Below are 53,567 nucleotides of genomic sequence, written 5' to 3'. Positions count from 1 at the left end.
TACTGTCATTACAAAAAGGAAAAGCACTACTCACACTTTTCCATACTGCTGAGGTTCCTCCATTTTTTTTGGCGGTGAGCCCACCAATCAAAAAATTTCTTACCCCAATATTAGGTGCTGACACAGTAGAAGATAGTTGAGGTTTCATATTGTTTAGTATGCTGGCAGTAGCTCTATAAATTAAAGGGCCACGTTCTTTAGTATTTTTTAATATATATATGTACTTTTTTCTTCCCCAAAATGCTACAACATCACTTTGCAACTTTTTAGGAAGTACTCCCTCATTCAAAGTCTTTGTAGATGACAAGCTTTTAAATACATAATATTTAAAACCCTTAATTACATACACCACCTTGCCCATTTCTTCTGTACTTAAAGCAAAGTAATGATCACCATTTTTTGCCAAAGGTGATCCTATGTCTTTAACTTTACCCTTTGCATCGCCAAAGTTTTTGTGTGTTGAATAGGTATTCTCCCAGACTGCACAGCGTTTACTATCTTCGCCTTTTCTGTTTGTATATCCAACATAATGTTTGGCATTGCCCAAGGCTTCATTTAAAGGAAATATCTCGCTCTTAGTTGTGTTTGAACCACCCAGTTTTTTTGCCCTTAGAAAACACCCTAAATCGGTACGTACTATATAAACATATTTTCTGGTAGAAAAAATATCATAGCCTTTGTAGTGTGGTTTCAATTTACTTTGACCAAATGTGGCAAAAGAAATGAGTTGTATACAAGCAAAGAGGGTGAATAGATGTTTGTTCATTTTATCAAGCTATTTAAAGTAAAAAATAAGTTCGTATTGTAAAGTGGATAGTTTCAGGTCGATTAACCTGAATGCTTGTAGTCTAAATTTAGGTAATTTAGTTTTGTAAACCTAACTATGCTTGACCCATTCAAACTTACCAAAGAAGGTTTTGAAAGCTTCATTAATAATACAACCAGGAGTACAGTGTTTTATCAAAAGAGCCCATTATTTATTCAGTTTTTTTGGCAGTATAGACAACAGGTTAACTCTTTTGTAAAATTGGCTCCTTGCTGCTTAAAAACAGGCATATTTTAGGCAGGGGTTAAAGCTAAAAAAGCGACTTCCCCTGATTTGGGAAAATCGCTTTTGGCATTTATAATTTATTAGGCCTACCGCTTAACCGTCTGATTGATACTTACCAAAACTGTTAAAACAGATAGCATTTTTTCATGAAAAAACACAGAAACAAACCAGCATTGCTATGTTAAAGTTTTGGTGGTTTTCATTACCCGATGGCTCACACCATTGGCAATAAAAATAATGATAACACTCAGGCCAAATAGAGGAAAAAATATCCCTAAAAATATAATGAGGGCTACCATTCCTTTACCTACTTGCCAATTGGTAGGCGCTGCCGGAATGCTCCATTCTCCTTTGCGTTTTCTTTTGGCATAAGACAGCAAGGCCATCACGCTCAAAAACAACAAACCAATGGCTGTGAAAAAGACCAGCCACCAGTTCCAAAACCCAAACTCGCCTTGATGAAACGCCATTGCCCATAGCCTGGCTTTCATCATCACCCCAATGTCGTCCCAGGTAGCACGATGAAGTTGCTCACCTGAGTAACGATCGAAGTGGTATTTAGCCATTTTTGAAAGCTGATGGGTTTTATTAGATACACTGAACACCGATTTTTTGGAAGTTGGCAAGCTTAAGGTAACTTCTCCTGGTAACTTTAAAGCCTGGGCTTGAGCCATCATTGCATCCAGCGTGAGCGGTTTGCCTTGTGGGGTAGACTGAAATTGTCGGCTTTGCCATGCGGCTGGAAACCCGGTGTTGGTTTGATTATGCACCCATTTAAAACCACTGCCCCATACATCAGTCCAGGGTAGCCCGCCTGCCAGGATAAGTAATAGCAAAAGCGAAAACCAAAACCCAGATACTGCGTGCAAATCGCGAAACAAAATACGTCGAGAAGCCTTGAAGCGTACTGTAAATAAGCTTCTCCAACCCCGCTCCTGGGGCCAAAACAAATAGAGACCAGTGAGCAGCAATACTACCATCCAGCTGGCGACTAGCTCGACTACTTTGGTACCATACCCCCCCAGCAATAGCTCCCCGTGCAGCTTGCGTACTTTGTACATATCAGTCTGGTTTATCTGCCATTTGCCTTGAATGTTTCCATTGTAAGGATTTACAAAAAGGCTGGACTTACCCGAAAACCGTCCTGAAACAAATTCAGTAGCCTGGTTTTGATGGGTTGGTAAAACTACGCCACCAGGAACTCTTCTCCAGTTTTTTCTGGCAATTTCCCATTGTTTGTCAAAGCTTATTTTTTGGGTTTGTGGCTTTACCTGCTTCAAAGATTGTTGGTCTGTTCGCTCGTAAGACCCTTTAAATAAGTAAATCGCACCAGTAATGGAAAGTAATATTACAATAGGTAAGCTAATTATTCCGCCTATAAAATGCCACCTCCAAATCCAACGATGTAATTTATTTTTTTTCATATAGTTAAGAAAGTATTAGAAGCTGCTTTACCTACGCAAGCAGCTTCTGATCCTGTGGTCATTATTTTTGTTGGAATTTATAAGCAATGCCAATATTAATATTGCGAGGACGACCCAATGAATAAGATTGTCCCCAAGCGGTAGCCCGAGCCACCGTTGAGTACAATTCATTAGTGGTATTGAGCAGGTTAGCCCATATTTCAAACGACTTGCGGGTATAGCCCACTCTCACATTTAAGATGTCATGTCCGCGGTAGGTTTTGGTGTTGCGTTGGTCCATGAAGTATTCATCGATGTGTTGCCACTCAAGACTTACTCTAAACCCTTTGAAAAAACGAGGAGTATAGGTCACCTGAGCATTGGCGATCCACTCAGGTGCCTGGGGCATTTTGTTGCCAGAAAAGTCTTCCCCTGATTCGTTAAAGTCGATGAATTTGTGCAAAGCATTGGTGCCGCTTAGCCTGAACTTTAGATCAGGGTGAGGAAAGAAATTTAGCCCATACTCAACTCCTTGGTGGGTGGTTTCGCCGGCATTTTGACGAATGGTCGAGCCGTCGTCCTGTAATACCGAGATAATTTCATTGAATCCATCCATTTTATAAACGCTCACGTCAAGCTTGGCCTTCTCGTTGGCAAAAGTAACCCAGCCACCCAGCTCTAAATTATTGTAATAAACGGGCTTCAAGGTTGGCACCTCATTGCCTCTATACAATTCGGTCACTTGAGGAGGAACAAAACCTTGGCTGTAGTTAACATATATCCCACGGTTGTTTTTAAAGTCATAGGTTAAACCAATCTTGGGCGTAAATTGACTAAAAGTATTCTTGCCATCCAACACTGCCGTGAAAGCATTGGCTCCCAGATGATTGTCAAAACTATAGTTAAACTGGTCATATCGCAAAGCACCAATAATATTCAGCCCTTTGAGTGGGCTTAACTTAATTTGGGCATAAGCCGCCACGTTAGTAAGGTTGGCGCCATAATCGGCCAATAAGCTATCTGTTTTGGTAAACGAATCATAAACACCTTCATCGTTTTTGTTGACTTGGATGTAATGTGCCTGGTAAGTGTTAGGGCTGTAATCAAAGCTCCCCCCAACAATCAAACTACTATTAAGCCAGGAAAAATCTTGTTTGTGCTGCATGATCAAACCATAGCTGTTAAAGCTATTATCGTTGACTTCGCCATGAGCCAGGCGAGGGTTTCCAGAAGGAATCCAGGGTCTGAAATCGTCTCTTACCCGATATGAAGGGTTTTGTTTGACAGAGTTATTTCGGTAGTAGCCCGTAACAGTAGATTTAGCCTGGTCATTCCAGTAATGATTCAAAGCAAGTTTGGTACGAAAAGCATCTACCTGGCGATTGGTAAAAGTGTGGTTCGAGGTATAGGTTTTACTATAAAAATTGGTGCTGTCTAGTGAACCTGACATTTGCGCATAATAATCAATCAAAGTGTTGCTCCATACCAGTTCAGTATTTTTTGAAATAGAATAAGTAGCCGATAAACTCAAAGCCAATTTGTCAAAATCGGAATGACTGACCACTCCATCTCTCTGATCGGCATAATAGCCTGAAACCCGAACGCCCAGTTTTTTGCCAAAACTGTTAGAAGCATAAAAATCAGTTCTTTTGTAGCCAATATCATTGCCTTGCACACTTATTCCTGCGGTAAATAGAGCTGAAGATTTTCTGCTGATAAAATTAACCGCTCCCCCAATGGCCTCGCTCCCATACATGCTTGATGCAGGCCCCCGAATGATCTCAATTCGGCTGGTGTTGGCCATGTTGATCTCAAGCAAAGCATTGTGGTTAAATACGCCTGAAGTTCTGATCGGAACACCGTCTTCGAGGTACAGATAGGATGCTCCAAAATCGATAGGACGACGAATACTCATGGTATGTTGTTCACTTCCTAATGCTACCATGTTTACTCCAGGCACTTGATTCAAGACCTGGTCTATGGTAGTGGGTTTGTTTTCTTCAATGGTTTTGGACGAAATAGAACTAATAGCTACTGGCGCTTCTGTTCTTCTTTCGTGCTCCCGATTTACACTAACTACTACTTCATTGAGGGTCAGCGCATTAGGGGTAAGTTGAATATTTAATGGATTCCTGGCTAACACCGTAATCGCCTGATACCCTATGCATGAAATGGTGAGAGAATCTGCCTGTATATTCGCTATTATACTAAACTGTCCGAGGGTATTGGTGGTCACCCCTGTTTTTTGCTGCATGTTATAAATTGTGGCAAAAGGTATGACTTCACCAGATTCTTGATCAGAAATGGTTCCATGAATGGTTTGGGCAAAAGAATGGATGCTTGCCAAACATAAAGCTGCACAAAAAATTATATATTTCATTGCTTAAATTATTTCTGTTTAATATGATAAACATTAGACAATAAGAGGGTGTGTCCCCCGCTTGAAGGCAATGCCAATTGATTACCTACTGGAATAGTCTTAAGGGGAATTGTTAATCTGTTTGATAAAAATCGCTGGCGTAATAGCTCAGAGATTTTTCTATTGACAGGTGTCATTTTTTAAGCATGGCAAAGCCAGGCTAACCAATGAAACACTGTCAGAAAATATCAAATAGTTACCAGAAAAATTTAAGAAGTCTGAGGGGGGTGGAAGATTTTGTTGGGTAAGTCAAAAGAGCGGAAACCAGGGTAATAACCCACAAGTTGCCCGAGGTCGAGATAAGCGCAGTTCACCTTGGTCAACGCCTTGCTAAAAAACAAGATGTTATGGGTGTCTTTCTGAGATTGAGGAACTTGTTTTTTCTCTTGTTTCTTTTGTTCCTGCAATTTTTTAGAAAGATGGCAACTACCATGACAGGCAAGTTTGGGTTTCTCTTTGTTGATACAAAGCACCTTGGCGATAAAATCTTGATTGACCTTAAAATCAATTAGAATCCAAACCCGTTGAAGGTTTGGCAGCAGCAGCACAAAAATTAATGATATGGAAATTACCTTTTTCACAATAGCGGTAAAATTATTTCTTTTTAGATTACTGACCTAACATAAAATGAAAAAATACGCTCAGAAGAATACTCTTCTTCAATAAATTGTACCTTAAGGACTCATGATTGCCTGTTTTAGTCTACTCATTTTCAAGTTTTTACAAAAACCAAGTTACATTAGTAAATCAATCAAGCCTCACCCAACCAAGCAGATTTTTCACTGTGTTCAAAATGACAGGCTACAACTCACCGAAAAAAACAATCAGTTCAGCGATTTTTAGGTGAATGAGGCGCTATAGATCCTTATTTTGTGGCTCAAATCAATTACCAAACTGTATGAAAAGATCACCTTGGCTATTTGTATTAGTTATTAGCTGTGTTGCTTGCGCCAAGCCGTCTACCCACTCTAGAGCGGTCAAACCTATAGACGCTCCTGCGCCTACAATACTGTTTGTGGGCAACAGCCTGACTTATACCAACGATTTACCCAATATTTTGAAATATATCATGGGGAAGTTTGGCAAATCAGCAACAATGATTTCGCTTTGTAAGCCTAACTATGCCCTCGAAGATCACTGGAACGAAGGAAGAGTACAGGCATTGATCAAAAAAGGTAATATTCAATATGTCATTGTTCAACAAGGACCTTCGTCTCAAAGTGATGGCAAACAATCGCTGGTAACATATGGCAAGAAATATCAAACAATTTGTCGCAAGGTGGGCGCTGCACTGGGCTTTTATATGGTGTGGCCTGCCAAATGGTATTACCCTACTTTTGATGGGGTGATTGCCAACTATAGCCATGCTGCTCAGGTCAATCAGGCACTTTTGTTCCCGGTAGGGGTGGTTTGGAAAGCCTACCAGCAAGCATATAAAAAAGTAAAGTTATATGGAGCTGACAATTTTCACCCTTCAAGGGCGGGTAGTTTTTTGGCGGCGTTGACTATTTTTCATACACTATACCCAGGCGAAGGCTTTCAGCAAATGAATATCAAAGACTATTGGCAGTGGGTTGACAATCGGGCTTCGTTTAAGGCGATGATTAAGCTAGTACTTCGCCTAAAGTAAAGTATTAGATAAATTGTTTTTTTTTCACCCTTGAGTATAAAACTTAGCCCAATTTAGTTATGGGCTAAGTGTATGATCTGGCAAAAAAACAAGTAGTTTTTATGCACTCGATTCGTTGTCCTGAACTTTAAAAACAACGCTTTAAAGTACTAAAACAACTATTTTACATTAAAGAAAGCGGGCTCTTCTTCAGGAGGGCTTTTGGTATCTGTAAAATAAATCCCTGTTGTCATTACCAACTTATTATTGATGTGCATTTGACCTTGCCAATACCCAATACATTGCCCACCTTTTACCAGCTTGCCTTCATCAAGGTTAACAGTAGTGGTATTTTGGGTTGACCATTCTTTGGATTTTGTTTTTACTGAGGCACCACCATAGGTAGTTGACAATTCGGCATGGGCAGAGGCTACCAATGCTCCCAGCCCTCCTGTTTCCATACCTACAGTGGCAGTTACCGACCAGTTTTTTTCGATCGAGGAGGTAGACCCTTTTACAAACCCAACTGTAATGCTCTCCGACACTTTTGGAGCGGCAACTTCACTACTTTGGTTTGAACTTGTATTACAAAAAGGAAATGCCCCACTTATGCTTTTCCAAACTATAGAAGTTTTCCCCCCTTGTTTGGCAGTTAACCCACCAATCAGAAAATTTCTCACTCCATTATTAGGCGCAGACACAACAGTAGAGAAAGGTCTACGCAAATCTAAAGTTCGATAGATTAATGGACCAAACTCAGTATTTTTTAACACATAAATGTACTTACTTCGCCCCCAAATGGCTACAATCTCATCTTTTTCGGTAGAATCAGTTTGTAATTCTTTTGGAAGATCAACCCCATCAAACCCTTTTTCTGGTTTTCGGTCCTTCAAACTTTTAAACCTGTAAAACTTATTGCCTTTAATGACATAAATTCTTCTGGGTTTATTGCCTTTTCTTACTCCCACAGCAAAATAGTGATCACCGTTTTTTGCCTCCTCTGAGCCTATGTTTTTAAACTTTCCTTTTGTTTTACCAAAGTTTCGGTATGTCGAGTATATAGTATCCCGTACCACACAACGCGTTCCCTTCAGTTTTCCGTCCGATATTCTATTCAACCCAAGATATCCATTGCCATTAGACAATGCTTCGTTCACTGGAAAGATCTCACTTTTTGTGGTGTTCGCTCCATCCAAGCGTTTTGCCCTTAGAAAGTAACCAATATCAGACCTCACCACATAGACATAGCTCCCGGCAGAAAAAATATCGTAGCCCTTATAGTGCGGTTTTAGTTTGCTTTGACCAAAAGCAGTAAATGATCCCAATAATATGCATGCAAGTATTACTAAGTGATACTTTTTCATTGTTTTTAAGCGTTTAAATTTGAGTATAAGTTCGTATTTTTAAAGTTGATAGTTTCGGGTAAAGTAACTTGGGTAGTTACGCTAACCTGTTTGTCTAATGTAGAAAATATCACTTTGCAAACCTACTTAAAACACTACTTTTTAGCGGTCAGATTCTTCTCATCAAGGTCTTGGTTTATTTGTATAAATATCCCCCCATTTTAAACCTTCCAACCGGAGACTTGAAATAGCGAAAAGCTAACTAAAAGGGATATCCTATACCTAAGTTAAGCAAGGTTTGCCCGTTATGCCCTGGATTGCCCAGATTAAAATTACCCAAAACATAACGGTTACCTACTGCCCTTGCAGGGTCGTATGCTTTGACACCTGCATCGAGACGAATGAGCAAAAACGAAAAATTGAGGCGTAAGCCAAAACCCACACCTACGGCTATTTCTTGCAAAAATGATGGAAACTTAAACTCTGACCCAGGGCGATTGTCGGCTTCTATCATCCACACATTGCCCGCATCTACAAACAAGGCTCCTTCAAAAAAGCCATAAATAGGAAAACGGTATTCCATATTGGCTTCAAAAATTATTTCACCGGGTTGTTCAAACGAGTAATCAAACTCTTCTGACCCTTCTCTTAGTTCGGGTGGGTGCGACCCAGGCCCCAAACGCCGTGGTGCCCAGGCACGCACACTATTGCTCCCTCCGGCAAAATAAAACTTCTCGTAAGGCAATGTTTCTGATACTCCGTAAGGGCGAGCTATACCAGCGTGTATTCTAAATGCCAGTTTTTGTTTTTTGTTCAAAGGTAAATAATAATGAAAACTAGAGTTGAACCTATAAAACTGAAAATACTTCAGTCCGGCAATAAGGGTATCTCCCCCCAAAAACTGTCGGTCAATCAGGTTAAAAGTAGTCCCCCCCGACTCCATCAGCAACTTAACGTAGTGGGCGTTTCTTAACTCCCCAATATTGGTATTGTTAAAAGTGTAAGTAAAGTAATAACTCCCTACAAGGGCTCTCTCAAAACTCTTGATTAAAGGGTTTCCCGCCCTTTCTAACTCTAACAACTGCTCTTTGAAAGTCGACGAAATACGAGGCACATTTACGAAGCTTATTTCTGACAAGGTAAAGTTATAACTAGAGTAGCGGCTAAACCACAGGTATGTCATTGAGCTCCGCAAATTGGTTCGGTTATACTCTGGGCGTTGCACAAAGTTGTACCCAACATTGATCCGGGTTTTTGGGCCATAATCGTTGAACAGAAACCTCAAACGGGTAGGGAATAAAATCACTGGGAAGTTTAAGGCGGTGTTTAAGCTTAGCTCCTGACTGCTATAGTTTTGATTTTCGTCAGAAAAACTCGCCTGCCCATCAAGGGTATACTGAAAGTTGGTTTCGAATACCTCAGCTCCCCCAAACAAGTTGCGGTTTTTGAGCGATAAGTTGATAAAAGGGCCCGGCAAACCTTGCCCTACAGTTACACCGGCTTCACTGGTAAACTGATATTTTTCTACCGGGCTGGTTTTTATTCGGGCAATGAGCCTTCCCACCTTTTGGTCGTTACTATCTTTGGGTATTTCAAAGGTGGTGTTTACAAATTTGAACATGTCTAATGCTCCTAACAAACTTTTGGTACGCAACACTTGGTCGTACTGGTAAAAGGCACCAGGCTCAATCTGCACCCTATAATCCAAAATATGCGACGAATAGGGAATGCGGCGCTTGGCAAATTTATACACTACCCCTTTAGAAGATACCTTTTTGTTGTAATCGGGCTTGGCATTGTTCGTTATTTCAGTGTTGGGCTGTATTTCAAATATGACTTTATCAATTTTGTATTGACGGTGATATTTTTCTTCCCCCGCCGGACGATTGACCACAATACGGCAATGGGCTAGTTTACGGTTTTGTTTAGTGGTGTCTTTTAGGGCAGTGGTATCTACCTTAAAAAGTAAATACTGCTTATGAAAAGTATAAAACCCATTATTTTTCAGCAAGTTAACTATCCTGGTACGTTCAGTGTTGAAGTCTTCCTCGTCATAGCGTTTGCCTTGCTTTAAAGGGCTTTTTTTTCGCAACTCAGGGGTAGTAAGCAACGAATCAATTACTTTGTTTTCGGTCACGTATTCTATTTTGCCCAACAACAAAGGCTTGCCTTCTTCTACTTTATAATAAACCTTTACTTTTTTCCTTTTTTTATTGCGTTTGGTTTCAACATCTACTGTTGCCTGAAAAAAACCTTTAGACCGATAATATGCCTCCATCTCTTTTGCAGATTCTTTTGCCTTGAGCGAGTCATAAAAGATTGGCTTCTCCCCTACCGAACGCATCCACCAGTTGCCTTCTCTTAAGGTCTGGTTCAGGTCTTTCACTTTGTCTTCCTTTTTTTCTTTTAATTTACGTATCTTCTTCTCTGCCTTTTGCCTTATTTTTTCTCTTTTGGCACCCTCTGGCGCTTTGCCTATGCGCGCTTCTTGTTGCTCTACCAGGGTATCATACTTGGCCTTGGTTTTTTCTATTTTAGCCCTTATTTTTTCGGGTTCAAACCGTTTTAAACCATAATTGTAAGCAGCAACCGATGGATACCCAAATAAAAAACGAGTATTGGTTTTTTGACGAAAAAGGGCTTCCAAATTACTCGAAGACAGCTTTTTGTTGCCTTTTATGTCTTGACTCCGCAAAAAATACTGCCCTTTTTTCCAGTTTTTGGTGCTCATACACCCCGACAATACCCCTAAAACCAGCAACCAGCCTCCCAAATAATGAACAGTTTTTAGCATATATTTCTCTGTTATCATGCATTATGTTGATTCAATACTAAGTTCTGCGTATTTTTTTGATTTACAAAATTTTAAAATATCAATTTATGCCTGCTCCTTGTTACAAAAAGAAGAATGCATTGAAGTCAAAAAATATTTATAAAACCCAACGCTTATTTTTTAGCCTTCACCTTTTATCTTTGGAGCTTTGTTGATGACTAAACCCCCTAGACGAAGTGCCCGACACAAACATTTCTAAAAGGCAATATAAATTGCTCCACTCACTACAGGTAAAAAAATACCGTAAACAACACCAGGCTTTTTTAGTAGAAGGAGAAAAAAGTGTAGTAGAAACTCTTCAATCTGCCTACAGAGTAAGTGAACTGTATTGTACTGCTGATTTTGCTCAAAACTATGCTCCCATCATCGAGACCTCAGCCACCAAGGTATTGGTAGCTACTGCCAATGAACTCAAAAAAGGTAGTCATTTTCAAACCAACAACAGTTGTCTGGCCATAGTACAGTTGCCAGAGCCTACCCCAATAGCACCACTGGCGCAGAATGAATACGCATTGGTACTGGATGGTATTCAAGATCCTGGCAACCTTGGCACCATTGTACGCATTGCCGATTGGTATGGTATACGTTCTATCCTCTGCTCGCCCGACACAGTTGACGTTTACAACCCCAAAGTAATCGCCTCTTGTATGGGGTCTTTTCTTAGGGTAAACATTCATTACACCGATTTAGAGGCCTACTTCCCCTCGCTGGCAGCACCTAAAGTATATGGCGCTTTTTTGGATGGAGCGAACTTGCACGAATGGTCTTTCCCAAAAGAGGCGGGCTATATAGTATTGGGCAACGAGTCGAAAGGCATCAGAGCATCTATGGCATCACACATTCAGCAAAAAATCACTATTCCCCGCTTTGGGCAGGCAGAATCGCTCAATGTAGCCATGGCGACTGCCATTATTTGTGACCATGTAAAAAAAGACACTACATAAATAAACGTTATTTTTTCCTTGACTACATAAAAAAACCTGTCAGAGACTTCTCCCTGACAGGTTCAAATAAAATTATTTGTATTATCTTAATTACTTGCTTAGCTTCTCTACTTTTAGCATATCTTTACTAAGTGCCAATACTTTGTAAGTAGCTTTTTTCTTGATTACCAAAAGAGTTTGAGATGCCCCTTGAGTTTGCCATTTCCATTGGTAGTCATACCCCGAAGGTCCCGTATCATTGCCACACATTCTCCAGCGCAACTGACGAAACTTTCCTCCTTTTTTGATAATCATCCCTGCGTGTTTATGCCTCATTTCTATCCCTTTTGCATCTGCCAGGTGATGAGGGCGGTACACAGTAACTGTTTTGGTAGACTCTTTTGCCGAAATCACCCAATGTTGATAAATATACTGTTTGTCTATACCAGGTGATTTTGTTGTGGGTACAGCAAAAAAAGTACTCAAGGCAGTCATCAATGATAAAAATAATGTTTGCATCATTTGTATTGTATAGTTGTTATGTTCTAAACTCTATCTGATAGACAGTAGCCACATAAAAAGGGAGTAGACAAATGTGTTTTTTTTGCTATAACAGATGACGAGAACCCTCTTTAAACATCACCCCATTGTATACACAGGCATCATCGCCACAATTGTGCTTAGAGTAATACCCAAAATTGCGGTGTTTGATACGCTTGGCTTTGAGAATCTTTTCTTTGTTTCGACGAATATCTTCCCATATTTTAGCTTCATCTGCCACTGTCAACTCATCTTCTTCGCCCAATATTGTCAGGGCAAAATAGGTGCGGGGATCTTTAACCTGCAAAAAATTGAAAGTTTTGCTAAAGTACTCATTGGCTAAGTCTCTAATGTCAATTTTTTGTTCGGTGCTCAGTTTTTCGTGTTCTACTATTGCCCGGTAAATGCCCAAGGTATTAAAATCAGTGTATTTTTTATGGTTCACAATGATTTCTTTTAGTCGCGCATAACGTAATTGATTAAACTGTTGATTGATCTTCATATTGTTGTCAGGTAATTTTGTAAGGTTTGATACTAATTACAATAGTCCATAGTATTTAGTCGGTAGTCCATAGCTGATTCGAGTAAATGTTTACCTTGTTAAATACTGTAAACCGAACTTGTGAGCTCAACGAAGTTAATCAGTATTTTATATTAAGACTGTATACTCACTTTATTTTTAAAAGGGTTTCAGTTTTAGCCTACACCAACCAGTTAAATAGTTTTTAAATTCATCAATGACTGATTACCCGCAACCAACTTTCACCAAAAGTACTGCGGAGCATTGAATTAAGTAGCAGCAAGTAATTAGCTATCAGCCACAAGTAAGAGCCACTTGCTCATCATAAGGTAGTTACACCTACTTACTGGGTGTACTTAATGCTGCCTTGGTACTTGTCTTCTTTACGAATAAAAAAAGGTAGAAGTTTTACCGACGTTTTACAAGTGTTTTACCCACCAGAAAAAACAACACAAGCCAAGGGGTACCATGCAAAAAAGCGTCAAACCAATCCATTGGCTGCATTCCGTGCGCACCCCCGGCTATCCAACGCAATTTGCCCCAAATGTGAGGTTCAGGCAGAAAAGGGGCAAGCCCCAGAGTAAGCGATATCAACAACCAAATTCCTATATTTTTATTTTTCATATCTTTTTTATTCTTTTGCTAAAAGCACTTCTACCAAACGAGTCTCTATCAATGCAATGTGCTCACTCACCACACCCAATTCTTCGGCTTCGTTGCTGGCAAGGTCTCCCCCGCCAAAATGTATTTCATTTAACGCTTCTTGGCTTTTTTGTTGGTTACGCACCAATGTTTTCTTCTTACGGTATAGCTCTTCCAACATGGCATACCCCCTTGCCCAGCCTGGCAATGTTCTCCCTTTATTTGCCTTAAGTAATGTTGCCAACTTCTCGTTTTCTGAAATACGATCCAATATCAACCAACCAAAACCATACTCCAGGCACAAAGCCCTTTTGGTGCCATTGCTGGTCATTGCCTGTGCCAAGGCGTCATTGTACCCTTGTTGTTGTATCAAATGCAAAGCAAGCCTCCAGTGGTCTTCGTTGGTGCTGGTAAGCAGGCGTATCAACTTTTGGGTGTGATCTGTCATAACAATAGTCCATAGTATTTAGTCGATAGTCCATAGCTGATTCGAGTAAATGTTCACCTTGTTAAATACTGTAAACCAGTATCTTATATTAAGATTGTATGCTCACTTTATTTTTAAAAGTGTTTCGGTTTTATGCCTAAACACCCAATTAAATAATTTTTAAATTCATAAATGACTGATAACCGAGCCTCTGGCGAGCTCAACAAAGTTAATCAGCAAACAACTTTGACTAAAATCACTGCGGAGTATTGTCATAAGCATTAATATAGGTATTCAATAATAATATTAAGTCATCTACTGGTCATAAGTGATCTTTCATAAATAATTTGAGCCATTAAAGTGTATCTATTGCCCTCATTCTTCTCAAAAAAAAAGCTTCATAGCTTTGGCTATGCACCGTTTTTTTTGAATCGTCTGAGAACAATATATTTTCTTGAATTGGCACATCTTATTTTTTCCAGATCACTAAGCAAAAAAGCCCCTCCTTACCAAAGTAAAGAAGGGCAAAAAGTACCTATTCAAGCTACACCTGAAATAAAACAAGCTATACACAAATCACCTGCCCAATTACTCTGTATCAGGCGTTCGTTTTTTGCGAGGTCCTATATCACTTTCCAGTTCTTTTACATGTTTACGAACCTCCTCGACAAGCTCTTGCTCTAGTTGGTTGTGCTCTAGTGGCTCTTGCTCCTTTTCTTTTTGGTTTACGTGTTGCTCAAGCTTACTATCTACATCAAACTCTTTGTTTATTTCTATTTCTCTTTGCCTTAACTTTGCGCTATACTGTGAGTGGACTTTTTTGTCTTTCTTTTTGCCAAACAAGCCAGGGTTATTTACCCGCTCCACTCCGTCTTTTTCTAAAGAGTTTTTGGCATAACGGTTCAGCAAACGCCAATCCCAAATGGCAAAATGCTTACGTAACATTTTATTAAACCCAGCTTTGACAGATTTTTTGGTACGATAATAATGAAGGTATTCAACTGCTGCTCTTGGATCATGGTTGATCATCAACACTTTTTTGGTGTCTCTTTTCAATCGTCTAATTCCTGATTGAAGCCTTGAAGCCTCCTTATTCTTTTTGAGCCTTACCAAAGCCTCATGCTTCGCCACCATTATAGAGAGTGTATCTAACATTTGACTCTCGGCTCCTTTGCCTTGCTCGGTGAGTTGCTCTACTAGCTCATCGTAGTTTTTTGACTTATTGCCTAAGGCTTCTTCTGCCTGGTCAAATGTTTGGCGTAGTTTTATATATTTTTCACGCTCAGGCGAAATTCCTTTTACAGCTTTTGAAAACCCTTTTTTACGATCTTTTAAGAACTGACGCCCGTTAAGTTTGGTGTTGTTTTGATCAGGGGTAAGGCGATACTTGCCTTTTTCATCAGGAGCAGCCTCAAAAGCAAACTGCCCTTTGCCCAGTTCCCACCTTGCCAGGCTATACTGTGCCAACGAAAACTCTTGCTGTAATAAGTTAAAAAATAGCCCTCCACTAATATCAAAGGTGGGGGTTACTGTAGCCTCTGCCCTCATTTTAAACTTGTCATCAGGAAGCTCCCCTTGTCTCAACACTTTGTCAGCATTGCGGTTAAACACCAGGGTAGCACCTGCCTGAAGATCGCCTGCCATCTCCACTCCAAAGCGTCCCATGAGCATTCCTGAAATGGAGGCTACATTGGCAAGTCCTATAGAGGCTCCCAACCCCGCAGTAAGTCCTACTCCAGCCTTAAACCCAGCGTTTCCACTTATTTTAAGGTATTTATCTCCTTTATTATTTTGGTTACGCTTATCTTTGTTATCCATGGTGACATCCAACGAAGCACGTGCGCCCAAGTTGGCATCCAGGGCAGCCTTACCTACCAAGTTGGCTCCTGGCACTGCCGGAATGGGCGTTTCTACCAATACTTTGAAAATATTATAGTGTTGGTCAAAGCTTCCAGCAAGCTTTCCTTTGAGCCCCTGGTCGGTAATTTTGAGCGACAGCATAAAACCTGCATACGCTGCAGTAAACTCATTGAGTGCCCACTTGGGAGCTTCGCCAAACTTAAAGCTTGCTTTGCTCAACGACACCTTGCCCACAGTAGCGCTTACCTGTAAAGTTTTAATGATGCTGAAAATATTCTCCAGGTCGCCAAATATGCCTCCACCTTTGAGCGCTTCATCGTCACCATTACTACTGCCACCTTTGGTATACATCAGTTGAGCCTTGGCAATGTCTAACTGGTTATCTTTCAGGTGAGCATCGTTAAATGATATACCAATCCGTCCACCCATAATTTGAGCATCAAAAGTATTGACTCCAGCCAGCCAGGGCTTTTTACGGGTTTGGTCATACTTGACATAGGCTTTGCCCACTTTGGCATTAAAGTAATTGTTGTCTTTCAAAAGGTCCATATCACTTTCAGCACCTATGGTTACCTTGTTGTTTTCGTCAATACTTCCACTTAGCAAAAAATTACTAATCGTGAGCACATCTTTGAGTATTTCAAACTGATCGCCCGAACCAATAGAAATATCCCCATTGATTAATTTGCCATCATTGTCCAGGTCAAAATTAAGTGTCCCATCAAACTGATGGTCTAACAGGTTTGCCTTGGCAGCAGTTTCAAAATGTAGTCCTTTGTCTTTGCTCCACTCTGCCTTCATGCTGCTTACCTGAAAGGTATCGCCCGCTACGTTTACTTTTTTGAGTTCCAGCCCCATAGACTGTAGCCCTTGGTTGGTAATGCGAATTTTGGTCAAATGCACTGCCCCTATTTCAAATGCCTTATTGAGTTTGAGCAATTGGTCGGTAATGAGCATATCATCGTTTTTATACTCAAAATTTCCTCCCCAATCAAGCCTTACTGTATGATCGTCAGAGTTGAGCAGCTTTCTTCCAAAAATATTGAATCCCATGCCAAACTTTATCTCGGCACCCCCTGACTTATACATTGGCTCATCTTCTTTGCCCCAAATCAACTGACTCAAGTACCCTTGTTGGTTCTCCATAGGGGTTGTACTGTCCCAACTCTTAATGTCGGTATGGTGCATGTTCATCCAGAAAAAACGGTTTTTATCAGGTGAATCCTGAGGTTTTTTGCCTTGTGGTGCCTGAACTTTAGGCAAGTTGAGTTTTTCAGGTTCCTGTTCGTCTTCTTTGCCCATATAATTATGGTCATAATATTTGGCAGCCAATCCAGTGGTTCCCACCACAGTAGAACCGATCGCTAGTTTAGAAGCCAGCTGGGGTTGCCCCATATATAAACTACCCGCAGCAGCCAAAAAGCCCATGGCGGCCAACAGTATACCTCCACTACCTACTTTGCCTATTTTAGAGTTATTGGTCAGCACAAAGTCGCTAAAAGATTTGCCTGTATCCATTTTTTGCCAGCCCCAGGCAAGCAATTGCGACAAGGTAAAGTTTTGAAGTTTTGCCAGCTCATCTTTCGAGGTTTTTGCGGCCTTTTCGGCAAGTGAAATCACGTGCCCCAAAAGCATAGAACGATTACTAATGCCGCGTTTCAAGTCATCATACCTTGCCTGTAGGTCAGTCAGGTAACTGAGGCTTTCTGACATAACAGTGACATTGTGAATAGTTTTTGGGGTGGCTTTTTTACCCAATGACATCACATAAGCAGTACCTCGCCCAATCACATATTTAAGAAAAACCCTTACAAGGTGTAGTCCTGGGCTATTTACTGTTTGGTAAGTATCGTGGGCAGTTTTTAGGGCTGTACCATACTTATCTATGGCAGTCCCCATTTTGGTTACTGAATCCTGAAAACCAGTATAATTATCTACATAACTATTGATCTGGCCTGTCCAATTTGGCTGTGCGCTCAACATAGCACTTCCAGTAAGGTAATCCATTGCCGAGCCTGCCGAACTTAGGAGTTGGGCAACCAAGTCTTTACCAATTTGATCGGAATATTTACGGAGTAGGCTCTTTAGTGCCTCGAAACCCACATTTTCGTCTACGGCAAGCACATCAAATACCTTAGAGTTGGTATCTCGCTTGCCTAGTTCTATAGGTTTTTGTTTTGCCTTGTGAAGCGGTTTTTTGTGATTAAGTACCACATTTTGATGCTTTGATTTATGTGGTTCGGGCAAAGATTTTGATGACCCTCCCAGCTTCTTTTTAGAGGGTTGATTTTGCTGATTTTTGCTTTTTTGTGTACCACCCTGACTTTCTTGTTCTTTGGTAGTCTCCTGTACTTTTTCCGGCATAGAGTGCTTTTAGTCTTGTATCTGAAGGCGTAACAATGCCATGCTTCTGGCAATAGTTGCCCAAGATCGTTTAGTAAAAATGGAAAGTAAGTTTTCAGGTGCTTGATACTTGAGGGTATACCTCTCCCTTGAATGATTGCCTTAAACAAACATGTAAAGGGCATACGCTAAGGGTTCAACCTATATAATTAGGTTGTTAAAAAAGTACCTGAAGTAAATGAAAGTGGAAGAGTATTAATATACCGGAGGGGCTTTGACCATGTGGTGAGTATACTCGGATATAGTCAGGTTTAAATACGCTATCTCGGAAAAATCACACACCGAATTTTTACCAGATTTTTGAATAAATGAAAAGTGTAACATACAATTTCTTTTTAATGTGGTTAATTTTAGGTTGCTATTACTTTGGGCATTTTAGCGCATAAGGTTAAAAACAAATACCAGCAATTGACCTGGCTATACCTTCTCTTTTTTAATGTTGGCAAGTGGAATGTTAGCCACCACCTTTACTTGTTGTTGTGTGTGTATTTTTTTATTCTACTTTGATCTGCGCTAGTTAATTTTTTATTTTCTTATATACTTGTTCTACAGGTTAATATTCTGAAAAAATTTGATTACAACAAAATTTACGCCATTATATTATATATACAAGGTACTATAAACACCTCATTTTCTGAAAGTTAAAATGCACGTTGAATATACGTAAATAAACAGCATTTAAAGTGGCATAGTGCTCAAAAAGAATGAGTATAGAACATAATTCAAAATAAAATCCCGCAAATATCGATGTTTACACCATATCTACGGGATTCAATAACTGCTAAAAATCAGCTTATTTCTTTTTCACTCTGTCATAATCTTTTTGAGCCTGGTAATAGCCATGTTTTACAGCACGCTTATACCAGTGACGTGCCCGCCTCATACTTTTAGAAGTCCCTTTGCCCAGTTCGTTGGCACGTCCAGTAGCATGTTCTGCCATCCCTAGCCGTTTACCTGCAGCTTTTCGATAAAGCTTATAAGCCTTTCTTTCATCTTCTTTTATTTCATAGCCAAAATAATAAGCTTCGCCCAGGTAAAACAATGCATACTTGTCTTTACGGTCAGCAGCGTGTTGTAGCCAAACCAGTGTTTCCTTAAAGTTTTCCTTGGTACCCAATCCTCTAAAATACATCCAGGCTAGAGCAAGCGAAGCCTTGGCATTTTTGCGTAATTTTTTTTCATCCTTATACTTCATCAAGGTTTCATACGCCATCCGGTAGTTTTCACTGTCGAAATAACGAGTTCCGGCAGCTATGCCTTCCGATACCCTGATCTTACCACTTCTTCGGGCGCGGGCTTCCTGAGTGCCCCAATCTATAGAAAATATCTGTACTTCGCTCATTTGCGTGGGGTACTTACCAGCAGTACGTATATAAAAATAAAGTGGGGTAGAGTCTTCATACACACTACCGTCTTGATAAGAGCCTTTAATTTTGCGATTTAACTTTACCCTCAGATGATAATAAGGCACTGGGGCATTTTTATTAAATTTAATTTGCCCATATTCAAGGTTGTCATAGGTTATCTGGATGCCTTTTTTATACCAGGTCATGATATAAGTCAGGTAGGTCTTTGCCACTACCATTTTAGACATGTTGGCAGTTTGGGGGTGATCGGCTTTGCTAAAGTAAGGGAAAACATCATTGCAAACATAAATATCGTTGGTTTCAAAAAACACATCTATCAAACGTTCTTTGTAAGGAACCTCTTCTATAGTAGGCTCTTGGTCTTGGTCATTGCTCCCGGTTTGGGTACCCGATTCAGAAGGTTTAGGCTCCAGAGTGCGTAAAAAACTGGTGTCGCCCATCGAGCTAAGCGCTTTTGCGTAGTTTTGCAACAGCTTTGCTGTGCTTTGTTTAATTGTATTTGTTTGTTCAGGAGTAAGGGTTTCCTGGGCAAAACTAAAGGCAGACAACCACAAAAGAGCAACTGCCAAACAAAAGATTTTTTTCATGTTATTGGATGTTTTTTATCAGTGTTTGAATAATTATCCTGACAAGTGAACTGCTTGAAAATAAGACAAACAGAAATTTACCTTTTCTAACAAAAATATCAAAATAATATTGCATTTAGATATTGCTTCTTTACATTTATATCAACTCACTCTACGAAGTGATCAACTTTAATCATTCTTTGGGCACTTGATTTTTTTGTTTTGTACAGCAAAAACCATGTTAAACGTTGGTATTGAAATGATTGTTCCTTTGGGTAGTATACAAAGCATGCCTATCTCCCCGATGTAAGTTTGGAGTACACTAAACTCGCTTTGGAGGATTTTCAATATTAGATGCACATCGGTACAACAACAATAGAACAATTCCAACAAGTGATATTCAGTTATTTTTGTTCACCAATAATAAACACTTACAGACCAACGCTGGTTTTAATCAAATAGTTGCCAATTTCAAACTCCGCCTCTGGCTAATGTTAAACAAGCGCTAAATAATATTATTAAACACTATGAGTGGAGGAATAAAATCAAACTTTTTTAGCAAGCATTTAGGCTTTGTCGTTAAAATGATCTCTAAATATTACCCTTTAGATGCACACACCTTAGAAAAATACCAAGACCGCTGGCACTGGGAAAGCATCAGCGGGAACGTCTACCTTGCATGGACTCCTGAGTTACTAAAAAAATACCATAGTAAAATCGATTGGACAGCCCTGAGTACTGGGGCACGCATGCCTGAAATAGCCTCCAACAAAAGGGCAAACCTAGAACAATGGGATAAGATGAATAGCCAAGGATTGGGTATATGGTCTATTGAGTTGTTAGAAGAGTTTAAGGGCAAGTGGGACTGGAACGAGCTAAGTTCAAACGAAACAATGCCTTGGTCAACGAAATTAATTGAACAATTTCAAGACGAATGGAATTGGTATTACCTTTCTCAAAACCGTGCCTTGCCTTGGTCCATATTGCTTATCGAAAAGTTTAAAGACAAGTGGGACTGGTCAGAACTAAGCAATTTGCACAGCATTCCGTGGACGATTGAGTTAATACAATGGTTTGAGGAAAACTGGTACTGGGATACTTTAGTGCAAAATGAAAGTTTGCCTTGGTCTATAAAATTGATTGAGGCGTTTAGTGATCATTGGGATTGGGAAATGCTGCATAATGATTTTATCTATCAAAAAGTATTGAGGTTTTGCCTTGATCAACACGTGGTAGAACAAATAATGGAGAGCTTGGGACAATATGGTTGGTATATATACGAGTTTAAACGTTTAGATAAAGAAGCATTGTGGCACGAATTGCGCAATGTTGGTGATACTTGCATCGAGCACTTTCCAGAATGTATTGCGGCTTACTTTTACCGAGGTAAGGCAAAGTACGAGTCTGATGTTTTTCAAGGAGTTATGAATGATTTGAACAAAGTACTTAAGCACGATAAAACACACCAGGGGGCTTTATATTATCGTGGTAAATTACGCAACGAAATGGAATATTATGAAGATGCTATGCAGGATTTTTCAGAAGTAATCCGTATTAACCCACTACACAAAGAGGCCTACCTGGGGAGGGCACAAGTGAACACCACTTTGGGGCAACTAGAATTGGCCATGCAGGATATTGATCAGGCATTGGCACTTGACAATGCCTATATAGAGGCATATAAAGTAAAAGGGAAAGCAAGCAAACTACAGGGCAATTACCAAGCAGCGGCAAATGCTTATAGTGCTATCATAAAGCTGGAGTCGTGGAACGGTGATGCATATTGCGAAAGAGGCAAGGTATATCAGTTGTTAGGTGATATAACTCAAGCGTGTAAAGACTGGAGATACGCAAGTGATACCTGCTTTCATTTTGAAGCGTATCAACTGTTAGATATTTACTGCAAAAAGTAAGGCCATATAAATAAAAAGATTCCCAACAACTGATTATGTTTATTGGGAATCACAAAACAAATGTTCATCTTTCATCATCAAACTCAGGCGAGTTTAATGACTTGCGTATTGTTTCAAGCTATCTTTTAATTCCTTGCGGGCAAGGTGTATTCTGTTCTTAACGGTTCCAATCGGAATCTCTAATTTCTCAGCAATTTCGTGATACTTAAACCCTTTGAAATGCAACATAAAGGGAACGCTATAAGTATCGTCTAGTTTGCTAATTGCTTGGTTAATATCTTGAATTGTAAAGTTGGCATAAGCCTTATTATCTACTACATTATCTGACGAGTTTATGTAGTGCAGATTAGCGGTGCTATCTATAAAGGTATTTCTACGCGCCAATCTTTGATAATTGGTAATAAATGTATTTCTCATGATGGTGTATAACCATGCTTTGAGATTAGTTCCTTGAGTAAATTTTTCGCGGTTAGTAATGGCCTTAAGCATTGTTTCCTGTAATAGATCATTGGCTTGCTCATTATCCTTAGTGAGCTTGAGGGCAAAAGGCTTTAGCATCTTGGATGCCTTGTCTATGGTGTTGAATTCTATAGTTTGCATGATGAGTCTTTGTTTGTTTAGTTTTTGTTGATCCAAAAGTATATAATATTAAACATAATTAAAAGTAATTACATCTATTTTTTTTCTTTTTTTATTAAAAAAAGCACTTTAAACTCTTTATATATACTTTTTATGAATATTTATGCTGTTTAATTTATATCCCAATAAGTTAAACAATACTTATTTTTACAAAGTACGTAAAGCAAACTATTTTGGATACACATATATCCAAAGTATTTTTGACTAAAAAAATTAAAAAATGGAATAGAATGCCCTATTGAGCAATAAGTCATGAATATTAAGATAAAACAGCAACATTTGAGGCGTGTTGAGCAAACTTAAGAAGAGATAGAATACTTGATTGCCAGTTTCTCCCCTATTATCTTCGCCTCTCTAAAAAGAAGAAACACCAACCACCTAATACATACCACCAAGTGCTTATATAAAAACTACAGATCAAGCCACTGTTTAAATTGTGTACTTTTTTCTCGGCTAATCACAATATCCTGGTTTTGTACTTCAGGGGTCAGTATTACCTTTAGTTTGCCATTAAAATAAGTATGGATACTTTGGATGGCATCTATTCTTACAATGAACTGACGGTTGATGCGAAAAAAATGGGCAAGATGAAGCAAGCGTTCCAGGTCATCGAGCGAATAGTCTATCGGATATTTTTTATTTTGTTGTGTAATAAGTAACACCATTTTGTCTTTTGCCTGAAAATACCCTATATCACTTTCAGCTACCGACTCCAGGCGATCACCGAGTTTTACCAAAAATCTATTTTTGTAAGCATTGGTGTTATTTTGCCCAGTTGCTCCCAGCGAGAGTGTTTCAAGCAGGTTGCCAATTTGCTGCTGATAGTTACTTGTTGAAAACTGATTTTTGAGTTGGCGGTATTTCTCGATACTTTGGGTAAGCGCTGTTTTATTGATTGGCTTTAGCAAATAGTCGATACTGTTTACTTTAAAAGCTTTCAGGGAGTAATTGTCGTAGGCAGTAGTAAAAATTACTGGAGTTTGGATTTGCACTTGTTCAAAAATATCAAAGCTCACTCCGTCAGCCAGTTGTATATCCATAAAAATAACCTCAGGTGTCGCATGCTGACCTAGCCATTGCACTGATGCCTCTATGCTATCAAGCACCTCAAGCACCTCTATTTGAGGGTCTATTTCAGTGATCAACTTTTGCAAACGACGACTCGCTGGTGCTTCATCTTCTATAATGAGTACCTTCATTTTTGGTTGAGTATGGTTAAAATTTAAAATTAGCGAATTATGTGAGAGATTCAAACGATTGTTTTTGCAAGTAATGCAGGGGCAGAATGTGCGTTTAGTGTACCTTTTATTAGCTAATTATACATAATTATTGATATTCGACTATATAGTACATACAGTTTAACATTTCATAATAAATAGTTTGCCTATACAATGAATGAGTATATTTACGGGTAAGTGTTTGATTTTTAAACAGGTAATACTATTTTAGGGCATTTTAAGAAAGGACTAGTAAAAACTCCTATTTTTCAAATAACTCTTCAAATGATTTGTTTTGAGTGCATTTATTACATACATTTATACAGGATAAAAACAAAATCATTTTTTTCATCCTCCAGACTAGCAAATTTAAAGAAAGGCATAGTTAACAATAAGTCCGCTGTATGACTAAACAGCGGACATTTTTTTTGCCTTAATTTCTTGTTTATTCACTCCTGCTTGTGGGCTTTTGTTTGTCAGCCTTTCTTTCGGCCACTCTTTTTGCTGCCTCACGCGAAGACTCCTTTTTCTTAAGAATCATACGGCGTAGTAGCATCTCGATAGGCGCCAGGCTAAGGGCAAGCAGTATGTTCATCCCTAGTTTAAATACTGGTACATTGTTGGAAGCATTGTCTACATAAGGCTCAAAGGTGAGCATGATAAACTCAAAGAAGGTAATAATGGTGACAAAGGTAAGTACATAAGATACCCTGGCGTATTTGGTACCTTTACGACTAAACAATAATGAAAGTAGTAATAAGCCCAAAAAGAAAAGTGTTTGAGAGGCATAAAACCACGATGTTTGCCAAAATGGAGGTTTTACCTGAAACACAAAAGCTTGGTCTTGACTGGTTTGGCCAAAGGTGTTTTTAGCTCTTACATGTAATTTGTACTGACCACTGGGCAAAAAAGGAAATGATATAATGGCTCGTTTGTTCCAGGCTGACCAATCTACTTTTTTCTTCTTTTTACTGCGGTCTTCCAAATCTTCCAGCCAGTACTGATACACGGTGTTATCTTCGTTTCGGAAGAACGGTGAAGCCAACTGAAAAGTAAAAGACAAAGTGTTGTCGGTATGTTTTACTACCAAATCTTTCAGGGGTAAAAACTTTCCCTTCTTATTCCTGACATTCTTTATAAACACCTTAAAATATTTCCTGTCGTCAAGTTTTGCCTGGGCGTCAATTTTAAACAACTCATTGTTATTTACTACCCAAATATTTTTTACTTTGTCTATATAAATATCTTGTACATCATCAAATAGCTCAAGAAACTGCGCCAGTCTAAACTTGCCTGCTTTGGTATTGGTAATATTTGTCCATAGATTCTTGGTTTCTACCCAAGTATAACCAGGCTGGTGATACAACACTTTGGTTTCAGTATTGGCATATTTTTGCAGTGCCGTTTTTTGTATCAAACGCTTCTTTTTGGCATCATAACTATAAATTCCAGAAGATAAAAAGAAGGCAGGCTCACCATCTATCAAGCGGGCAGCAATGTTTTCTGAATAACTATTGGCAAAGGGAAAGCGCTTGAAGCTATTAAACATCCCTGTTTTAGGGTCAAGGTTTACCCTTAATACCTGGTTTTCGCTCCCTAACCACAGGCCATTACTATGTTCTACAATAGAATATACCAGGTCGGTCATGTCCTGCAGCGTACTTTGGGTTTTAAAACGACCATTTTTATACACTACAAAATGCAGCCCGTGCTCTGTCCCGATATAAAACCAGTTTTTGTTGCTGGGCGACTGATAAATAAAATGTACATATTCATCTTTGATAACAGGAGAAGCTGCTACTTCGTCTTTTTCTGTAAAAGCCGCATAAAGCCCTATATTACTGGCAATGAGCATGCCTTTGCCATAAGGGTACATTTGGCGGCACTTGGCGTGCAACCCAGTCACCTTTTTATATATATAAGGTATAGACGCCATCGCGTATATTTTCCTGATATCTTCATTGGGTAACCTTATCGATGATTTCTCATAGCTAATCACCCTTGAGGGGGTTTCTTCTGTTTTGGAGGTTTCTTTTACTTCTATCTTTCGTTTTACATCTTTTTCTCCTTCTTCTGAGTGGCGATAAATACGCAACTTGGTTTCGCGGCGATCTTTAGGCTCTGTAATCGTTACTACCCTCTCAGTCTTTTTAATGGTTCTGAGGTACTTAGCTTCTTTTTTTATCAAACTGGCCACCTGTTCGAACCTACTTACTTTATTCAAATAAAACACCCCTTCACTGGTAGACACAAACAGCGAGTCTCCTCTTTTGAGCGATGATGTGACATTGCCGTCTATTCCAGCATAAGACGAGTATGATTTTACCGGAAGCCGGGCGTCAGCACGGGTAATGCCATAAGAATGGCAAATCCACAAGGCACCTAAACGATCTTTATACATTGCCAATACCTCGTCGTCGGGTAGTCCTGTCTGATAATTGATAATGCGTTTGGTTTTGCCATAATTCTGTTCTGCCACCAGTACCCCACCCGATAGGGTAGAAAAAGCAATATCTTTGTTACCTACTCGTAGTGCTCCCCTCATAAGGTTACTTAGCAGGTATTTATAGTCGCGTGGAATGTATAGTTTTATTTTTTTGCCATCAAACAAGTACGACCAGCTATTGCTTGCTATAAACAGTGCCTGTTCATTGTTGTACATAAACGAGTCGTGAATATCGAGGTAAGCATACATTTTACTACTTCCTATGGGTATCAGTTTATCACCTGCTATTCGGTGCAAACCTTTGGCTTTTATTTGTATATAAGGAGTGTCGTTTAAAAATAAAATACCTGCAAACTGACGCTCTTTGTGGGTAAACCATACCTTTTCAATATTAAGTGTTTTTCGGTTTACCTTGATGAGTGCTTTATGGCTGTAAAAATAAATGTGCTTTTTTTTCTGAACAATGCGGTTTACCTCTCCAAAAATTCTCCCCAAAACTTTAAGATTGGCTTTTCTGTCTGATATAGACTTATAGGTTTCTCTGCCCAGTTTGTCACGGGTAAGGTAGCCAAAGTTATTGCGGCAGCCTACATATACTATATTGTCATATTTAATCTTGATAGACAGTGAGTAGGGCGTATTTCTGGTTGGAATCATTCCCCAGACCACCCCGTCATAACTGAGCACTCCTTTAGTATTGGCAAAGTACATCACATTGTTTGTACCTTGAGCAATTGCCCGGTTTTGATGGTCAACGTTTTTAATGGGCACCTTGTAGTTTGTCAGGTACAAGTCTCCATGTTGTGCTTGAAGGGTATAACCTGTGACCAGCCAAAGCAAGGCAAACAAAGTGGTATAAAATCGGTAAAAATTCAGATAAATGGGGGTTGGGTTCATTGCCTATTCTTTTATTCGTTCAGGCTCTTCCTGATCACAAATTCAATGCCTAAGCAACTTACACCGCCATATTCTTAAGTATCTGTCACAACTTTGTTGAATACCTGCTTTTTGCCCCCCCCTATTGTTAAAACCAACCTGAAAATATCTTAAAATAATACAGATATCTACTTAAATATTTTAATGCTTTCGCAAGAGTAAATTTTGAACCTTAAAGAGTGGTTAAATGAATTGAACCGCTAAATAGTACTATATCAAAATATAGTTGTAACATAGGATAAATCTTTAGAATTTTTGAATGAAAAGCTTTTTTATCGCGTCAATATGTTTGACCTTAAGGATACGTAGGGCCACAAAGGTCATAATGTTGCTGACTCATATCAAATTAAAACTTGTTTGTCAGTGACAGGCAGGTTTTGCGTGGTTTAAAATAAAGATAGCCAACTAAAAAACAAAGGCAATGTATACTAACTCCGTAATTACAGGCACGGGAGCCTACCTCCCGAAAACCGAAGTACCGGGCAGTTATTTTCACCAAAATACTTTTTATCGAAAAAACGGGGAACCCATAGAAAAACCCAGCGAAGCAGTAGCTGATAAGGTAGAAGAAATTTCGGGCATCCGTGAACGACGGTACATAGAAGAACACCACCACACCGCACACATGGCGGCGTTGGCAGCTCAAAATGCAATTGTGTCAGCGGGTATAGATAAAGAACAACTAGACACCATTATAGTAGCTCATAACTTTGGCAACCTGGTAGACCAAAGTCAAGGCTCACACTTGATTCCCAACCTTGCTGCCTTAGTAAAACACCATTTACAAATAAAAAACCAACGTTGTGCTGCATTTGACTTATTGTTTGGTTGCCCTGGTTGGGTGCAGGCAGTCATACAAGCACACCAGTCTATTGCCTGTGGTGATGCCCAGCACGTATTGGTCATAGGTGCCGAAGCAATGTCAAGGGTGCTTGACCCCCACGACCCCGACTCTATGCTATTTGGCGATGGTGCTGGTGCGGTAGTAGTGAGCGGGTTTCAAGAAGAGCAACCACGTGGGGTTCTTGCCAATAAAACATTTTCGCACTGCGAAGAAGAAGTCAATTATCTAAAAATGGGAGCATCTACCAACCCCGACCTTGACAAAGGCTTATATGTAAAGATGCAAGGCAAAAAAGTATACCGTTATGCGGTAGAAAATATGCCCGAACTGATTCATGAATGCCTGGAAAAAGCCGATGTACCACTAGAAAATATTTCTAAGTTTTTGTTGCACCAGGCAAATGAAAAAATGCTGAAGGCCATCTTTGAAAAAACCCTCAACGGAGCAGAAGATGCTGCCAGCAGATTTTGTAAACAAGTACCCGTCATTTTGCAAAACATAGGCAACTCTTCTGTGGCCACTATCCCTACTTTGCTCGATGTAATGCTTAAGGGCAAACTTCCTGAGCATACCGTAGACAAGAACGATGTAGTAGTCATGGCATCGGTGGGGGCAGGTATGCACACCAATTGTCTGGTATACAGGTTCTGAAGAACAGGTAAACAGTGAGCAAGTGGCACTTAAAATCTGTTTTGTAGCAAGTTGCTCACTGTTTTTTACAATCGTACAACTTAGCACCCACCATTTGTTTTTTATATACCTTCGGTCACCCACAGAGTAAAAGCATTGCAACTCAAGTTTTAAAAAACTCAAACTCCATCAACTCTTCTACTTTTACTATTCTTTGCCTTATTTTGTCTCCATCTTTAGTCGACTTACCTATGAGCCTTAATCCTGTTACTTTATTTTCAGGGGTAATGTAGGGCATTTTTTTTTGCCACCCTTTCGGAATATCCTCTAACGCCCTGTAGGGTTTTACTTCTTCTATTTTAAACAACTCCGTAGACCTGATATCATCGCGGCTAAAGCAGTATTTCCCTATCAACAATTCGCTGAGGGTTTCTAAAACAGTCGTAGTAATCATAGGTAACATTATTGGGTGGGTGAGCAAAATGCAATCAGGGCAATATACACAACCCAACTGATATTTGTCAAGCAGCAAGCTGACTTATAGGTTTTTGTTGGGCAGGTTTCCCTCCTCCGAAAAATTCAGGTAAGTCAAACAAAGTATACCTCAAATTAGGGGGTTTTGGTATAATTTATTAAAATTACCCCTTTGAAAATCAAGGATTAATCTTACATACACAAACTCAACCTATGGAGTTAAGTACTTTTTATTCACTTTTGATGATAGCAGGCTTTTATGCCATGGTGGTAGTCATTTTATATATAATGTGGAGCATTGCCCAAAAGTTAAAGGTACCCCAAAAAAGCAAACGCATTGTATTCTTATTTTTTATATTATTAGGATTGGCGGTTGCCTCACCCCTGCGCGAAATTTGGTTCACATTGTTTCGCAATATGAACATTTACCCACCCTATGCCGGAAAAGTAGTTGAAGATAGTTTTGGTATGTTTCCCTGGCTTACTGGTGCCTACCTTATCAATAGTTTGCTCAATTATTTTTTGTGGAATGGAGCGCTGGTAAATGAAGATGGAGAACGCGTGGTGCCCTTGTTGCTCATTCACCTGGCATCGGGGCTTGTATTTTTTCTGGCTGGCTTGTGTATAGTAGTGTTTGTATACGGAGCCAACCTCTCTATATGGCTTGCTACTTCGGGTTTTGCCGGAAGTGTAGCCGTTTATTTAGGTAAAGTTCCCCTCAACAAAGCCTTTACTGCGCTTTCGCTCAACCTCAATCGTCAAATTCGCAAAGGGGATTTTATAGAATTAGAAAATCAAGCAGGCTTTGTTCAAGAGATCGGATGGAAATCAATCAAACTACTCACCCTTGGTGCTAACCAGCTTACCATTCCTAATACCACTTTTGTAGAGTCCAACGTCATCAATTATTCGCGCCCCTCCAAGATCAAAACTGTCACAATGCAAGTCTTGATCACTGGCAATTTGTCGCCCCATGAAGTAGAAAAACTCTTAATTCGTTCAGCGCTTGATTCCGACTGGGTATTGCGCGAACCCACCCCATTGATTACCCTCAATAACTTTTCGAAAACGAGCGCTACTTATACTATAGAAGTGTCTACCGACTACGATATCATGGAGCATGTCAAAAGTCATGTGTTGTCGTCGGTCTGGCATATGTTGCGTCGCAAAGGGCTCTACCCTATGCCCGACAAGGGGGTGATTAATAACCCAGTAGAAAAAGCTATTTATTTGATGAACAGCGTAGAGGTGCTCGAACCTTTTACCGAAGAAGAAGACCTTGAAATCGCCAAAAAAGCCAAGTGGCAACGTTACGGACCTCCCGAACGCATTGTAATTGAAGGTGAAAAAGATAACTCACTCTACCTGGTTGCCGAAGGACGACTAGAGGTGTTGGTAAGACAAAAAGATGGCAAAAACCTCAAAGTAGCTGAGTTGGGCAAAGGGTCATTTTTTGGTGAGCGCGCCTTGCTTACCGGAGAAGAAAGAAAAGCCACTGTAAGGGCTTTGACTGATGTATTATTGTGTGAAATAAGTAAAGACATTATCAAACCGTTGCTTGATGATCGTCAAAATATACTTAGTCAAATGAGTAAAATACTGGCAAAACGTGAGATAGAAAACATTAAAAAATCGCGTGAATACGCCCAAGAGGTGGAAGAAAAAGAAAAAGATACCGTCGCACGTCGCTTACTTGACCTTATGAAGAACTTTTTTAAAAATGACAATGTGGATGACGATGACGACGATGATTTAGACAAAGATGCCCATAAGAAAATGACGATCTAAATACTGACACGCCAAAAGTCTGTCAGTATTGATTGTTTGTTGCTCAAAATATAAACAAGCGCTTTAAAAAATCTTCTATGACCCGTTTTTTTGAATTTATTGTTTCCCGTCGGGCAGAGATCCTCAACTAAACCCTTGATCACATCTACCTTACGTTGGTATTGTTGGTGATAGCTACTGCATTAGGCTTGTTTTTGGGTATATTGCTTAGCCGTCATCGTCAAGCTTCAAACGGTGTATTAGGGACTTTAGGAGTTATTCAAACCATTCCAAGCCTTGCCTTGTTGGGTTTACTTATTCCTTTGGTGGGCATAGGCTCAGTACCAGCCATCATCGCCTTGTTTTTATATGCTTTGCTACCTGCGCAATACTTTTACAGGAAGAGGTAGCCCCAGAGGTCATAGAGTCTGCGCGTGGTATGGGCATGACACGTCGCCAAATTCTACACAAAGTAGAATTGCCTCTGGCAATGCCAGTTATTTTTGCGGGCATTCGCACTGCAGTAGCCATCAATGTAAGAGTGGCCACTTTGGGTGTTCTGATTGATGCTGGAGGTTTGGGCAAATTTATATTCAGAAGCATCTCGCTGGTTGACCCAATAATGATGATGGCAGGGGCGGTTCCAGCCGCATTACTCGCCCTGTTTTTTGATTTCGGTTTGGTTTTTTTACAAAAACACTTTAAAATCACTCCTTACTTTAGCTGGATAGCAGGCATGGCCTTGTTGTTTATTGCCAGTTATTCGGTAGTAATTTACGCTTCATCGGCAAAGTTGATGGGCTCCCTGAGTTTATCGAACGCGCTGACAGTTACCAAAACTTGGCTAGTGCTTATGGGTTTACCAACCTTAAGGTAGCCGACATGGAAGCTGGACTCATGTATTATTCGCTGGCAGGCCAACGACTAGACGCCATCATTGGCTACTCTACCGATGGACGCATTGATGCCTATAACCTCACCACTCTCAAAGATGATAAGCACTATTTCCCCCCTACTTTGTGGCTCCCCTGGTACGACAAAATACCCTGAGCAAGCACCCCGAACTGATGCAGGTTTTTGAGCAGCTTACCGGAAAAATATCAGAGGCAGAAATGATTCGAATGAATTATTTGGTAGATGGTAAAAAACAAAATCCACGCAAGGTGGCACAAGACTTTATGAAGCATAAGGGGTTTAAAACCCAACGTTACTACACAGGCCAAGAAGCAGACATTACCATTGGGGGCAAAAAGTTTACTGAACATTATATTTTGCCCGAAATTTTTAAAAATTTTAATAGAAAATAACAGCAACCTACGGGTAAAGCTAAAACTAGGGTTGGGAGGCACCCAAATTGCCTTTGAAGCCCTCAAATCAGGCGAGATAGATTTATACCCCGAATATACTGGAACTGCCTTGTTTGTATTGCTCAAAACTCCCCCAGCAAAGGCAAAGCCATTGGGCAACGACCGCCAAAAGGTGTATGATTATGTACGCCTCGAAATGCAAAAACGCCATCGCCTGCTTTGGCTCAACCCTTTGGGTTTTAACAACACCTACGCAGTACTAATGCGTAAGCGACAAGTCGGTTTGTTGGGTCTCAAAACCATCAGTGATTTTAGTGCTTATTTGAAAAACAATACAAAGTAGGTGACCTTCATAAAATTTATGATTAATTTTGTTGATCTAAAGACAACACCAAAATAATTACTTTGAAAAATCTTGTATACACCCTTTTATACTTTAGCCTTCTTTGCTGCTTTGCATTGCCTGCCTATACCCAAAACTCCAAAGCCCAACTTCAGGGAAAAATAACCAATACTGAAGGTACGCCTTTGTCTTATGCCAGCATTGCTATTCTCAATACCCAAACCGGTACTTACGCCGACTCTTTAGGTAATTATAGGTTTTTGGTGCCTGCCAATCAAAACTTTGTATGTATTGCTCAGTTTGTAGGCTATGTACCCAAAAAAATTCCTTTGAAGCTTGCCAAAAATCAGGTATTTACCCTCAATATTCGCCTTGAGACTGATTCTTCTAACCTTAAAGAAGTCACCGTGAAAGGAAGTAAGTTGCCGTCTGAGCGGGTCTCTATTTTTACCATTCCACCCAAAACTATCAAAACGCTGCCTACTCCCTTTGGCGAGTTTAACAAAATACTGGCTACTTTGCCGGGCGTAGTAACTAATAGCGAACTATCATCGTCTTACTCGGTGCGAGGAGGTAACTTTGACGAAAACCTGGTATATGTAAACAACATAGAGGTATACCGCCCTTTTTTGGTGCGGGCAGGACAACAAGAAGGTTTGAGTTTTATTAACCCCGATTTAGTGCAAAAAGTAGAGTTTTCGGCGGGAGGCTGGGAAGCCAAATATGGAGACAAAATGTCATCAGCTTTGGTTATTGACTACAAAAAGCCTACACAATGGGGAGGTTCGGTTAGTTGGGGGCTATTGGGGGGCACTGCTCATATAGAGGGAGTAGCTGCTCGTAAAAAACTTTCGTTTGTGGCAGGAGTACGCCATAAAGACTCTCAGTACTTGCTCAATACTTTGCCCACTTCAGGAGAATATTTACCGCGTTTTACCGATGTACAAGCTTTGTTTCGTTACCAGTTTTCTAAACACACCTCGCTAGAATGGCTTACGGCTTACGCCAAAAATAATTACCTGGTACGTCCTGCCGCCCGCCAAACTACTTTTGGTACCTTAGATACCCCTTTTCGGTTGCTGGTAGCGTTCAACGGACAAGAAACCATGCAATATGCACTGTTTCAAAGTGCCCTGAAACTTACCCATTATTTTAATAAAAGATTACGCACCGAGTGGTTGGTGTCTGGAATGAACACCCGCGAACGAGAATTTGTAGATGTAGAAGGTGGGTATCGTTTGTGCGATATTGTACCCGATCCTACCACCAATACCAACCGTTGTGTAGCCGAAAGATCAATCGGTACAATTTATGAAAATGCCCGCAACCGTTTGCAAGCAACCATTATAAGTGCGGCAAGTCGTAATAGCTGGAACATTGACGACAACCATTTTTTAGAGTTTGGTGGGCGTTACAATGCCGAAAACATCAACGATGTGCTCGAGGAATATAGTTTTATCGACTCTGCGGGATTTACCAGCCTCAATCAATCCATTAATAACAAGTTAGCACTCAGATCGCACCGTTTTTCGGGGTATATACAACATAGCTTCAACATCAAAGACTTACACACTATTAATTATGGGGTAAGGGTAGGCTATTGGAACATTAATCAAGAGTGGATAGTAAGCCCTCGTTTTCAGTACGCGTTTACTCCTGATTGGCGTCAGCCTACGGTGTTTAAGTTATCAGCGGGAGTATACCAACAACCTCCTTTTTATCGAGAGCTACGCGACCGGGAAGGCAACCTGAATCTTGACCTCAAAGCCCAACAATCGTTGCACTTGATAGGAGGAGTAGAACGGAGTTTTCAAATAGGTGAACGGAGTTTTAAATGGACGGCAGAGGTGTATTATAAGTATATTCAGAATGTAATCCCTTATGACATAGACAATGTTCGGATCAGGTATTTTGCCAAAAACAACGCTACAGCTTTTGCCACTGGCTTAGACCTACGCATTAGCGGAGATTTTGTAAAAGGAGCTGAGTCTTGGTTTAGCCTGGGGCTAATGAATGTACGCGAAGATGTAGAAGGCGATGGAGTGGGTTATATCAGGCGTCCTACTGACCAAAGGTTAACTTTTGCCGCTTATTTTGAGGATCATTTACCCAATAATCCTACCTTTAGGGCGTATGTAAACATGGTATATGGTACTGGTTTGCCTTTTGGCCCTCCAAACAATGACAAATTTCGGTCGGCGCTCAACGGGCGTGCCTACCGACGTATAGATATAGGTTTTTCTAAAGTGGTTTCATTTGATAATATACAAATAGGCAATGCCAGGGTATTAAAATCTCTCTGGATTGGTTTAGAAATTTTAAATATATTAGCCACCGAAAATACAATCTCTTATAATTGGATTACTGATACCAATAGCATGCAGTATGCTATACCTAATACTTTATCTACCAGGTTTATAAATTTTAGGTTGATTGGGAATTTTTAGAAATAAGATTTACTTTAGTTCAAACAAACAGGTTAACCATCACGTTTGGCTAAGGCATTGAACAGAATACAACTTAGGTAGCTTGAAACAATGCAGGTATTATTTAGTCATTTGTTTTGAGTTGCTCATCATCATTTTTTTAATTAAATCACTAGGGAATGAAACTATCTTTTAATAACACGGCACAGATAGAGTTTGTCAAAGAATTGCGACGCAGAGTAGACGACTACTTTGTTACGAACAATCGATCGAAGTATGCCAATGGAAAGATGATTTTTAAAACCTTATTTTTCTTGACTACCTGGATCGGTTCTTACCTTATGCTGGTTTTAGGAAACAATACTTTTGAAACCAACATATTTTTTTGGATTACACTGGGCTTTTCCATTGCTTTTATTTGTGTCAATGTAGGGCACGACGCCATCCACGGAGCCTACTCGTCTAAAAAATGGGTAAATCAATTATTATCTCATACCTTTAATTTTAATGGGGCAAGCGCCTACATGTGGACAAAGATGCACAATGCGGCTCACCATACTTACACCAATGTAGATGGGTATGACGAAGACATAGAGTCGGTGCCCATTATCAGACTATCGCCTACGCAAAAATTACGAAAAATTCACCGTTACCAATACATTTACATTATTCCGTTTTACGGGCTTGCTACCCTCTCTTGGGTGTTGATTAAAGACTATGTAAAGTTTTTTAAAAATGAAGTAGGAAACTTTAATGGGGCAAATCACCCTCGTAAAGAGTATTTTTACTTGTTTTTTTACAAGCTTATCAACTATTTTTTCTTCTTAGCGGTTCCTTTAATGGTGATGAAAGACTCGGTTGGATTAATCATTGCCGGATTTCTGATTATGCACTTTTTTGCGGGAATGACTCTGGCACTTATTTTTATGTTGGCACACGTAGTAGAACAAACCCATTTTCCAGAACCTTCGGTAGAAGGCAGCCTTGAAAACTCCTGGGCTGTACACCAATTGTACACTACGGCAAATTTCTCGAAAGGAAGTGAATTGGCTTTGTTTTTAACCGGAGGACTCAATCTTCAGGTAGAGCACCACCTTTTTCCCAACATTTGCAGCGTCCATTACAAAGAAATTTCGCCCATAGTAGAACAAACTGCGCGCGAGTTTGGATTACCATATTTGCAAAATAAAACATTCTTTAGTGCGCTTGTTTCACATGTACGTTTCCTTAAAAAAATGGGACAATCAGAAGAATACACACCTTTAGAGTATGCAATCGGCGAAACCGCCAAATAGTATTTGTTAGCAAACAAGCCATTTCAGTACATTTTTCATTAATAAACATTTGTCAGGTTTGTTTGCTAACTTCTCATTTTCGTATATTTGTAAGCCCAAGGCGTATTTATATGCTCCTACATTTGCTATATACAATGCTTAGGTTTTGGGGGTTGATTTGGAATAAACAACAACCAACTTTCGTTAAAACCTTGAGGCATTTCAACAAACACAGGCTACACAAAATCTTGCCCCTCAATGTAAACCTTCTGGTTGGTTAAAAATTTAAGTAAATACTACTTTAAATTTTTCATTTATATATTTTTTCACTACTTTATTAACCCTAAACGGGGTCAGGAATATACTTTTTAATGGAAAACGATTCTATTTCGGTGCAAAAAGATTGTTATACTGTATGGGAAAATTGTCTAAAGGTAATTCGTACTCAGATTGCTGAGCAAACATATACTACCTGGTTTGACCCCATAAAACCACTGAAACTGGTAGACAAGGTATTAACTATTCAGGTTCCCAGTCGTTTTTTTTATGAGTGGTTAGAGGAGCACTATGTACATTTGCTCCGCAAAGCAATTGATGCATCATTAGGCACAGAAGGACGACTTGAGTACACCATTATCATGGAGAAACAGGAAAAGCCTTACCTGCCCAATCATAACTCTCCACAGTTTGTCCAAAACAACGACAATCATACAAAGCCGCAAAATAGCGCGCCTGCACAACAAAAAAACTACAGTAATAATAATTACAACAACGTAAACAACTCACCGAATACACCCAAAAAAACATCTCAGTTTAATCAAACCTTTCAGATAAATCCCCGATATACTTTTGAGAGTTTTATAGAAGGCGACTGTAACCGCTTGGCACGTTCGGCAGGGTTGGCAGTAGCCCAAAAACCTGGAGTTACTTCGTTCAATCCTTTAATGCTGTATGGCGGAGTAGGTTTGGGCAAAACCCACCTTGTACAAGCCATTGGCAACTATGTACAGGAAAACGGGCAAAAAAAGATACTCTACGTGTCATCCGACCGTTTTACCAATCAATTTATAGAAGCCCTTAAAAACAACGACTTGCAAAGCTTTACCGATTATTATATGCAAGCCGATGTATTGGCTATAGATGATGTACAGTTTCTGTCGGGCAAAGAAAAAACCCAGGAAATATTCTTTAATATTTTCAATCACTTACACCAGTCAGGCAAACAAATCATTATGACAAGTGATTGCCCACCCAAAGAACTGAAAGGTTTGCAAGAACGCTTACTTTCTCGTTTTAAATGGGGGCTTACTGCCGACTTGAAGCAACCCGACCTGGAGACTCGCATTGCGATTATTCATAAAATATTGCAAAGCGAAGACAACAAAAATATTGAGATTTCGGGCAAAGTGGTGGAATACCTCGCCCATAGCATAGACAGCAACGTGCGTGAACTCGAAGGTGCCATTGTATCAATTATAGCCAAGGCATCACTCAACCAAAGTCCAATTACTATGGAGCTTGCCAAACAAACTGTGCAACAGATTGTGCAGCCAGTAGACAGCAGCGAGATAAACATAGATGAGGTACAAAAGTATGTGGGAGATTATTTTGGCGTAAGCGTAGAAATGCTCAAGTCGAAAACCCGCAAAAAAGAAATTGTGATTGCCCGGCAAATTGCCATGTATTTTGCTAAAGAATATACCGGTTTTTCGCTCAAATCTATAGGATATCATTTTGGGGGGCGCGACCATAGCACAGTGATTCATGCGATACAGACCGTGAATGATATGATGTCGGAAAAGAAAGAACTCAAAATGTATATAGACGATCTCAGAAAAAAATTTAGCAAATAGTATTGTACCCACAGCAGCCCAACAAAAAACCATTTACCTTTAGTGCCGTTTAGCACCAAAAGTAAATGGTTATGCTTCCATTTGCGGATTTTATAGACTGTTGCTGTCAAAAACCAATATAATGTAAAAATCAGTAGTTGTTTAGTTGTATATAAGAAACTACACCACCTTTTTGCGGTCAAACGCCAGTGTGCTGGACACTTGAGGCTTGATGGGGGCTATATTATTCTTATTTTCTTTCGGGTCTTTAGGTTGTATATAGGCTTTGAAAGCCCCCAAGACATTCATATCGCCATAGTCATAGTTACACTCTTGAGCAGTAGTTTTCAAAATCGCCAATATGTCGGTATATGCCGATTGAGCGCCCATGTTTCTGGTAAAATAGGCTTGTACTCTTTGGTGCAACAATGCATAAAATCCTTCTTGTGTTCTTTGTTGAATATCCATGATGATCCTTATTAATTAGCTTTAAAAAATAACTTTGATGCCGTTAAGAAATAGACCTTCTTAACTTATTTCTCCTCAATAATGTTTGAGGCACTTCTCTACTTGACTGACCACAGACCACGAAAATTTGCCCATACACTTTAGGCTATCTCTTCTTCAGGTACCATTTCGGGTACCTCTTTGGCTTGTTTTACCTCAGCTTTTGGAACATCCTGTGATGTTACTTTAATTTTACTTTTTTTGTTTTTATCATAATACCTGATCGCCAGCAAAAGGGCTACCGAGGCAAGTACAATAAGTATGGCAGGAAGGAAAGCCTGAAACATCTCTCCTTCGGTTAACTTAAATGCTAAATTGGTCATAGTATAATATTATTTAAGGTTGATTTAGAGCTTGTTTAAATTTTCGACGAGTTTTGTGCTCAGATGCGTTAAACCGAACCAAAGGTGAACACTGTTGAATGAACCGAGGCTACAGCTCGCTGTGCTCTTACCTTGCCCCATAAAAACAAGTATTAACCCCTATCAATACCCGTAAAAATTATTCAACAAACTACAGATGTCTCTACGTATATAATTCTTTCTGAATCTAATTTCATCTTTATTATGAATATGCAATCCCTTGCGTTACCCAAAGAGGCCATTGTTTTAAACCAGCATTTTCCTTTGTCGGAAATACTCAATTTGAGAATGTGTGCGTGGTATACCATCAATCCAACATTCAAAAATATTACAAACCCTAAAGATTGGGGCGATAAGTTTGACAATCACTCTATACACATTGGAGTAATGAGCGCAGACAAAGGGGTAAGCAAACTTATTGCTGCTACTAGGGTTACTATCCTCCATCAAGTAGAAGATTTGACATACTACAAAGACTGTCGCCAATATTTATCATTGTTACCCTCAGTACCTTTTGCTTATATAAGCAGAATGGTAGTACACCCTCAGCACCGTGGTCAAGGTTTGTCGCACCTGCTAGACATTGCAGAAGTGAATGAAGCTAAAGCACAAGGTTGTAAGTTTGTAATAGGGTTTGCCTTTGCAAGAAGAGTAATATCGTTAAAAAACATAGGGTTTAAAAGTATTGGAAAATGCCCCAGAGTTTGTACGAGTACCAGCAACCTGCGGGATCGTGCTTTGCTTCAGTGCTCTCCTTCTACTGAAATAATGGTCCTTGAACTTTAATAATAATAGTCTAGTGTAAATCAAAATATACTTGTGACTTATCATTTGAAGCCATTTAGAAAGTCGTTAATACTTGTTTTTACGCGAATTGAAGCCAAACGATACACCCAGTCGTATACCCTCTCTGTGGGGCACTACATAGGCATTTATCGGAATGTTGAGCTTACCCGAACGCAAAGTTTTGCCAAAAGCAAATACAAATCCAGTGTTGATTTGATACTCTCCGCGACTGTCTAAACGGGTGACAATGTTTTGGTTAATTTGAGTTCGATCGTCGGTGTCGTTGAGCTTTACCCAAGCACCGTTTTGGTAATACCCTTCTGCCTGTTGCGTAAGACTAATCGTAGGACCAAAAGCAAACTCCCACCCGCTTTTGTTGCTCCGTAGCCCATTTAATATAGTCAAGCTTGGAATAAACAAGCCTTGGTCAATGCCCGTGACCATTGGAATAAATTCTACCAGTGCCTGAAAGTTACCTTCGTTGAGGTACTTGGTTTCGAACTGGTAACCAAACTGAAACATGAGTGGGATGGCGTCATAGCCTCCTTCGTATTCCGGTTGTGCCAATTGATTGGCAAGGTCTCCAGTAAACATAGTAAAACCCATGCGTGGTCCTCCCAGTTTTAACATATCAGCAGCAGGTGTATTGATGGCGTTTTCCATTTTATTGCGCTCACTCAATGACGCTACCACTTCTTTGTTGTTGGGCAACCCAAAAATTTTACGTATCGAGAGGGTCACCATTGTCTTAAGGTGCTCAGGCAAGTGTAGAAACTCTTTGATTTCTACTTTTTCTACAGATTTACTCTTTACGTCTATTAACCGTAAAGTAATGGTAATGGTTTTCTGAAAGCGCTCGATGCTTCCGGTCAGCATTTTATCAGAGCCGATTACTTTTGCCACATCCAGCAAACAAATTTTACCGTAGCAGTTGTCTATTTTCAACCCGTGTTTGTTGATGAGGTACATTACATCGTATTTGTCGAGCACCTCATATTTAGCTATTTTGGCTAATTCGCGCCTCACCATGTTGCCGGCTTGTTTGGGCGACAAGTGTAAGCCTTCGACAGCAATGTTCAAAACAGTGAGCTTTGGTTGCGGAGTTTGTGCTTTTGCCGCAGTACTTATCATACAAATGGTTGCCAATGCCCATACAAACATTCGTATTATTGTTCCCTTTTTCATAATGCTCGTTTAATACAGATTAATTGTTAAATTTTAACAATACAAAGATACACTATGATACGAAGGGACTGAAACGGCTATTTACCATACAATATTACGAACAAAATGCAATTTACCAAATAATAACCAAGCACCCTACAGGTTGATAAAGAATTTGCACTTTTTGCAAAGTTTATTCGTGTATTATTATAAATTGCAATATATACTACGTCTATTTTTGGTTATTTCCTTTTTTTGGAGCTACACAGGAACATCTATTTTTACTAAAACAATATGTCATCAAAAAGTAATCATGTGATTCAACAACGTTTTTTACAGAAGTTGAAAGCAATCATTCCATCAAACTATTCGCTGGTAGATGAGTTGGCAGATTTGCTCCAGATAAGTACAGACAGCGCTTACCGCAGAATACGGGGAGAAACTGCCGTGAGCATGGACGAAGTAGTAAGGCTTTGTCAACATTATAAAATACCCCTGGGTTTGTTGGGCGCTGACCAAACCGATGGTGTTACTTTTAACTATAAACTGGTAAGCGACCACACCGAAAGTTTTAAGGAGTATTTGACTAAGTTGCTTGCCGATTTACAGAAAATCAGAAGTGCCCACCCTAATCAAGTAATTTACGCGGCGGCGGATGTTCCGCTCTTTCATCACTTTAACTATCCCGAACAAGCTGCTTTTAAGTTTTTTTACTGGCTCAACTCTGTGTCTAACTTACCTACGCTTGAGGGCAAGTCCTTTACTCCTTCTGTTATTCCTGCAGAGTTGATAGCGCTGGGCAAGCAGGTGTATGATGTATATTGTGACATTCCATCTATAGAGATATGGACCGAAGAGTCTGCCAATAGTACCATCAAGCAGATAGACTATTACTGGGAAGCAGGTTTGTTTGAGCAACAAGACGATGCCGTATTGGTGGTAGAGCAACTCGCCGAAATGCTCAACAGTATTCAGAAAATGGCAAAACAACGTAACAAAAATTTGGCAAACCCTGCAAACAACAGGAGAGACGAAAAAGAAAATTTTTTGCTGTATCACAGCGAAATTCAAATAGGCAATAACAATATATTGGTACAGGTGGGTAGCACCAAAGTAAATTATTTGCGCCACCAAACATTTAATTATATGTATACTACCAACACCCGGTTTTGCAACGAAACCGAAGCTTGGATGGCCAATCTCATTAGTAAATCTATTTTGATAAGTGGGGTCTCAGAAAAACAACGTTATCAGTTTTTTAAGGGCATACAAAAAAATGTGGCACAACTGCTGGCAAAGGTAAAAGAAGGGTAGTTTATAATCTGTGATACTTTTAGGAAGCTTTTATGCCTGATCTGTAAAAATGTGCTGTATATCGCTTTTGTTGATGGGTTTGGTTACAAATTCGTCCATGCCAGCCTCTATGCAAAGGGCTTTTTCTTCTTTGAGCGCACCCGCAGTCACCGCTACAATTTTTGATCTTTGCTGCCCAAGTGTTTGCTCTATTTTCCTTATTTGCCGGGTAGTTTCATAACCGTTCATGCCGGGCATTTGCACATCCATCAGTATTGTTTCAGGCAATGCGGTCTGGTATATAGCCAATGCTTCTTCGCCGCTATGCGCCATCAGTATTTTAGCCGAAGGAAGTAGCTTGGCTATTATTTCATTCATTAAAAGCATATTTACTTCATTATCTTCTACAATCAACACCTTTTGCAATACACTGCCTGCCTGGTCTTTCTTTGGTTCGTTTGTCGATGCTGTTTCAGCGAGGCCTTCGGTTATTTTTGACAAAACCTTATATAACTGAGATGGTTGGGGTGTTGTTCCTATCCACTGTTGGTAAAGCGCCAAGCCTTCTGCTTGACTACTACCTGAGTTAGAGCTATTTAGTAATACCAAGGGCAAATTGCTCAACCCCAGGGTTTGCCTTATTTCTTGGGCAGTTTGCATACCATCCATAAAAGGCATCTCCTCGGCTATGAACACTGCCTGAAAATACGGGTTTGCCTGCAACAACTCGATGCCACTAATACCATGCATTGCTTGAGTCACCTGTATGCCTTTTTCTTTAAGTATTGCCTCAATCCGTGCACTTTGTACCGGGTGGTGGTGTATCACCAATACTTGTTTAATGGCATCGAGCCTGCTCCAGTCGTTATGCTCTTCAAACACACAATTGACCCAGATATCAAAATAAAAAGTACTACCTTTGCCATGGGTACTTTCCAGGCATAAACGACTGTCCATTAAAGCCAGTAGCCGATTAGATATACTCAAGCCTAGACCAGTACCACCAAATCGTTTGGTTGTAGAGGTATCTTCTTGCAAAAAGGCTTCAAAAATCTTTTGCTGGTTTTCAGGCAGGATGCCTACTCCGGTATCTTTGACCAAAAACCGCAGTAAAGCCTTCTGATTACTCTCTTTTTGCAGCATAGTTACTTTAAACTCAATGGTTCCTTTTGAAGTAAACTTTACTGCATTAGACAGTAAGTTGGTCAAGACTTGCTTAAGGCGCATTTCGTCAAACCAGGCATATTGAGGCAAGTCACCTGCCAGGCTCAAAATCATTTCTAACCCTTTTTGTTTGGTTTGATAAATCATCAAATCCCTCAAGCCATCACACATCTGGGCCAGGTCTACCTTTACAGGCAATAACTCCATTTTTCCGGCTTCAATTTTAGAAAAGTCTAAGATATCGTTGATAATTTCCAACAAGGTATTGCCCGATTGCGACACAATGTCAAGGTATTGTTTCTGTGTGGCATCAAGGTTGGTTTGTAGCAATAAGTCTACAAAACCCACTACACCATTCAAAGGGGTTCTGATCTCGTGACTCATGTTGGCCAAAAACTCTGATTTGGCAACACTTGCCTGCTGTGCCTCCAGGGTGGTTTTTTGCAACGCCTTCATGAGCGCCAATCTTTCTTGCTCTTTACGATAAGCAGACAACAGCCTTGAAGTAGTAGAAAGCAAGGGGTCAAGTTTTTGGAGTGTTTGCTGGCTGTAGCCACTCTCACAGTTTGTCACTACCACCAAACCTATCAGTTGATCATGCATAAATAAGGGAATGCCCAAAAAAGAATGAATCAAGGTACAATCTTCGGTTTGCACTAGTTGGGTGGTGGCTGCTGTCAGGTCATTGATAATCAGTGGAGTGCCATCAGACAATACCTGATTTAGTAATAGATCAGCACACTTCAAGGCATCAATTTGAGCTTTTGCCTGATCAGACAGCCCAATGCTGGTAGCAGCAAAGGCAGTAAAATGGGGTTTTTGTGCCTCTTTTTGCTTTACCTCTCCTACCAATCCTTGTTTACTACCTGTAATGTCCAGCAATTGATGTAACAAAAAATCGAATACTGTTTCAGGGTTTTCGCTCGCTATAAATTCTTTTTGAATATAATTGATAGAATCCAGTAAGAGGTTGTTTTCTTTCAGTCGCTCGTTGGCATTTTTTATACTGGTAATGTCGTGAATGGTTCCTGTAATATTTTTCAGGTCAGCGTTTTCGTTTCGTTGCAATATCGCTGACAGGCACACCCAACGTTCTTCATTTTGTGGGGTCACAATTCTAAAATCAACATTAGATACTTTGTGTCGTTTTTTTAGCTGTTTAAACGCGGCTTTAAGTAATGTTATGTCTTGAGGACGGATATAATACAACCATTCTTTGATGCTTCCCCCAAAGGACTTTTCAATATCTCCGTACAATAAGTACATTTGCTCATCCCAGGTCATACGTTGGGTGTTGTAGTTATACTCCCAAATCCCAATGCTTGCCGATTTGGTCGCCAGACTCAGCCTTTGGTGCATGGATTCTATATCTTGTGTACGTTGCTGCACCATACTTTCCAAATCGTCTTTTTGGCGTGTCATTAACCGAAGATTTTGGGCTTGTATTTTTTCTTTTTCTTTTTTTAAACTATTGAGCCTGTCGCCCAACGCCAACGAAAACAACAATGCCTCGGCACCAAAGCCAAAATACAATACTTGAGTGGTAAATACATTGAGTGGTAATATGCCATTTCTTGCCATCATGTAAACAAATGAACTGATGACTACAGAGCTCCAACCCAAGGTATAAAAACGAGCAGTATGTACTCCTTTGTACAAAAGGTAGAACCCACAAACCAACAAGCTGAAGGTATACACCAGAGTAATTAATTGCAAAGGCGAAATAAGGTATACCAAGCTTATGCCCGATAAATTAAGCAATGGAAAAACCCCTCCAAGGACTGAGGTAAGCAACCAGAGCCAACGTCTTACATTTACTGCATTCGTTGCCAAGTCCAAATAACGGTCTACAAATAAGGTAACCAACCAAAACAAGAGGGATTGCCAAACGGTGAAGTATGACCAAAACCACTGGCCAAAAAACAAGGTTTGCCCATTGTTGAAGGGAGTGCTAAAAAATACAATGACAAGGTAGCCCACATATATGAGGTAGATTTTGTCTTTGGTAGCAAAAAACAAAAACAGGTTATACACTCCCATAGCCACAATAAGCCCTATGAAGCCTGCCAAAATAGCATTGTATATGCCAAACTGCCTTGTAATGGCTGTAGTAGTGCCTATTTGAAACAAATGGGTGATGGCAAACTCTCCGGCTATGCGTACATAATACACGTTGGGGTCTGAACTGGCACTTTTTAGAGGAACGGTATAGTATTTCCCCAAAAGGGCTCCGGTTGGCTGAGGGCGCATTACTCCTAACAATACAGGATCAGCATACGCCCCTGATGGATTGGGGGCAAAAAAATCAAGGTACCAGCTACGAGTGTCTCCTAATGCAAACCATATATCACGATTTGTTTCGTTTTTGACTTTAAACCTAAGCCAATATGCAGTGTGAGAAGGTGCCTGGCTAAAAACCAGTCGTTTGTGGGGTTTAAAGCGTTTTTGCACCTCAGCAGTGAGTACATCTTGTAAGGTAAGCTTGCCACTTTTATCTGCCAATACCTCAATTTTGTTCCCTACGTGTAATAACTTTTGGGCATCTTTTACTACGATGGTTTGCTGCGCACATACGGGCTGCACAAAACCCAGCAAATGCATCAAAAAAATGATTCTTTGTATACCTTTTATCATATTATATTGGGGTGCTCTATAGCCGCAAAGTACCCACTTTGTTTATTAATTTTATCTGTATTCGTCATCACAGTTCAACTAAAGTAAATATGGCTTGCAACGGCTCACAAACAATACAATAACTTATGCTAATATAACAAATCATGCAGGCTATTCTTAATAATATTTGTCAACAGTGGTTGTTTGTCAAATGATGGTAAAATATGGCTTGTTGCATCATTTTTTTTATGCAATTAATCTCCTTAATTTTGGCACATCATTACTCAAAACATTAGGTATGAAAAAATTAGTGACAGGCATTTATTTAGGCTTTTTGATGAGCGTCATAGCAGGCTGTAGCGGTGATATCGACGAACAACAGCGAAAGTATCACCCGGCGGCAGGCAACGCTCTGGTAAGCCAGCAAAAAAGAGTAAGCGACTACAAAAAGCAAGCAATTGACATTATGGGCATGTGGTACCTAAACGAGTGGGACTTGTACCACACCATCAGGTTTATAGACAAACAAAGGGTAGAGTTTTATACGCATATCGACACTATTTTGACGTATGACTATGAGATTCGCCCCGACTCGTTACTGATTTATAATGAGGGGGGCGACCGCTTGTATATCAACCTGATAGAAAAGCTTTCGCGAGATACCCTGGTGTTTAGAAACTTGTTGGAGAAGGCAGGACCTCAGCATTATTCGCGCAAGCGCACCAAAAATCTTGGCAAGTAAATAGTAACTATGACGCTTTCTCCTTTTTTTCGGTGAGGGTAACCCCCTCGTACAACTCGCTTAACTTGAACTGTAGATTCAACGCAGACAAATGGATGGTTTCTTCCAAATCGGCAAAAGCCTGATAAATCCATAGTTGCGCATCGTGGGTTTGGCGCGAAAACAGCTCGGCACTGTGGGCATATTGGTCTACCAACAGGTAATGCATTAAAGAAGGAATTTGTCTGTATTTCCATAGTTTGGTCTCCCGGTCATACGCTCTGGTCGACTGAGACAATACTTCGGCAATAAATACCGGATAACGCTGAATAAGGGTATCTTCCTGGTCGCGTTTGTCGCAGGTAACCATTACATCAGGATAAGTATAAAACACTCCTTTGTTTACCTCCAGTTTTACGTTTTCCATGAAGGTTTTGCAGTCGCTCTTTCGCTTTAATACAGCCGTAGTATTAAAAGTAATCTCATTATGTGCCACAGTAGTACCTGCCATCGCAAATATTTCTCCTTTGTAATATTCGTGGCGAGTGTTGGTGCTGGTTTCTATGGCAGTGTATTCGTCCAGTGTATAGTCTGTTCGTTCAATCTTAGGTTCTCCCATAATGTGTCTGTTTTTAAGTTCAATTTACAAAAAATATTGGATATGTACCTGATGGTTATTTAATAAATGGATTGAATATTAAGGTATGCTACCTGCGCTTTAAAACCGCACATTTTTTACTGTTTTTGTAGGTATAACTATCATAATATGAGCCAGTGGCTCTTGCTTATAGCACCAATATACATTGGTATCTAAGGACTTATAGCTCATTACTTGCGGCTACTTATACCAAGTCTGATTGAAAACCCATACAAACTCACTTGTAGTGGTCTTTTTTGGCAAGACCAAGTTCTTCGCTATCGTTACCCGCTCTCTTGGTCAGCTGCGCTTAAGACCAAGAGGAGGAAACAAGCTTGGTGATGGCTTTTAGATGTAGACATACAATATGTACGGGTAATGGCAACGATTTGGTATTACACCGCAAAAAATACACTCTAAAGCAAAAAAACGGCAAGCAGTATTCATACCACTTGCCGTTTTTTTTATTTGTATTAGCCTCTCTTAACCAAACGGGTTTAAGTTGGCAAAACCACGCTTACCACCTTTGGTCATTTTATTCATTTTCTTCATCATCTTACGCATGTCTTCAAACTGCTTGATGAGGTTGTTTACTTGTTGGATAGAAGTACCACTACCGTTGGCAATGCGTTTGCGTCGGCTACCTTCTTTCAACACAGCAGGATTTTGACGCTCGTGTGGGGTCATCGAACGGATGATTGCCTCGATGGGTTTAAAAGAGTTTTCGTCAATGTCTACGTCGCGCAAAACTTTGTTCATACCAGGCAACATACCTATCAGGTCTTTGAGGTTACCCATGTTTTTGATTTGCTGTAGTTGAGAAAGGAAATCGTCGTAATCGAACTGGTTTTTACGCATTTTGCGATTCAAACGCTCCATTTCCTCTTTTTCGAACATATCTTCGGTACGGCGTACCAAATCTACGATGTCTCCCATATCCAGGATACGCCCTGCCATACCTTCGGGGCGGAACACATTGATAGCGTCCATTTTTTCACCCGTTCCAGTAAACTTGATAGGTTTGTTTACAACCGCACGAATAGACAATGCTGCTCCACCACGGGTGTCACCGTCTAACTTAGTCAGTACTACCCCATCAAAGTTAATGCGCTCGTTAAAAGTTTTGGCAGTATTTACAGCATCTTGTCCTGTCATAGAGTCCACCACAAACAAAGTTTCTGAAGGTTTGATGGCGTTTTTTACGTCCTCAATCTCCTTCATCATTTCTTCGTCTACTGCCAAACGTCCTGCCGTATCCACAATTACTACCTTGTGGTTATTTTCTTTAGCATACTTGATGGCGTTTTGGGAGATGCTTACCGGATTTTTGTTTTCGGGTTCAGCGTATACCTCTACTCCTATTTGCTCACCTACTACCTGTAGCTGATTAATTGCCGCCGGGCGGTACACGTCACAGGCTACGAGTAATACTTTTTTGTTTCTCTTTTTATTAATAAAATTTGCCAGTTTTCCCGAAAAGGTAGTTTTACCCGAACCTTGTAAGCCAGACATCAACACAACTGCCGGATCGCCTTCGATATTGATCTCTTCTTCTTCACCTCCCATTAGTGCGGTCAGCTTTTCGTGAACAATTTTCACCAAAAGTTGTCCAGGTTCTACGTTGATCAATACTTTGCGCCCTAAGGCTTCTTCTTTAATCTCGTCCGTTACTTGCTTGGCAACTTTATAGTTAACATCGGCGTCCACCAATGCTCGACGGATTTCTTTTACTGTAGTGGCTACGTTAATTTCGGTAATGCGCCCTTTTCCTTTCAGGTTTTTTACAGCTTTATCTATGCGCTGACTTAATGTACTAAACATGGCAATTTATATTTTTATTAAGGGTATTACATATAAAAGCAACAAAACACTGCTGTGGCAGCTATTTCTCTGCTCTAAAGAATACTATCTTTGATTTTGCTATTCTAAAATGATCAAACCAAATCTTATATGGTATAAGATTCTATAACATACAAAGATATACAAGATTACTGAAAATCATACTATGAGGCGGTTGGCTTTTAGTCATTGATAGTGGGCGATTGTTTTTTTTACTGGTGACTGAGCTGATTTAACCCGCCAAACGCTTATCAACACCAAAAAAAAGGTCGGGCTATTACAAGCCCAACCCTTGAAAAAATTTATCTTGTAAGGAACTACTTACTGTTTCCGAACAGACCTAGGAATTACAAGCTAACTTTGCTCGTTCCCTGCGGGATAAACTTTGAAGGTCGCCAAAGAACAAAATTCCTGCTTTACTTACTGTTTCTCAAACCTTCGCTCTATACTTTTACGCTGGTCTACAATACGTAAAATATACAAGCCATCCGCCAAATCGCTTACGTTGAGTGACATTTGACTTTTGCCTTGTTGCCATTGCCCTTTTTTCAACACTTTACCATTCATTGATAAAATTTGCCATGTGGCACCTGCCGAAAGTACCCGGCTAGTTTCCAGTTTTACATGCAACAGTTTGGTAGTAGGGTTTGGAAACACCACTGCCTGACCAGCCAACAGGTGATTGTCTGCGTTGGTCACCTGATGTTCGCTTTGTCCTTCGGCTTCTCGTCGATTACTGGTGACATTACCAGTACCTGCCTGATGAATTTCCTTGGTAAGATAATCTTCTACAAAGACTACTATTTTAAATCCTGCTGGGTCTAAATCACCTTTGTTCCAGGTAAAGTTCAAGGTTTGGGATTCGCCAGGCACCCAAGGAGTCCCCCGGTAAGCACCAGCAGCATCGGGCAACATTTTACGGGTAACATTATAATACCATTCACCATTGGTGCTTACTGCTGAGTCTACCACCACTACATGCAATACTACCGGGCGACTAAACACTTGATTAGCTGCCACAGTAGCCGACACAGTCAGGGTTTGTCCATTTACATTGGCTTGCTCTATGCTAATATCAAATGGCGAAATAATCAGAGTCCGGTCAGCAAAATGATCTTGAGTCCACTGCCCTATTACTTCATCTTTAAAATAGCCATCTACTACTGCCCTTGGCACTTCTCTTATACCTTGGTGAAAAGCCCTGCCACTTGGGTCTTTTTCGTTTTGTATATTAAACACATCAACCGCCGGGAACCCGGTGTGATGGTGAATTTTCACGATCTCGTTGGTATTGCCCGTTTGCGGGAAGTTTTTTGCCTCCAAATCCTGAGCTGCTGCATTTGCTACTCCCTGATTGATAAAATACTCTAAGAGTACAATGCGGTTTCGATTACCAATTTTCACATCATCAAAGGCAAAACCATCAAAAGTTTCCGTAGCCGGATTATCGCCGTTGCTACCAAAAGACATGCGAAAACGCACTATCCGACTGGTCAGCCCTAACTCTTGCATTTTGATCAATACTTCGGTAAGGCTATACCTTGCCGTTAGCCACTCGCCATTGGTGAGTTGGCTTTTGCCCGACCATCCCTGATTGTCGGGGTTGGTACTTACTTTCGCCCCGTCGCTGGCACTGCCCGGAGAACCCAGTATAGGCTTGGTATCGTACCAATCGATGCCCAAACCTTGCGAACCCAAACGCAACCAAGTTTTACCATCATCTATGGTATATAAAAGCACCACTCCATCGGCGCCTTGCTCAGTATCAGACCAGTAGCGAAATGAGATCATAGGTTTGTTTAGCCCTGCAATATCAAAGCAAGGACTTTCGACATACGACTGCTCATTGCTGCTATAGTTGGCGTTTGTGTCTACCCGGTAAAGGTTGTTTCGGTTATCAGTTATCCAGGCCTGACCATTTGGATTACTGATCAGAAATCCATCGGGTTGTTTGAGTTGCCAACTGGTACTATCTACCGGAATAAGGTTTACTCCTACTACCCCGTGGCTTATCCAACCTCCGGTTCCGCTTTCAAAAGTTTCGTGATAGAAAGCCTGTTGAGTAACCGAAATCATTGGAAAAATATCTATCCTTCTGCGCAGGGTGTAAGACGCCACCCCATCTTGAGTAACTATATTGAGTGTCACCCAATAAGTACCTGGGGTCTGGTATTGATGACTTACCACGTTTCCGGTAACAGTCGGGCTTCCATCGCCAAAACTCCACGATACTGTACCAGTGGCATCGCTCAACAACGAGGTGTTGACAAAGTTGGTGGCACTACCTGCACACTGCCCCGAATAATCAAACTCCATTCTAAAAGTTTTGGTCACGGTAGTATCACAAGTACCAGTGCTTGCTGTTACTGAGTAATTAATAATTTTGGGCAATACTGTCCCCAAAAGTTTGTCAGGGTTTTGATCAGTGCTGGCGGTGCCATCTTTAAAATCCCACGCCCAAAAACCACTCGATCCTGTATTGAGTGCCGTTGCCGTAAACCTTACCGTATCTGACCCGTAGTTTTGACTGGCTGTAATCTGCATATTTTTTGGGGTAGGAGTTACTGTAATTCCCCCTACTGTAATGCTATCGGCACAACCTTCAGGGTTGGTGGTATACTTGAGCATAATCTCGTATTCGCCAGGGGGCACTTGGTTGGGGGTAAACGAATTGCCTCCGGTAAAACGTTGAAAGGTGGTATCTGTACCTGACACTGCACGGTATTTAAACTCTACAGAAGAAGGAATCTCTACCCCACGGTCTAAGGGTGTCAAGGGTACTTGTGCCACATCGCCACAATAGGCTTTGCTTAGACTAAGCCCAGTAAATGACAGCTCTGGCAAACGGTTGACCACGATGGTTACAGGGTTTTGGGAAGTATTCACACAACCATCCCCATCGGTATAGGCAAAAATAACCTCATATTCCCCAGCCAGTTTGTTCCAGTCTTGTACTGAGGCATTGGCCGGAACCGCAGTCTCAGAGGGTATTGGGTGGCTTGGGTTAAAAACATTAGTCAGGGTATCGCCTGCTACCAGGTACTCATAGTTGGTTCGCGGAAGCGATACTCTTCTTATCATATAATAGGTATCTACTGAGTCTAGTGGCAACAAACTATCAGGTGGCAATGCCACTGAATTTATTTCGGGATACAACCTTACTGTAGTAGTATTGCGCACACAATAGCCATTGGTAGCCACTCCTAAAACTTTCAAGTCGGGCAACCCTACCAGCTCAAATGCCTGGGGTGCAGAGGTAGCCACGCAACCATTGCCAGTAGTGAAACGATAAGTAATGTTGTATACACCTTCACCTTGCAAGGCACTTGCGTCAAAAGTATGCTGCCCTTTGCCAAGGTTGAGACTATCAGAGGCGCCAATCTTTTTGATTGTAAACTGACCATTAGACGCAGGACTTGGCGGCAGGGTGTCTACGGTAGGAGTCAAAGCAATTGCTTTGGCGCTTACACAGTACTTTTTGACTGTAGGTGGGTCTATTCCTGTAAAGTTTACCGTAGGAGTAGCAATGATTTCGAAGGCTGTTTTTACGCTGTCCAGACAACTGTTGGTATCTTGGTACTCAAACTTTACATCGTATTTATCTATAGCCAAGGCTGTGGGGTCAATTACGTATTGATTGGTAGACGGAAACTGTTGTTTTGAGCCATCACTTTGCTTGGTAATGGTAAAAGTTCCGGTTTGTCCAGCAGGTAAGTCAGAAGCACTCAATGCGCCCTTTAAAGTAATAGAGTTGCCCTGCTTACAAAGAATGCTGGAGGTCAAACCACTGATTTTCAACGAAGGTAAAGGATTGATGGTTACCAATTGGCTTGCCTGCCCGGTACAGCTACCTACCGACTCAATCACAGTTACATTGCCTGAGCTTCCGGTGCCCCAGTTTACCTCAATCTGAGTGGTTCCGCTCATAGTGTAAGAACCATCTGTTTGCAGTACCGCTCCAGGGGTTGTAATTTCTCCCCCAGCTACTATCCATTGCACCGTGCCTCCTTGCGATAATATAGTTTCGTATACTTCGCTGGTTGCCCCCGCACACACACTGTTTGCTCCAACAGAAATCACCGGGGTGAGCGGAGCACTTACTGTCACTGAGCGGGCAGCGGAGGTTTTACAACCAAAACCATTGAAAGCTTCTACTACCACATTGCCACTCACTCCCAACCATTGTACCGTAATACTATCCGTATTCTGCCCATTTTGTATAGAACCATTGGTTACAGACCATTGAAAGGAGGTAGCACCTGCCGATGTCACTTTGTAGCCTTTCAGACTATTTGCACATACGTTGTCTTCACCGACTACCACTGGGGTGGCTGGCAATGCCCGTACCGTTACCGGTATAGACACCTCATTTTTACAACCAGTTGCTTTCACGGTTTCGGTTACAGTAAGTTGATGGCTACCATCGCCTTGCCAACGAATACTAATCACTGAGTCGGCTTTTTGTGGAATAATGGTGCCTACTCCACTAGAGTTAATGCTCCACTGATAAGAGTGGGCAGGATTGGG

The 53,567-nt window shown here is 40.4% G+C and carries 37 protein-coding genes and 1 pseudogene (1 of these 38 only partly in view); 15 read left to right on the top strand and 23 right to left on the bottom strand.

Going from position 1 to position 53,567, the window contains the following annotated elements; translation table 11 throughout:
• The 4 genes from M23134_RS23475 to M23134_RS38780 all read right to left on the bottom strand — a co-directional run.
• A partial coding sequence (locus tag M23134_RS23475; protein WP_002700208.1) for a hypothetical protein occupies positions 1 to 766 on the bottom strand: 766 nt, incomplete at its 3' end.
• A 461-nt stretch (positions 767 to 1,227) separates the two neighbouring features.
• On the bottom strand, positions 1,228 to 2,475 hold the full coding sequence (locus tag M23134_RS23465) for a PepSY-associated TM helix domain-containing protein (protein ID WP_002700204.1): 1,248 nt from the start codon (positions 2,473 to 2,475) through the stop codon (positions 1,228 to 1,230).
• A gap of 61 nt (positions 2,476 to 2,536) precedes the next feature.
• On the bottom strand, positions 2,537 to 4,834 hold the full coding sequence (locus tag M23134_RS23460) for a TonB-dependent receptor (RefSeq protein ID WP_002700202.1): 2,298 nt from the start codon (positions 4,832 to 4,834) through the stop codon (positions 2,537 to 2,539).
• 248 nt (positions 4,835 to 5,082) lie between these two features.
• Positions 5,083 to 5,454: a hypothetical protein gene (locus M23134_RS38780; protein ID WP_053337366.1), complete on the bottom strand. Its 372-nt coding sequence runs from the start codon at positions 5,452 to 5,454 to the stop codon at positions 5,083 to 5,085.
• A 317-nt stretch (positions 5,455 to 5,771) separates the two neighbouring features.
• Here M23134_RS38780 and M23134_RS23450 point away from each other — a divergent pair, with 317 nt between their 5' ends.
• Positions 5,772 to 6,503: an SGNH/GDSL hydrolase family protein gene (locus tag M23134_RS23450; RefSeq protein ID WP_002700196.1), complete on the top strand. Its 732-nt coding sequence runs from the start codon at positions 5,772 to 5,774 to the stop codon at positions 6,501 to 6,503.
• 158 nt (positions 6,504 to 6,661) lie between these two features.
• Here M23134_RS23450 and M23134_RS23445 read toward each other — a convergent pair whose 3' ends face one another.
• The gene (locus M23134_RS23445) at positions 6,662 to 7,846 is read right to left on the bottom strand and encodes a hypothetical protein (RefSeq protein ID WP_045114191.1); all 1,185 of its coding nucleotides are present in this window, start codon (positions 7,844 to 7,846) and stop codon (positions 6,662 to 6,664) included.
• Positions 7,847 to 8,087: 241 nt separating this feature from the next.
• Positions 8,088 to 10,619 carry a translocation and assembly module lipoprotein TamL gene (gene tamL, locus M23134_RS23440; RefSeq protein WP_002700191.1) on the bottom strand — a complete coding sequence of 844 codons (2,532 nt, stop codon included), beginning with the start codon at positions 10,617 to 10,619 and terminating at the stop codon, positions 8,088 to 8,090.
• Positions 10,620 to 10,834: 215 nt separating this feature from the next.
• On the opposite strand from tamL, the gene M23134_RS23435 reads away from it, so the two are divergent.
• The gene (locus M23134_RS23435) at positions 10,835 to 11,602 is read left to right on the top strand and encodes an RNA methyltransferase (protein WP_002700186.1); all 768 of its coding nucleotides are present in this window, start codon (positions 10,835 to 10,837) and stop codon (positions 11,600 to 11,602) included.
• A 90-nt stretch (positions 11,603 to 11,692) separates the two neighbouring features.
• On the opposite strand, the gene M23134_RS23430 is transcribed toward M23134_RS23435, so the two are convergent.
• From M23134_RS23430 to M23134_RS23405, 6 genes are all read right to left on the bottom strand, one after another.
• On the bottom strand, positions 11,693 to 12,103 hold the full coding sequence (locus M23134_RS23430) for a hypothetical protein (RefSeq protein WP_157558619.1): 411 nt from the start codon (positions 12,101 to 12,103) through the stop codon (positions 11,693 to 11,695).
• 85 nt (positions 12,104 to 12,188) lie between these two features.
• Entirely contained in the window at positions 12,189 to 12,623 is a 435-nt protein-coding gene (locus M23134_RS23425; RefSeq protein ID WP_002700181.1) for a hypothetical protein, read from the bottom strand.
• Positions 12,624 to 13,049: 426 nt separating this feature from the next.
• Entirely contained in the window at positions 13,050 to 13,265 is a 216-nt protein-coding gene (locus M23134_RS23420) for a hypothetical protein (RefSeq protein WP_002700179.1), read from the bottom strand.
• Positions 13,266 to 13,272: 7 nt separating this feature from the next.
• A complete protein-coding gene (locus M23134_RS23415; RefSeq protein ID WP_002700178.1) occupies positions 13,273 to 13,731 on the bottom strand; it encodes a hypothetical protein in 459 nt (152 codons plus the stop codon).
• Between the two features lie 567 nt (positions 13,732 to 14,298).
• Positions 14,299 to 17,934: a hypothetical protein gene (locus M23134_RS23410; protein WP_002700169.1), complete on the bottom strand. Its 3,636-nt coding sequence runs from the start codon at positions 17,932 to 17,934 to the stop codon at positions 14,299 to 14,301.
• A gap of 832 nt (positions 17,935 to 18,766) precedes the next feature.
• Positions 18,767 to 19,927 (bottom strand): tetratricopeptide repeat protein, encoded by a 1,161-nt coding sequence (locus M23134_RS23405; RefSeq protein WP_002700164.1) that lies wholly within the window; start codon positions 19,925 to 19,927, stop codon positions 18,767 to 18,769.
• A gap of 506 nt (positions 19,928 to 20,433) precedes the next feature.
• Between M23134_RS23405 and M23134_RS23400 the strand changes: the two genes are divergently transcribed.
• Positions 20,434 to 21,819 carry a tetratricopeptide repeat protein gene (locus M23134_RS23400; protein WP_002700162.1) on the top strand — a complete coding sequence of 462 codons (1,386 nt, stop codon included), beginning with the start codon at positions 20,434 to 20,436 and terminating at the stop codon, positions 21,817 to 21,819.
• Positions 21,820 to 21,912: 93 nt separating this feature from the next.
• Here M23134_RS23400 and M23134_RS23395 read toward each other — a convergent pair whose 3' ends face one another.
• The 3 genes from M23134_RS23395 to M23134_RS23385 all read right to left on the bottom strand — a co-directional run bounded on the left by M23134_RS23395 (position 21,913) and on the right by M23134_RS23385 (position 27,018).
• On the bottom strand, positions 21,913 to 22,419 hold the full coding sequence (locus M23134_RS23395) for an RNA polymerase sigma factor (protein ID WP_045114189.1): 507 nt from the start codon (positions 22,417 to 22,419) through the stop codon (positions 21,913 to 21,915).
• 449 nt (positions 22,420 to 22,868) lie between these two features.
• Positions 22,869 to 23,657 (bottom strand): LytR/AlgR family response regulator transcription factor, encoded by a 789-nt coding sequence (locus tag M23134_RS23390; RefSeq protein ID WP_002700158.1) that lies wholly within the window; start codon positions 23,655 to 23,657, stop codon positions 22,869 to 22,871.
• Positions 23,658 to 24,120: 463 nt separating this feature from the next.
• Positions 24,121 to 27,018: a triple tyrosine motif-containing protein gene (locus tag M23134_RS23385; protein ID WP_002700156.1), complete on the bottom strand. Its 2,898-nt coding sequence runs from the start codon at positions 27,016 to 27,018 to the stop codon at positions 24,121 to 24,123.
• Positions 27,019 to 27,478: 460 nt separating this feature from the next.
• On the opposite strand from M23134_RS23385, the gene M23134_RS23380 reads away from it, so the two are divergent.
• Positions 27,479 to 28,552, top strand: coding sequence for a 3-oxoacyl-ACP synthase III family protein (locus tag M23134_RS23380; protein ID WP_002700153.1), 1,074 nt, complete (start codon positions 27,479 to 27,481; stop codon positions 28,550 to 28,552).
• Between the two features lie 142 nt (positions 28,553 to 28,694).
• Here M23134_RS23380 and M23134_RS23375 read toward each other — a convergent pair whose 3' ends face one another.
• Positions 28,695 to 28,985 (bottom strand): hypothetical protein, encoded by a 291-nt coding sequence (locus M23134_RS23375; RefSeq protein ID WP_157558618.1) that lies wholly within the window; start codon positions 28,983 to 28,985, stop codon positions 28,695 to 28,697.
• Positions 28,986 to 29,218: 233 nt separating this feature from the next.
• Between M23134_RS23375 and M23134_RS23370 the strand changes: the two genes are divergently transcribed.
• From M23134_RS23370 to dnaA, 8 genes and pseudogenes are all read left to right on the top strand, one after another.
• Positions 29,219 to 30,793 carry a mechanosensitive ion channel family protein gene (locus M23134_RS23370; protein WP_002700149.1) on the top strand — a complete coding sequence of 525 codons (1,575 nt, stop codon included), beginning with the start codon at positions 29,219 to 29,221 and terminating at the stop codon, positions 30,791 to 30,793.
• 167 nt (positions 30,794 to 30,960) lie between these two features.
• The gene (locus M23134_RS42225; RefSeq protein WP_232296830.1) at positions 30,961 to 31,182 is read left to right on the top strand and encodes a hypothetical protein; all 222 of its coding nucleotides are present in this window, start codon (positions 30,961 to 30,963) and stop codon (positions 31,180 to 31,182) included.
• Between the two features lie 29 nt (positions 31,183 to 31,211).
• Positions 31,212 to 31,649 carry an ABC transporter permease gene (locus M23134_RS42220; protein ID WP_002700145.1) on the top strand — a complete coding sequence of 146 codons (438 nt, stop codon included), beginning with the start codon at positions 31,212 to 31,214 and terminating at the stop codon, positions 31,647 to 31,649.
• Positions 31,613 to 32,079: pseudogene (locus M23134_RS42775) on the top strand (ABC transporter substrate-binding protein). The gene M23134_RS42220 and the pseudogene M23134_RS42775 overlap by 37 nt, the downstream one beginning before the upstream one ends.
• On the top strand, positions 32,012 to 32,422 hold the full coding sequence (locus tag M23134_RS40580) for a glycine betaine ABC transporter substrate-binding protein (RefSeq protein ID WP_157558617.1): 411 nt from the start codon (positions 32,012 to 32,014) through the stop codon (positions 32,420 to 32,422). The pseudogene M23134_RS42775 and the gene M23134_RS40580 overlap by 68 nt, the downstream one beginning before the upstream one ends.
• 62 nt (positions 32,423 to 32,484) lie before the next feature.
• Complete coding sequence (locus tag M23134_RS23360) at positions 32,485 to 34,869, top strand: TonB-dependent receptor (protein WP_157558616.1); 2,385 nt, start codon at positions 32,485 to 32,487, stop codon at positions 34,867 to 34,869.
• A gap of 158 nt (positions 34,870 to 35,027) precedes the next feature.
• Complete coding sequence (locus tag M23134_RS23355) at positions 35,028 to 36,143, top strand: fatty acid desaturase family protein (RefSeq protein WP_002700136.1); 1,116 nt, start codon at positions 35,028 to 35,030, stop codon at positions 36,141 to 36,143.
• Positions 36,144 to 36,493: 350 nt separating this feature from the next.
• Positions 36,494 to 37,975, top strand: coding sequence for a chromosomal replication initiator protein DnaA (gene dnaA / locus M23134_RS23350; protein ID WP_002700133.1), 1,482 nt, complete (start codon positions 36,494 to 36,496; stop codon positions 37,973 to 37,975).
• Positions 37,976 to 38,134: 159 nt separating this feature from the next.
• On the opposite strand, the gene M23134_RS23345 is transcribed toward dnaA, so the two are convergent.
• Both M23134_RS23345 and M23134_RS23340 read right to left on the bottom strand, forming a co-directional pair.
• Positions 38,135 to 38,422 carry a hypothetical protein gene (locus M23134_RS23345; protein WP_002700132.1) on the bottom strand — a complete coding sequence of 96 codons (288 nt, stop codon included), beginning with the start codon at positions 38,420 to 38,422 and terminating at the stop codon, positions 38,135 to 38,137.
• Between the two features lie 140 nt (positions 38,423 to 38,562).
• Entirely contained in the window at positions 38,563 to 38,784 is a 222-nt protein-coding gene (locus M23134_RS23340; protein ID WP_002700131.1) for a hypothetical protein, read from the bottom strand.
• A 243-nt stretch (positions 38,785 to 39,027) separates the two neighbouring features.
• Here M23134_RS23340 and M23134_RS23335 point away from each other — a divergent pair, with 243 nt between their 5' ends.
• Positions 39,028 to 39,609 carry a GNAT family N-acetyltransferase gene (locus tag M23134_RS23335; protein WP_045114187.1) on the top strand — a complete coding sequence of 194 codons (582 nt, stop codon included), beginning with the start codon at positions 39,028 to 39,030 and terminating at the stop codon, positions 39,607 to 39,609.
• Positions 39,610 to 39,675: 66 nt separating this feature from the next.
• On the opposite strand, the gene M23134_RS23330 is transcribed toward M23134_RS23335, so the two are convergent.
• Positions 39,676 to 40,794 (bottom strand): hypothetical protein, encoded by a 1,119-nt coding sequence (locus M23134_RS23330; RefSeq protein WP_157558615.1) that lies wholly within the window; start codon positions 40,792 to 40,794, stop codon positions 39,676 to 39,678.
• Positions 40,795 to 41,067: 273 nt separating this feature from the next.
• Here M23134_RS23330 and M23134_RS23325 point away from each other — a divergent pair, with 273 nt between their 5' ends.
• Positions 41,068 to 42,087 (top strand): helix-turn-helix domain-containing protein, encoded by a 1,020-nt coding sequence (locus M23134_RS23325; protein WP_002700127.1) that lies wholly within the window; start codon positions 41,068 to 41,070, stop codon positions 42,085 to 42,087.
• 30 nt (positions 42,088 to 42,117) lie between these two features.
• Here M23134_RS23325 and M23134_RS38755 read toward each other — a convergent pair whose 3' ends face one another.
• Positions 42,118 to 45,864 (bottom strand): 7TM diverse intracellular signaling domain-containing protein, encoded by a 3,747-nt coding sequence (locus M23134_RS38755; protein WP_002700125.1) that lies wholly within the window; start codon positions 45,862 to 45,864, stop codon positions 42,118 to 42,120.
• Between the two features lie 277 nt (positions 45,865 to 46,141).
• On the opposite strand from M23134_RS38755, the gene M23134_RS23315 reads away from it, so the two are divergent.
• Entirely contained in the window at positions 46,142 to 46,585 is a 444-nt protein-coding gene (locus M23134_RS23315) for a hypothetical protein (RefSeq protein ID WP_157558614.1), read from the top strand.
• 7 nt (positions 46,586 to 46,592) lie between these two features.
• On the opposite strand, the gene M23134_RS23310 is transcribed toward M23134_RS23315, so the two are convergent.
• The 3 genes from M23134_RS23310 to M23134_RS23300 form a co-directional block, all read right to left on the bottom strand.
• Positions 46,593 to 47,183, bottom strand: a complete 591-nt coding sequence (locus tag M23134_RS23310; RefSeq protein ID WP_002700120.1) for a Uma2 family endonuclease — start codon at positions 47,181 to 47,183, stop codon at positions 46,593 to 46,595.
• 501 nt (positions 47,184 to 47,684) lie between these two features.
• A complete protein-coding gene (gene ffh, locus M23134_RS23305; protein WP_002700118.1) occupies positions 47,685 to 49,022 on the bottom strand; it encodes a signal recognition particle protein in 1,338 nt (445 codons plus the stop codon).
• Between the two features lie 438 nt (positions 49,023 to 49,460).
• Positions 49,461 to 53,567 carry the 3' portion of a T9SS type A sorting domain-containing protein gene (locus M23134_RS23300; RefSeq protein ID WP_002700113.1) on the bottom strand. Its footprint extends 3,282 nt past the window's final position, so only the last 4,107 of its 7,389 coding nucleotides appear in the window; its start codon lies beyond the right edge, outside the window; the stop codon is at positions 49,461 to 49,463.

It is taken from the genome of Microscilla marina ATCC 23134 (genome assembly GCF_000169175.1).
GTDB lineage: Bacteria > Bacteroidota > Bacteroidia > Cytophagales > Microscillaceae > Microscilla > Microscilla marina.
This window is presented reverse-complemented; position numbering and strand designations above follow the sequence as displayed.

Coding starts and splice junctions, on each gene's coding strand:
- M23134_RS23465 (WP_002700204.1), bottom strand. CDS start 2,475: ATGAAAAAAAATAAATTACATCGTTGGATTTGGAGGTGGCATTTTATA.
- M23134_RS23460 (WP_002700202.1), bottom strand. CDS start 4,834: ATGAAATATATAATTTTTTGTGCAGCTTTATGTTTGGCAAGCATCCAT.
- M23134_RS23450 (WP_002700196.1), top strand. CDS start 5,772: ATGAAAAGATCACCTTGGCTATTTGTATTAGTTATTAGCTGTGTTGCT.
- M23134_RS23445 (WP_045114191.1), bottom strand. CDS start 7,846: ATGAAAAAGTATCACTTAGTAATACTTGCATGCATATTATTGGGATCA.
- tamL (WP_002700191.1), bottom strand. CDS start 10,619: ATGCTAAAAACTGTTCATTATTTGGGAGGCTGGTTGCTGGTTTTAGGG.
- M23134_RS23430 (WP_157558619.1), bottom strand. CDS start 12,103: ATGATGCAAACATTATTTTTATCATTGATGACTGCCTTGAGTACTTTT.
- M23134_RS23425 (WP_002700181.1), bottom strand. CDS start 12,623: ATGAAGATCAATCAACAGTTTAATCAATTACGTTATGCGCGACTAAAA.
- M23134_RS23420 (WP_002700179.1), bottom strand. CDS start 13,265: ATGAAAAATAAAAATATAGGAATTTGGTTGTTGATATCGCTTACTCTG.
- M23134_RS23415 (WP_002700178.1), bottom strand. CDS start 13,731: ATGACAGATCACACCCAAAAGTTGATACGCCTGCTTACCAGCACCAAC.
- M23134_RS23410 (WP_002700169.1), bottom strand. CDS start 17,934: ATGCCGGAAAAAGTACAGGAGACTACCAAAGAACAAGAAAGTCAGGGT.
- M23134_RS23405 (WP_002700164.1), bottom strand. CDS start 19,927: ATGAAAAAAATCTTTTGTTTGGCAGTTGCTCTTTTGTGGTTGTCTGCC.
- M23134_RS23400 (WP_002700162.1), top strand. CDS start 20,434: ATGAGTGGAGGAATAAAATCAAACTTTTTTAGCAAGCATTTAGGCTTT.
- M23134_RS23395 (WP_045114189.1), bottom strand. CDS start 22,419: ATGCAAACTATAGAATTCAACACCATAGACAAGGCATCCAAGATGCTA.
- M23134_RS23390 (WP_002700158.1), bottom strand. CDS start 23,657: ATGAAGGTACTCATTATAGAAGATGAAGCACCAGCGAGTCGTCGTTTG.
- M23134_RS23385 (WP_002700156.1), bottom strand. CDS start 27,018: ATGAACCCAACCCCCATTTATCTGAATTTTTACCGATTTTATACCACT.
- M23134_RS23380 (WP_002700153.1), top strand. CDS start 27,479: ATGTATACTAACTCCGTAATTACAGGCACGGGAGCCTACCTCCCGAAA.
- M23134_RS23375 (WP_157558618.1), bottom strand. CDS start 28,985: ATGATTACTACGACTGTTTTAGAAACCCTCAGCGAATTGTTGATAGGG.
- M23134_RS23370 (WP_002700149.1), top strand. CDS start 29,219: ATGGAGTTAAGTACTTTTTATTCACTTTTGATGATAGCAGGCTTTTAT.
- M23134_RS42220 (WP_002700145.1), top strand. CDS start 31,212: ATGGGCATGACACGTCGCCAAATTCTACACAAAGTAGAATTGCCTCTG.
- M23134_RS23355 (WP_002700136.1), top strand. CDS start 35,028: ATGAAACTATCTTTTAATAACACGGCACAGATAGAGTTTGTCAAAGAA.
- dnaA (WP_002700133.1), top strand. CDS start 36,494: ATGGAAAACGATTCTATTTCGGTGCAAAAAGATTGTTATACTGTATGG.
- M23134_RS23345 (WP_002700132.1), bottom strand. CDS start 38,422: ATGGATATTCAACAAAGAACACAAGAAGGATTTTATGCATTGTTGCAC.
- M23134_RS23340 (WP_002700131.1), bottom strand. CDS start 38,784: ATGACCAATTTAGCATTTAAGTTAACCGAAGGAGAGATGTTTCAGGCT.
- M23134_RS23335 (WP_045114187.1), top strand. CDS start 39,028: ATGAATATGCAATCCCTTGCGTTACCCAAAGAGGCCATTGTTTTAAAC.
- M23134_RS23330 (WP_157558615.1), bottom strand. CDS start 40,794: ATGAAAAAGGGAACAATAATACGAATGTTTGTATGGGCATTGGCAACC.
- M23134_RS23325 (WP_002700127.1), top strand. CDS start 41,068: ATGTCATCAAAAAGTAATCATGTGATTCAACAACGTTTTTTACAGAAG.
- M23134_RS38755 (WP_002700125.1), bottom strand. CDS start 45,864: ATGATAAAAGGTATACAAAGAATCATTTTTTTGATGCATTTGCTGGGT.
- M23134_RS23315 (WP_157558614.1), top strand. CDS start 46,142: ATGAAAAAATTAGTGACAGGCATTTATTTAGGCTTTTTGATGAGCGTC.
- M23134_RS23310 (WP_002700120.1), bottom strand. CDS start 47,183: ATGGGAGAACCTAAGATTGAACGAACAGACTATACACTGGACGAATAC.
- ffh (WP_002700118.1), bottom strand. CDS start 49,022: ATGTTTAGTACATTAAGTCAGCGCATAGATAAAGCTGTAAAAAACCTG.